The following is a 47694-nucleotide window of genomic DNA, read 5'->3' as shown; positions in this document are numbered from 1 at the left end:
TGATTACATAATACATCACTAATAGTAACTTGTCAAAAAGTTATTATTTTAGGTATCTAACCTAAAATAATAAGGGCTATCCATCTCCCACCTAAGAGGATGGGAGAATTTCGCCCATTCTGTTAAAATAATGCTCGTTTTTTTATAAAAATTCATGTTGTTCCTCCTCTAGGAATTTATTAAAAATATTTAGAACTTGATTTTTATGGTTAAAAAATTCAAGACTGCTAGTATCTCTGTAGTAATCCATATTAACAGGTATTTCTTTTATTATACTTCCCCTATCCATTACAACGATTTTTTGGCCTAGGGATATAGCTTCCTCAATGTCGTGAGTTACAAATAAGATGGTTTTACCAGTTTTTAAAAAAATATTTACTAATTCATTTTGAAGCTTTTTCCTATTAAAGGCATCAAGTGCTCCCAAGGGTTCATCCATAAGTATTATTTGTGGCTCGTAACATAGAGTTCTTCCAAGGGAAGTTCTTTGGGCCATGCCTCCTGAAATTTGTGAGGGATAGGCTTTTCTAAAATTATAAAGACCAAGTAGTTTCAAATAGGTGGATACCTTTTGCGCAACATAGTTTTTATCCTTACAGTTTATAAGAGAAAAGGCCATGTTTTCTTCCACGGTAAGCCAGGGCATAAGCCTAGGTTCTTGGAATACTATAGATACCTTATTGTTATCATTATCATTTGAATGAGTAAACTCAATACTGCCGCAAGTTTTATCTTCGAGACCGCAGAGTAATTTTAATAGTGTTGTCTTTCCACAACCACTTTTTCCAACTATTGTTACAAAGCTTCCATCTGGAATAGTTAAATCAATTTCTTTTAGTGCATGAATTTTTTTGTTTTCGATTTCATATGTTTTGGACAGATTTTTTATTATTAAGCCCGCCATATTAAATTTCCTTTCTGTCTGAACTCATAATATTTTTTGTTATTCTAATAAAAAAGTAATCAATAAAATAACCTAAAATTCCTATTGATAGTATGCCAACAATAACAATATCCGGTCTGGATAACTGCTCCGCATCTATTATCATATAGCCAATGCCTGATGATGCTGCTATAAGCTCAGCCCCCATTAAGGATCTCCAGCTATAGCCAAGGCCAAGTTGTATACCAGTTATTATTGAGGGGATTGCTTGAGGTAATATGATTCTGAAAAATTTATCCCTTTCGCTAAAGTGAAATATTTATCCAACCTCAAGAAGCTTTTTATCATAGTTTGTAATGCCATTTAAGGTATTTGAAAATATAGGGAAAAATGTTGCTAAAAAAATGACAACAAATTTTGAAGATTCACCTATGCCCAGCCATAATATTAATATTGGTATCATGGCAATAGGAGGGATATGCCTCATAAATTCAAGAAAAGGCTCTAAATAAGGCATTACCTTTGGCTTACTCCCTAAAAATATTGCAAGTGGAAAAGCAAAGGCAAAAGTTATTGTAAACCCAACAATAACTCTTGCAAAGCTTACTGCTAAATTTTCAAGCAATTCACCGGATTTAAGCAGTTCATAAGCCGTAGCTAGAACTATTTTGGGTGATGGAATTATATAGCTGTTAAATAAATGTAATTTATCTATGATAATCCATGCTATTATTATGACTAATGGAATAATCAAACCTTTTATTTTTTTCATATATTTCCTTTCTGCAGTGCACTATTATAAAATGCAAATAAAAAAAGCTCTCCAAATGGAAAGCATAATATTACAAAACCTCAGTTAATAAATCTGCGTAGTCTGCATATTTTCTTTCCTTTCAGATTAGAACATGTCTTTTCTGTTAGGGCTATTTTATTATATTCAGATAAAAAAGAATATCTAGAGTTATCTGATTTATATAAGTTGTATTAATTAATATTTTACCATACTTATATTGCTACAGCTAATTAAGTTTAGTTTTTTATTAAAAGGAATCCTATATACAAAACATTCAGATTAATCTGATAATATAGTTGAAATTTGAGTATAATAGTTGTATTGTGTACACATATTAAGATATGTTTATAATAAAACACTCTGGATTTATTAATATAATTAACAAATTGAAGTTGTAAAAAAAATAAGATGGAGGTGCGATATGACAGAATCAAAAAATAAATTAGAAAGTACAGTAGATAAGGTTGTAGGAAAAACTAAGGAGGCAGTTGGAAAAGCCACCGGTAACCAAGAGACAGAACTTAAAGGAAAGCTTCAATATCAAAAGGGAGTCGTAAATGACAAGGTTGATGGCATCAAGGAAAAGGTTGCAGGAAAGATAAATGATGCCCTAGATGAAAATGAAGAGGAAAACGGTAACTAATAGTTTTTCTTTGAGAGAAAGATTTCTATTAGATAAGAATATGTGAAAGAACAACTAAACTAGCTTAAAATAGTTTAGTTGTTCTTTTCTGTTATAAGGAAATACACTAATTTGCATAGCAATTAAAGGTATGGGTTTTATGAAACTTTAGGTGAAATATGCTAGCCTAATTATATCTTTTGGGCGCCTTTGATTCCAAAGCAAATCTAAATTTATTTCTTGGCCCTCCCCATAGGTGGAGACCGATATATAAGGCATATTATTCTTAGAATTCAGTGTTAGTCCAGTGATAGTCATCCAATGCCAAGCATATTCTTTAAATTCTTTTATGCGATGTTTAAGAACTAAGATGGCAACGGGAATTTTTTGAGCTAAAGCCTGCGCAATAAAGTTTATAGCATCTTGAATACTTGAAGTATCAGTAGCTAGAATATGAGAAGATAAAGAGACTCCTCTATCACTAGAAAAAGCTAAAACACTATCTGAAAATTGATCAACAGAGGTAAGGCCAAAGATGCCTGGCTTTACATATTTTCGAATTTCAACCATGTGCAAAATAAAATCCTTCTTATTTACAATACCTTTATAAGGGTAGAGTGTATTATATTTAGCCGGAAAGGTTTGGGATAAATATGCAGTTATATTAGCTGCGGCCACAGGTCCACAACCACTAAGTTTATGAAATTTTTTTGGAAACCATTTTTGACTGCCACCATAATATGAAATTTCTGAGTCGTATATATTAAATTGAATTTCTTCAAGGTTATTATAGTTAGGAATAATGATACTTTTCATGATTATCACCCCTTTGAATGATTTGTAAAAAATTTTGGATGAGACTACAATAACTAATATTCCTTTTGTTATTATCTAATATTCTTTTCTAAAACCTCTCTTATCATACTTTAAAGTTTAACAACATTTTGGAAGCTTCAAGTTAAGTCATATAATCTTTGACTATTAGAATTTTAAAGCCGAAGATTATATATAAAATACCATTAGTTTTAATACTAATTATATTTCACATTATTCACATATATGTTGGTATAATAGGATATGAGTAAAATGTATGATATATTTTATTCATATCGTGTATAATAGTACTAAATAGTGGGCTATTAGCTCGCTATTTTATTATAAAGGAAGGTGTTATCTTGGAGGATTTTAAAATTCTTTTAGTGGAAGATGAAAAGCTAATGTCAATGTTTGTTGAAATGGAATTAAATCATGAAGGATATAAGGTGGATGTTGCTTATGATGGACGTGAAGGTCTAAGCGCCGCTGAGGAAAATCAGTACGATTTAATACTTCTTGATATTATGATACCAGGAATTAATGGAATTGAGGTTTGCAGAAGAGTAAGACAATCATCCATGGTACCTATCATTATGCTTACTGCGAAAAGTGATATATCAGATAAGGTATTAGGACTGGATGTAGGTGCAAATGATTATCTAACAAAACCCTTTGCAATAGAAGAACTATTAGCAAGAATAAGAGTGTATCAAAGAAATAAATCTATAAGCAATAACCGGGATGAAATAAAAGTTAAAGATATTATTTTAGATAATAAGGCTCATAATGTTAAGCGTAGAGGGATGGAAATTGAGCTTACAAAAAAGGAATATGACCTTTTAGAGATGCTTTTAATAAATAAGGATGTTGTACTTACAAGGGCACAACTAATTGAGAAGATATGGGGTTATGATTATATAGGGGATACTAATGTAGTAGATGTGTTTATAAGATATTTGCGTAGTAAAATCGATGACGGATTTGAAGATAAACTTATAACTACTATAAGAGGAGTAGGATATGTTATTAAAGGTGATTGATTATGAATTTTAAAATTATCAAAACTGCAAAGGTTTCTGTAAAATTAACTGTAGTTTATGCTGTAATGTTTTCATTAGTATTGCTCATTTTAAATGCATCAATTTTATATGGAATAAAATATTATCTGTATGGTCAGGCAAATAAACAAATAGAAGATGTTAAAATAATAATGTTAAGTAAGGTGATGTCTAAGAATAAGCAAATAGATTTATCTTCTGGTGAAATGATTTCAGATATCCCATCTAAAGAGAATGTATCAATAAGAATACTTAAGGGAGATGGGAAAGTATTAAACAAATCAGAGGAGTTTAGTTACAATATTAAAACTCAAGAACCCTTTGATAAAATAATAAATTCTAAAGAAAATGATAGACATTTGGTATATAAAAATATAAAAATTGAAACTGAAATATATGGACCTGTGTATATTCAAGTTGTAAAAGACATGGATAATGAATATGATTTTATGAAAATTCTCTTTGCACTTATGGCAATATCTGATTTTATAGGTGTTATTGCATCAATTATCTTAGGATATAGCATAAGCAAAAAAATGCTAGAACCTATTGATTACATAACTAAAGCTGCAGACAATATTAGTATTAATAATTTAAAAGAAAGAATAGAGGTTATTGGTCCTGATGATGAGCTTAAAAGGCTAGGTAACACCTTTAACAAAATGATTGATAGACTTCAGGGAGCTTTTGATAGGCAAACTCAGTTTGTATCTGATGCCTCACATGAACTTAGAACTCCTATTGCAGTTATTCAAGGGTACGCAAACCTATTGGATAGATGGGGAAAAGATGATAGGCAGGCCTTAGAAAAGTCTATTCATGCTATAAAGCTTGAAACTAGTAATATGGAAAATTTAGTTGAAAAGCTATTATTTCTTGCCAAAGGTGATAGTGGAAATCAAAAAATAGAGAAAAGTACATTTTGGCTAAATGAGCTTATTTTAGATGTGGTAAGTGAAAGTAAACTTATAGACCCTAGCCACATAATATCAAGTGATAAAAATGATATTGTAAATATATTTGCAGATTATAAAATGATAAAGCAGATGCTTCGGATATTCATTGAAAATAGCATTAAATTCACACCAGCAAAAGGGAAAATTGATATAAGCTCAGAAATCGTGAATAAAACTGTGAAAATTACTATTAGTGATAGTGGCTCAGGAATACCAAAAGGCGAAATTCAAAATATATTTGAGAGATTTTATATTGTAGATAAATCTAGATCTAAAGAAAAAGGTGGAACAGGACTTGGACTATCTATTGCTAAATGGATTGTAGAGGTTCATAAGGGAGCTATAAATGTAGTAAGTGAAGAAGGTAATGGAACAGAAATCACTATAATATTAAACATCTAGATTTTGAATTTATATCTTATCTAGATGCTTTTATTCTATTTTGAATAGAAAAGTATGTAGTTGTATTATTTAAAAACAGGGTATAATATAATTATATTTACATATTTTAATAGAGTGAAAAAATGATGATTTAGGGATTAATAAAAAGGATGGGAAATATGAGTAAACTAAAAAAGAGTGGGGAAATTAAAAAAAACAGGAGAAGCAAAAAAAGTATAAGCACACTCGTTTTATTATTTATATTATTTGAAATTGCTTTCACAGCCATTACAGGTCCATTTCTCCTCTATTATGGTCCGTTTAAGAGGGCAAAGACTACAGTAGTAGGTGCGGCCATGACTACACTTACACTACAATGGTTAGCAACATCATTTATATCTGATGCTAAAATAAAACAAATTATGAGTGAACAAAAGGTAGATGATATAGTTCAAGATAATTTAAATCCTGATATAAAGGTAAAAAACAAGAATGATAGAAGTATTGAAAGATACGATATAAAGGGGAGAAAATTTAAAGGGTATCTATTAATAATCAATGATCCAACTAGGATTAAAGTAGGATATAGTAGTAAACTTGGAAAAGAAGGGGAGCTTACTAGTGATATTGCAAAAGCTAATAATGCAATTGCGGCTATTAACGGTGGTGGGTTTACAGATAAAACTGCTGAAGCACTTTGGACAGGGACTGGAGCAAATCCAGCGGGAATTATAATATCTAGTGGGAAAATTGTTTATGATGGTATAAAGAATGAAGATCTAAAGAGACAATCTGTAGCATTAACTAAATCAGGAAAGTTGCTAGTTGGGCCTTATACTATTAAAGAAATGAAAATTCTTGGAGTAACTGAAGCAGTATCATTTGGACCAGCTATGATAGTTAATGGGAAAAAAGCTATAAATACAGGTGATGGTGGCTGGGGCATAGCACCGAGAACATGCATTGCACAAAGAAAAGATGGAGCAATAATATTATTAGTTATTGACGGTAGGCAGTTAAGCAGTATAGGGGCTACGTTAAGAGAGGCACAAGATGTATTGTATGACTACGGTGCTTATAATGCTGCTAATTTAGATGGCGGTTCTTCTTCTACCTTGTTTTATGATGATGAAGTTCTAAATAATCCTTGTGATAATTTGGGAGAGAGATCTGTGGCTTCAATTGTATATGTAGAGAGAAGGTAACAAAAGAGCTAAAACCTTAGGTTTTAGCTCTTTTGTTATAATTTTATCTTTCTTTGCAAAAGAAGACTCCGTTCTCTATAGACGGAGACCAATTCTTCTACGAGAATATATAAAGATAAGCTTAATGATAAATGCCTTAATAATCTATTAAACATACTATATATTGGAAATGAAGCTAAAATTAAGGCTTATGCTATTCTTGCTTATAAGAAAGGGGATGACCTTACTCAAAGTGTTCATATGACCATAAAAGATATGTTTAACCTTAATACTTACTATGCCAACTACGCTGTTAGCGAAGCAAAGTGGAATAAGTCATCAAATACTGAACTCAGTAAAATGTATATTGATGATTTGAAACAAAATATTAATCATCGTGAGAAATCGGTTAAAGATTTGATTAGTAAAATTAAGTTTTGAAATAAAATTCATGGACATATTATCGATATTTCCAAAGCTATTAAACATGGTAAAAGCTTACCGAAACTTAAATATTATAGACCTTATTATTTTTATATGGAAAATGATAAGGTTTTTATTGAGGCTAATTATAAAAATAAATCTATTATATATAATATGTATGATTTTGAGCATGCCCTTGTAACTAAGAAAATTAATAGGCTTACCAATAAGCTGAATATGATTAAACGTGGCATAGGTTATCAAAAACAAAAACTTGAAAAGCTTAAGGTTAACACGGTTAAGTCATGTTTTGGAACTAAGAAACTTTTTAAGGCTCAATATATCTTATATAACGAGCATTCTGCGTGGAAAGAGGCTTTCTATAAAGCTAGACATAGAAATATAGAACTTCAAGGTTTGAATACCGTAACACAAGGAAATGCTTGTATTAAATACGATTATGAAATGAATTCATTAAGTATTCAACTTCCTTACAAAAACATTGCAAATGGGAAGGTTAATCATAAAGCAGAGTGGTTAAGAATAGATAATGTTGATTTTCCTTACCATAAACAAGATTTAATAGAGGCTTTAAATGCTGAAAATTCTCCCGTTTCATGGAGAATTGAAGACAAAGGTGATTATTTTCTATTTAAACCGTCTTATAAATTATTTGAAGATGAGTCTCAAATTAATTATTCTAAAGAAGATGGAGTTATAGGATACGATATAAACTATGACCATATTGCTTGGAGTGAAATTGATGACATCGGAAATCTAATAAATTTTGGAACGATAAAGTTTGATATAGATGGTAAAACTACTGGTCAAATAGCTAAAATTTTAGAAAAGGGTGCTATAGAGCTTGTTAATATAGCTAAAATTAAACAAAAACCACTTACTGGTGAGGATATTAAGAATATTAATAAAAATATATTAACTTACGGCAATACCAAAAGAAATTTGAAGATAAGTATGTTTGCACATAAGAAAATCATTGAAGCCATCAGTTCAAGAGCTTTTAAAGAAAAATTAGAAGTATTTTATGTAAATCCAGCTTACACTAGTCAAATGGGTAAAATTAAATATATGAAAGCTAAAGGTATATCAATTCATACTTAGGCTGCCTATTGTATAGCTCGTAGAGAACTCGGATATAAAGAGAAAATCCCACTATTATATAGGGGATTTGCGAATAGTTGGAAGGTTTTATCTAAAGAATTAAAAGCAGTAAAAACACATTGTTTATATAAAGTTTCAAGTACATTTGGATATGTAGATTTAAAAACATTTGTTAAAGATATTCAAGTAAATAATTATGTTAATATTGAAAAACCAATAATAAACTTCAGTTTTAAATAAAAAACAATACCATAACTTATAATTACCCTAAAGTCTAAAGTTATTACACAGCGAAGGTATTTACGTGATAGGAGTGCATTGGTTATAGGTTACCTGAGGGAATAGTTATACTTGTAGCTTATCGAAAGATTAGCTTGTTTAGATTACTAAACAAGCTCTATGTTATAAAGGTATTATGACCTACAGTTCTTAGTTCAATGAGAACTGGACAACGTTAGCGGGTTACAATCGCCCACTTCTATAAGTGGTGCGTATGTTGAATGTAATAACAATTGATTTTTAATGCAACTTTTAAAAAAATTAAAAGAATTTTAAAAATTATAGAGATGAGGACAAAAGTGTAGTATACTTAACTCAGAAATAATACCACAAATTACAATCATATTTAAAATTATACAATCAATATTATAATTAGTTAAATATGAAAACTATGGGGTCTAGGAGGGCTATATGAAAAATATCTTTAAAGTATTTATAATTATGATTTTATCTTTGGCATTGTGTATACCTATGCAAATAATAGTTAAGGCTGCTACGTATACAGATATGGGGGCTAAAGAAAATGTGGTAGTAAGTAAACCTTGGACAGTGAGTTTTAATAAATCACTAAGTTCTGCTACTGTTAATACCACAAACATTAAGGTAATTGGCGGGGATAATAAAAATATCGACATTAATGTTAAGTTAGCTAATAATAATAAGAATGTAATAGTAAGTCCCGCAAAAGATTATGATGATGATACATCATATACTTTGATAGTAACAAATGCAGTTAAGTCTGAAGATGGTAAGCCTCTTCCTAAAGAAGTTAGGATGAATTTTAATACTGAAAGTGCAGTTACAAAGCCAAGTGATTTCACTGTATGTATTGACCCAGCTCAGTACTATACAGAAAATACTGGTAAAAATGGTGCAAAGGCTAAGGATATAAATTTAAGCGTAGCATTAAAACTAGGCAATATACTAAAGACAAGAGGAATCAACGTAGTATATACTAGAGATAGCGATGCAGTATCTTGGGACAAGCTTAATGAAGATGATGCAAAAGCTACAATAGCTAAAAATGCAAAGGCAGATGTATTTTTAAGCATAAATACTAATTCCTATTCTTCAGATACTGCAAATGGTATTGAAACATATTACCTATCTGATGCAAGCAATAATAATAAGGTATTAGCAGGACTAATGCAAAGTGAATTAATAAAAGCAACAGAAGCTGCCGATAGGGGAATAAAAGTAGCGAGTAATGAAGAAAATTTGGAAATATTAAAAAAGACAAGTTGCGATGGGGTAGTTTTGGAGTTGGGATTTTTAAGTAATCCACAAGAAGAGATATTATTAACTAGTGAAAAGTATCAAAATAATGCTGCAAAGGCAATAGCTAATGGGTTAATGAGCTATGCTGGATTTTCAAACACAGATACTAATTACGATCCGATTTTTGAAATATCATCAGTGGCGGATATAATAGTTAATTTAGAGGTAGGCAATAAATACACCTTCCCTAAAACAGTCCAGGCTACTATGAGTAATAACTTGAAAAAAGCGGTTGATGTAGAATGGCTTCAAGATTCAGTTTCTTTAACAAAGGCAGGTACATATACCTATGAAGGAATTATAAAAAATTATGATAAGAAAATTAATGTTACGATTAATGTAAAAGTACCAATTATAAAGAAGTATAAAATAGTTTTAGATGCAGGTCACGGAGGAAAAGATTCAGGTGCAGTAGGACCAAGTGGTACTCAAGAAAAGGCTATAGTATTAGAAATTACGTTAAAAGTAGGAAATATGTTAGCTAAAAATGGTGTTGATGTGGTATACACAAGAACAATTGATAAAACCCAAAGTCTTCAACAAAAATGTGATGTTTCAAATAATGCAAAACCAAATTATTTTGTAAGTATTCATGCAAATAGCTTTACACCTACAGTTAGTGGCATTGAGACTTTTTATAGCAGTGGTAATGCAGCTGGAAAAAAGTTGGCGCAGGCTGTTCAAACTGAATTAATTAAGGCAACTGGAAGAGTAGATAGGAAGATTAAAACTGCAGGGTTTTATGTATTAAATAATACAAATGCTAATGCTATATTAGTAGAAACATCCTTCATTTCTAATCCCACAGAAGAAAAGCTATTAAGTACACAGGCTTATCAAATAACAGTGGCTAAAGCAATTTCGACTGGGATTCTTAAGACCTTAGGAATAACTAAAATTGTATTTTAATGCTATTTAGCATTTTAACAGCAAAGGGAAGAGCAGAATATAGAAATATATTTTGCTCTTCCTTTTGATGGTACTTATGAGTCTAACTTGCTCATTTGCCAACATAGTGTTATTATTTTAACTTAGTTAACTTTTTTTGATGTGACATCTATATTAAAACCGTAACAATATATAGTGGTAGTATTTGTAATTTGAGAAGCCCTATGATGTAGTTTAGGGGATTGAAAAATTAATTAAAGAAAACGGGTTAGATAATAATAGTAGATGAAATTGATCTGCATCGAGGTAAAGATTTCATGACTAAATAATATAAGACAATAAATAATATAAGACAATAAATAATATAAGACAATAAATAATAATGGATATTCCATTAAGAGTGAATTTCATACCATATTGAGGGGTGGGTTTGATCTTTTTTCTTTGCTAATATACATATTTGCATTATAATTATATTGATATTATTTTTAAATAGGGGGGTACAATGAAAAAATCAATATTGTGTTTAGTAAGATTATTTATAGGCCTTTTCTTATATGCAGTCGGTATTGTTTTTACTATTAATGCAAACCTAGGATTATCTCCTTGGGATGTGTTTCACCAAGGAGTATCAAAGCTTACAGGTATTACAATGGGGCAGGCAAGCATTATGGCAGGACTAGTGATTGTAATACTGGACTGGGTACTTGGGGAAAAGGTTGGACTAGGTACTATATTCAATATGTTGTTTATAGGTATATTTATGGATTTATTGATGATTAATCATCTAGTGCCTGTTTTTAATAATATAATAGCGAGAGTAATAATGATGTTTGTTGGAATGTTTGTTATAGGGATTGCTAGTTATTTTTATATTAGTGCAGGACTGGGGTCTGGTCCAAGAGATGGCTTAATGGTATCACTAACAAAATATACTGGGAAATCTGTTAGATTAGTTAGAAATTGCATTGAGTTTACGGTACTAGTTGTTGGATATTTTTTAGGTGGTACAGTAGGCTTTGGAACACTGATTATGGTAATTGGTGGAGGCTATTTTGTTCAGTTTGCTTTTAAAATATTTAAATTTGATGTTAGAAAAGTTCAGCATGAATTTATTGATGATTATGTAAAACTTATTAAGGAAAGGGTATCACAGAAAAAAAAAGGCTCAAGTGTTGATTGATGTAGCTTGCATTAATTAACCTGCTATAAATTTATAAAGGGTAGGACTTTGAATGAAAAGATAGAGTTATCTTTCAAATGGAGATAGTAAGGCTTATGTTAAGATTCTAGTTAAAAGTAGTGGGAAGTAATTTAAAGTAGATATACAATAAATATTAGCTGATTAATTGAGATAAAGTAGAAAATAAAAATAAAGATAAGGCTGTGTCAAAATAGGTATATTTTCTATTTCGGCACAGTCATTTTAGTTTTTATCATTATCAACACAATAAATTAAAGAATAAATATAGCCACTAAAGTTGTAACTGCAAGCCCTATGGCTACAGGCTTAATATTTTTTTTAGCTAGTTCAAAGGCATCTACACCACAAATGGCAGCCACTGGTATTACTGCCCAAGGAACTATTGTTCCACCACCTACCCATATTCCAGCTATTTGACCTAGTGCTGTAAGTGTTGCGACACCTCCACCTAAAGCAGCTGAAAAGATCTTAGAGATTGAACCAACTAAGGATATACCAGAGAAACCTGAGCCGTCTAGTCCAGTAATTGCACCTACTACAGTAACTGTGCTGGCTGCAACGGATGAGTTCATAGGAACTAAGCTTGAAAGCGCAACACCTAAGTCGTTGACAATCCCATTGGAGTTTTGGGGAAGTATTTTTCCAAAGATATCATTGATAGCTGAGTCACCTAAATAGAAGAAGGCAGCTATAGGAATAACAATACCAAATATTTTAAATCCAAATTGGAGGCCTTTAACAAGATTATCTGTGATTTTATCTAAGGATTGCCATTTATAGGTTAATATTGAAACTAAACTTAATATGAATATCGCTGTACCTCCAATAAGGGCTGTAGCATCTCCGCCTTGAAGTTTTGCAGTGTACATTATATAAATATCTAGTGTGAAAAGAACTAGTATTAATAATGCTAAAATTCTTCGAAGTTTTTTTGAACTAATAAGCATGGTATCGGTTGAATCGTTATTTGTTTCTTCAATTTTAGAATTGCTTAATAGCAATCCTAATTTAAGATCTTTCCTAAGAAGATAAAATGCTGCAGTGGTTGTAACTATTCCCATTGTTATTACTAGTGGAATGCTTGCAGATATAACACTAGCAATCGGAATTCCAGCTCCACCTGCAGTAAGTTTAGGAGCAGCTTGAATTATATAATCACTTGATAGAGCTATGCCGTGCCCGAATAAGTTCATTGAAATAGCCACACCCATTGCTGGTAATCCGGCTTTTATAGCAATAGGTAAAAATAATGCTCCAACAAGAGCTACGGCTGGTGATGGCCAGAAAAACCAAGATAAAACCATCATAACGAGTCCGATAACCCAATAAGCAACCCAATAATTCTTAATGACACCTTTAAAGGGAGAGACTATTTCATCATTTATGCCAGAAGCTATAAGGGTTTTGCTCATAGCAGTTATGATAGATATTATGAAGATAGTAGGCATTAGTTCTTTCGTTGCGTAAACAAAGCTATTAAACACTCCCATGGTAGATTTAGAAATTGAACCTGTACCTGCAAGGCCTAGGATAAAGATTCCCAATATACATATAAGTGTTATATCCTTCTTCTTGGCCATAGCAATTATTATGATAATAATAAAGGCAAGGTATATATAGTGTATAGGTGTTAGTATTAAACTAATCATGTTTTCCTCCGATTAGAATTATTATAATATTAGGTTATGGGGGGAATACATACTTGGTTACTTTATATTAGTTAAGTAAATAGTGCATAAGTTGCATGCTCAAAAAAACTGGTAATTATAAGCTAATCACCAGTTTTTTTTAAAATCATTTAATATCTACAATTGTACTCCTATCTACAATGTTCCACCAAGTCTTACCAGGGTTTAAGGGTAAAGCATTACCTTTCTCATCAGTTAGAAGTGTTTGTGAGGTTGGATTTTTCTTTGACCAGTGCATTTTAACAAACTTACCATTGCTAATAACATAACCGGCACCAGTGCCAATAAGAGCAATGTCTAAATGAATTCCATCCTTTTGTGTTTTCATGGAAGTAATCTGAATTACTATATTTTTGAAGGCTAGGGGAAGTTTATCTTCGTTATTTGTGGAAGATTTCCCATCCATACTTTTAAGATAAAGCCCATCTTTATAGCTGTAATTAGTATTGTAATACTTGTTTATTTTTAAAAGGACAGTAGAGGCTTTGGTCAGCTTATCATTATCCCAATAGCTTTTATCAAATTTAAGTTTTACAGTAGGCGCTTTTATAAAACCTTTTGTTTTTATAAGTTCTCTTAATTTATCAGTAGAAGTATAAAGGTTATGAGGGGCTTTTCGAATTGGATCTCTCCAATAAGTAGAAGAATAGGTCATTTCATTCATACTCATCAGATTTTTATTTTTTATTTCATCGAGTGCTTCTTGGCTACCCCCGCAATGAGCAAAGGGAAGGTTATATTCTTTAGAAATGTCTAAGAAATAAGACCTTGCGCTTCTAATTGGGCCAACCTTTTCACTAGCACCACTTTGAAATAATGCAATGAATCTAGGAATGCCTCCCTCAGCCATGGTTTCATAAACTATATCAGCAGAATTCAAACCGGATTGAGGTCTAGCAGTTTCAGAGTTTTCTACTATGGCAAGTACAGCAATATCATCTAATTTTTCTTTTTTTACTTCCTCACCGGTATAGGGAGAAAAGTATTTTTGCTGGGTTTTTATAGGGGTTTCTGTTTTTGCAGGATTTGATGGGCTAGGGGTAGCAATAGGTTCAGCTTTTTTTGTACAGCCCATTGAAATAAAGCAGGTTGAAATAATTATAAATAATAGTAGTTTAGATTTATTTTTCAAATTAAACATCTCCTTTTAAAACTCAAAAATATCCTAACATTCTTTACTCTATTTTAATCTATTCCTATTAGGGTGTATATAGTATTTTATTGTGATTAAAAATACATAAAAGAACAACGATTAATCTGCTTTTTGTGTTAGGCTAAGTGATGAGGTAATGATATAATAGATAAAGTAACAAGTAAATGATGTCTATTTACAAATTATGAGTTTATGGTTTTAATTTTGCAAACTTAATCTAGAACGATAAGTTATGTTAATTACTCTAAATATGGGTTGGTAGTAAGCTAGCTTGGGAGGTATGCCAAAATGAGAATAGATAAAAAACTATTAAAATACTGTTTATATGCTACGGGTACCGTGCTTGTAATTTATATGGGTATAATAATTTTAAATAATATAGGGGGTATATTTTCTTTATTGTCGCGTATATTAGGGAATATTATTGGACTTGTGAAACCACTCCTTATGGCATTAGTAATTGTATATTTATTAAAGCCAGGTGTGCAAAGTATTGCAAATTTCTTAGAGAGGAAAAAAGTATTTAAAAAAGCATCTAACAGAAGAGTAGTTGGAATTCTAGGAGTGTATATTCTTGTAATTGCTATTTTTATAGCTATTATTAGTGGAATATATATTATGGTTGGGGGAAAACTTTCTAATAATATAACTATAACTAATATGACAGAATATCTAACTAATTATTTAAAAAATTCAACATTGTCAGCTAGCGCTATTAGCGAAAAACTGCAAAGTTTAAATATATTAGGAGGCAATTTAAATGAAAAAATTGCTCAAATTGTAAGCTATGTGCAGACATATTTTTCTGCAAGCATTGGTGCAATGACAAATTCAATTGTATCTATAGGGGGCAATATAGCTTCATTTTTAATAGCTATAGTATTAAGCATTTATTTAATGCAGGATTCTGAGTATTTTATAGATTTATGGAATAAAATTTTTAATCTTATATTTGGGAAAAGCAAAACAGGAAGTAAGTTAAAAGAATTATTATGTGTTATAGATGAAACGTTTTATAAATTTATAAGAGGTCAATTACTAGAAGCTTTCTTTGTAGGAGTTTTATCAGCCACTGTACTGTATTTTATTGGAATAGATTATGCTGTAATAATAGGAATTATTGCAGGTATCTGTAATATGATACCCTATATTGGGCCTATTGTTGGGACTATCCTTGCAGTAATTATGGCACTATTAAGTGGACAACCAATTACAGCAGTGTGGGCAACTATTGGAATGGTTGTAGTTCAACAAGTTGATAATAATTTGTTAGCACCTAAAATTGTTGGGGACAGTGTGGGATTACATCCAGTATTTACTATGCTTGCTATTATTATGGGCGGAAGTTTAGGTGGGCTTATAGGGATGCTTGTAGCGGTTCCTGTTGCTGCGTCTATGAAGATATTACTAAGTAAGTGGTATTATGCTCACAATGAACAATCAACTACCTAAAAAAACAATAATAAATGATAATAGCCATATGAAATAAAAGGGCATCCGCACATTTAAATATGCGGATGCCCTTTTATTTTTTCTTAACCACAAGGCCTTTCTATTATATTAACCTTCTTGCTGTATTATAATTTGGCATATATTTTAGTTCTAGAATTTTAACAGAGGATCCTGGTTTAGGAGAATGTATAAATTTACCATCGCCGATATACATGCCAACATGGCTTATTGCGGCTCCAAAGAACACTAAATCTCCTACCTTTAAGTTTGCTTTATTAACAACGATACCTTCTGTTGTTTGATCTTTAGCGGTGCGTGGCAGTTTTATGCTAAAGTGATTATAAATATGCATAGTAAAACCAGAGCAATCAAACCCAGATGTGGTAGTTCCACCACGTTTGTAGGGTGTGCCAATGAATGTTTTTGCATAGGCTACAACACTATCACCCGTAAGTTTGGTTGTTTTTGATGCTAATTCAACACTGCTTGTACCAAATATAGTTTCCTTAGCTTGCACATTTGTAGTTCTAATACTGATTGAACCTGCGACCAATAAAGCAAGTGCAAATGATGTAAAACTGTCAAATTTTTTCATCCGTGTCCCCCTTATTAACGACTTGTATACGTTTCCGATTGTTTCCCAATTATACTATTCTACATAAATATGGAATTTCCTCCTATAAAATTCATTAATTATAGAAAAAGTTAAAATATTGTGAGATTAATTTACATATTTATAGCAATGGACTTTGAAAACAACAATTTATATAATATCAGTGCTATAATAAGGAAATACGACTCCAAAATATTTCCTTAAGTATTTTAAATGAGAAGTTAAATAGCATTAAAAATAAAAAAAAGGGGGGGGAACACATACACCCTATTATCTTAGAAATTATAGCATAGTATTACATTATTACATGAAGGGCAGATAGAAATATTGAAATTAAATTCCGAGTAGTATTAAAAGTAAAATAGATGTTTAAAAAAATATTGGGGGTAAACAAATGAAAAAAAGAATAGCTTTTATAGTAATGCTATTAAGTATAGCAAGTTCGCAAATTGCATCTGCGGATAGCGGAGTGGTTAGTGCATCTTCATTAAATATTAGGCAAAAACCATCACTTTCATCTTCCATTATGGGTAGTCTATCTAAAAATACAATGATAGATACACTTGGAAAAGAAGGAGATTTTTATAAAATAAGTTATAAGGGAAAAACTGGATACATATGTAAGACATATATAAAAATAGTGAAAAGTACATCTGCTTCTAAAAATGTGCCAAGTGTAAAATCTACTTATATAGAAAAATATGGACAAATAACAGCAACGGATTTAAACGTAAGGTCAGGAAGCGGGATAACTTATCCAGTGACTGGAAGCATTAAGTTTGGAAGTAAAGTTACAATGTATGAAAATTCAAATGGTTTTTATAAAATAATATATGGTGGCAAGACGGGTTATATAAGTTCCTTATACGTAAAAGTTATAGGTCAAAAAACTATAAACTCTAGTAGTACAAGCCTTGTTACTACACCTGTTACTATACCTGTTATTACACCTACTATTACACCTGAATTAAAATCTACAGGAGTGGGAACTATTACGGCTTCAGATTTTTTGAGTGTAAGAAAAACAGCTTCATTGGGTAATGATTCTTTTGCTATTGGTAGAATATATCCAAATCAAAAGGTAGAGCTTTATGGAGAACAAGATGGATTCTATAGAATTAAGTTTTCGGGGCAATTGGGATATATATATAAATCATATGTAAGTGTAGATAAAACTTCATTAACCGAAGCTGAATATGTTGCAGATGGACAGCAATATGATACAGGAACAACTGGAGCTGAGTTAGTGACATATGCAAATACATTTTTGGGTACACCATACGTATGGGGTGGAGCAATGCCAGCAAAATTTAATGCTTGTGGTGAATATATAAGTGGCGGATTTGATTGTTCTGGGTTTGTGCAGTATATTTATAAAAACTTTGGTGTAAATTTGCCTAGAATAACAACGGACCAGGTAGATAAAGGTATATCTGTTGATATAAACAGTCTTCAAAAGGGTGATTTAGTATTTTTCATGACAAATACAGCCGCTCCTACTGAAGTGTCTCATGTGGGAATATATATTGGTAATAATAAATTTACGCACTGTCCTAAACCCGGTGATGTTGTAAAAATATCCGAATTAGCTGGATATTACAAAGAAAATTTTGTAATTGGTAAAAGGATAATAAAATAAACTAATCTAATATGTAGAGTAAAGTAAGGACAAGTCCCTTGAATGAGGGCTTGCCCTTCTCTGAGTATATGTTAAATAAGAGTAGAATAAAATATATGATTGTGGATAATTTTGCTTATGAGTGAGAATATTATATAAAGAAACTAAAATTAGAGGAGTACAACAAAGCTGGATTTCTATTATATAAATAGAGGAATTTAGCATATTTAATAGAATATTATATAATAATGTTGAAATTTAGGAGTGAAATTATGAATAACACAAAAAAACTTGGTTTATGGACTTTAGTAATGCTAATATTTGTTCCCACCTTTGGATTTGGGAATATTGCTTCAAATGCAGTGACACTTGGGCCTGCCGCTATTCCGTCATGGCTAATAGTTGCCTTATTATTCTTTTTACCGTTATCAATAATGATAGCAGAGCTGGCGTCTGCTAATAAAGACAAAGAAGGAGGCCTATATAATTGGATAGAATGCTCAATTGGTCCAAAATGGGCATTTATAGGTACTTGGTCCTACTTTGTTGCAAATTTATTCTATTTGCAAATGGTTTTCTCAAGAATACCAGTTATGGTATCTTGGACACTTTTTGGTGAAAATAGATTTAATGATTCCAATGCACGGTTACTTATTTGGCTAGGACTAGGACTTGCAATAGCTTTAACCTATATAGCTACAACTGGAGTTAAAAGATTTTCTAAAATCAGTGATTTAGGAGGAAAATTAACTTTAGGTGTTACAGTTTTATTTATATTATTTGCAGTTGTTGGAGTATTAGTTGGCAAACAACCATCAGCTACAACGTTTACAATGGCAACGGTTATTCCAAAATTTGATTCTGGTTATTTTTCAACGTTCTCTTGGCTTATTCTAGCTGTTGCAGGAGCCGAGGTGGCAGGAACTTATATTAAGGATGTTGAAAATCCTAAAAAAGTTTTTCCAAAGGCTGTACTCATAGCGACTGCGTTTATAGCTGGAGCATATGTACTAGGATCACTTGCCATATGCTTAGTTGCATCACCTGAATTAATAACTAAAGCTGGAGTTAAGGATGCAGGTTATGTTGTTTATAAGATATTAGCAGAAACTTGGGGTTTAAATGGTAAAATATTTGTTCAAATATATGCGCTTATTTTAACTATATCATCTGTAGCTGCATTTGTAGTTTGGTTAGAATCTCCAATTAGGGCTATGTTTTCAGAGGTTCCTGATGGTACTTTTCCTAAATTTTTAACTAAGAAACGTGAGGATGGTACACTAATTAATGCACTTTGGGTTCAATGTGGTGTGCTTTTAGTATTAATAATAGTACCAATAGCAGGACTTAACTCAATAGATGATTTCTTTAATCTATTAACTACATTATCAGCACTATCTCTTGCAATACCGTATATTGTTCTTGCAGCAGCATATTTAACATATAGACTTAAAGGGAATATACCTCCATTTGTAATGTTGAAATCAAAGGCAGCTGTAGTAATATCTTCAATTGTTGTTTTTGTATTAGGTATATTAGCATTCTTTGGAGCTGGATGGGAAAATATTGCAGGAGCTAAAAGTTTTTCAGAAGCGATAGGTCCTATATTACAGAATTATGGTGGACCTGTAGGATTTATAATCTTTGGATTTTTCATATCATATATTACAAAAATGTTCAATAAAAGTGATATTAAAGATAAGTAAGAAATGTTATTATAAACCTGAAAACATAATAAAACTCCCACTGCTAAGCAGTGGGAGTTTTTAATAAAAAAATGGCCATTAAAAACATATTAGAGGCTGAAACATTTAATTTTCTTCTTTTCATTGTAGAGTTGTTTGTCTGCATCTTTAATTAATTGATCAAAGCTAAGTTTCACATCTGGTGAATAAACTGAAAAACCTAAACTAAGACTTAATTTATAGGGCTTATTGGAAAGAAAATTATATTTGTTGAAATTGGAATTAATGCGTTCACGAGTCAAAATGATTTCATTTTCACTAGATTTATTTGCTGCAATTATGATAAACTCATCTCCACCAATACGTGCGACTATATCATCTACTCCAAAGGATTCTCTAATCAAGAGTGCAGTTGTTAAAATTGCTTCATCACCTTCTTGGTGGCCATAAGTATCATTAATTTTCTTTAGACCATCAACATCTCCAAAGCACATAATTGCTTTACCACCAGTCATAGCAGCTGCCTTATAGAGGCTGCCTCCGTGCATATAAAATCCTCTTCTATTGAAGATGCCTGTTAGTTCATCAATAACATAACTGTTTTTTAATTCTCCATTACGTTTTTCAAGCTCAATAACTGCTAAATTAAGTTGCTCTTCTGCTTTTATGCGTTCGTCAAATAACATCTGAATTTTCAAGGTGTTACTAATCTGTTCTCTAAAGGTTTCATAAACGAATTCATCCACTGCATTCATATCAAAGGCGATATATCCAAAATAGTCTTCTCCTGTAACTAGGGGAAAGAAAATAAGGGCATTCCTTTTTTCCTTACAGATAAACTCCGCGGGCAATATCTCTTGTGTATCAAAATACTGTGTTTCAGCTATTTTGCCTTCACTATATCCTAAAATCAATTTAGCTTTAGAAGGTAGCTTGATTTTAGCTCCATACAAACTAGTAACAGGAGTATCATAAATGCATAAATAACATTGTTTAATTTCATACCAGGACATTGCAGTTATAATAACCTTAGTTAATTCTTCAAGGTTTGGTATAGTATTAAATTCTCTCAATATATCTCTTGTACCTATATACATTCTTTTAAAGTTGAATTGTTGTATGGATTCTCTTTTATTGAATATATTACCTATTAAAATACTACAAAGATAAGATATTTCATCTACTATCCTTAAAAGTTCATAATTGTCTATAGCAGAAAGTACGAGATTCCTAGTAACATAAAGTGTTTCATTCCAAGAATAATCAAGTTTCTTTACAAAAATTGAACTAAATAAAAGTTTTTTGAATTGTGCTATAAAATCCCCTTCTATTTTCCTTAATTTTATATCTATTACAAATTTATTTAATAGATCAATAATGAGGGGCTTACATTCCAATATATTGACTTTTGGTATCACAAGTTCTGTTATTATTAAATCAACTATATGAAACTTGGGATTAGTTAAATATTTCTCAAGGTTTTCACATTCTTGATAATATAATGTATCTTCACTTAAACTGGTTTTTAATGATAAGGGTGTTTTATTTTTTAAAATATCGAAACAACCACAAGACTCTCGTATTATTAATTTTCCCTTTAAATAAGTACATTGTGGTACAGTTTGTCCATCTGTAATTTCATCTATAAATTTAGCAGCTAATGAAGCCATTTCAAAAATAGGTTGTTCAATAGTGGTAAAAGCAGGGGAGAAAGATCTTGCTTCTTCCACGTTATCAAAACCGGTTAAGGCTATATCCACACCTACTTTAATTCCCATATGTTCTAAATTATAAAATACTTCAATTGCCATTTCATCGTTAGAGACCACAATAACTTGAGGTTTCATCTTTCTATGTACAATAAGATCATCTACAGCCTTCGCTGCTGTTAGCCTATGAAAATCACCTTCAGCAATTAATTCTTCATCAAAAGGTATGTTATGTTCCTTTAATGAATCTTTGTATCCTTCAAACCTCATAACGGATTCGGCATTTAGTGAAGTTCCTGTTATAAAAGCTATTTTAGAATAATTGTGATGTTCTATTAAGTGATTAACCATTAAATGCATACATTCTCTGTTATCGAAAATAATACTTGGAATGTCTTTAATATCTATTCCAATACTAACCATGGGTATATCTTTATAAGGTTCTAAAAATTCAATAAACTTATCTATACCAATATAATTAAGTAATAATCCTGTACATATAATTAATCCATCCAGCTTATCGGTATTAACCAAATCGTAAATAACATTTTGCTTTGCCTCATCCTGGAGAGGGGAATTAATAACCCCACCGGCAAAGAAAAGTACATCAAAATTTCTTTCTTTAGCAACATGTTTTATTCCTTTACAAACGGGTGTTTGATAGAAGCCGTCAAAAGAGTTAATTAAAACACCTATAGTTTTCCTTTTATTTTTAAGTGATTTATTCATTGCTAAAAAGCCTCCATTTCATTGCAAATAAATTGAAAATTTTATTAATTTACCCAACATAATTTTATCACTAATTATTAGTATATAGCAAGGATATTTAGTAATAAAAGTCCTTTATACATAAGTTATAAAATTAGCTAATAAACATAAAATTCTCGATAAAAAATGTTTGTTAGCATTATTTTTGAAAACATCTATTATATTATAAAAGTATATATTATAATAGATATTAACAAAGATTAATTATTAAAGTTTGAAAATAATAATATGTTAGGGGGTTCATATTTATGTATGATGTAATTATTATAGGTGCGGGTGTAGTGGGAGCAGCTGTAGCAAGAAAACTTTCCAGATATAATTTGAAAATAGGTATTTTAGAAAAAGAGGATGATGTGGCTACTGGAGCATCAAAAGCAAACAGTGGTATAGTCCATGGAGGATATGCCGCTAAGTATGGCACATTAAAAGGAAAACTATGTGGAAAAGGAAACCAAATGTATGAAAAACTTCAAGAAGAATTAAATTTTGGATACAGGCGACCGGGAGCTTTGGTCATTGGTTTTAATAAAGATGACGAGAAGAAGATTACAGAGCTTTATGAGAATGGTCTTAAAATGGGTAGCGATGATTTAGAGATAATAAGGGGAGAAAGACTAAAAGAGATTGAGCCACATTTAAATAGTGAAGTAAATGTAGCACTATATGCTAAAAATGTAGGGGTTGCCTCACCTTATGAATTTACTATTGCATTAGTAGAGAATGCTATTACTAATGGAGTAGAGCTTAAGCTTGAAAGTGAAGTAATATCTATAGATAAATTACCGGGGAAATTTATTGTACATACAAATAAAGAGGATATTGAAACAAAATATATTATAAATGCTGCTGGGCTTTATAGTGATAAAATAGCTAATATGGTTGGAACTTACGACTTCAAAATAATACCTAAAAGAGGTCAATATCTTCTAATGGGAAAAGAACAGGGTCACCTTGTTAATACTGTTATTTTTCAAGTGCCTACAGATAAAGGCAAAGGTATATTAGTAACTACTACCTATCATGGTAATTTTATGATAGGTCCTAATGCAGAAGAAGTAGGCGATAAAGATGATGTAGCAACTACCACCGAGACTTTAAAGTATGTAATAGACACTGCCAGAATGTCCATACCTGATTTTGATGTAAGAAAGACGTTGACTACTTTTTCAGGTATAAGAGCTACTAGTAGTACTGGAGATTTTATTATTGAGGAAAGCCCAGTTAAAAAATTCATAAATGTGGCTGGTATAGATTCCCCAGGGCTTACATCATCGCCTGCAATTGCCGAAATGGTGGCAGATATACTTAAAGAGTCAGGGCTTAGTCTCATGGAGAAAAACGATTTCAATCCATATAGAAAAGGAATAGTAATAAAGAAAGATAATAATTTCCATGGAAAAGTGGATGATACAGATAAAGCGAAGAATATAATATGTAGATGTGAGCAAGTTACAGAGGCAGAGATTATTGATGCTATTCATAGAAATATACCAATTAATTCTACAGATGCTATTAAAAGGCGTACAAGAGCTGGAATGGGAACTTGCCAAGGAAATTTTTGTAAAAAAAGAGTTGTGGCTATAATAGCAAGAGAATTGAATATTGATGAAGATAAAGTAACAGAAAGAGGGAATAGCAACTCCAAACCCCTTGTTAGAGCGGAAATAAATTTAATTAGAAAAATGAAATAAAAAACAGCCTCTGCTAAGCAGGGGTCTTTTTACTGTGTAGTTTTCACAATGAGCATATATGCTTAATTCCATAATGTATACGTTTAATTAAATATATAATACTACTTAAATTATATGTGAAATTGCAAATTAAAAAGAAATATATGTAACTTATTTTAAGCATAACCATAGGTATTTGTTGAATTATAAGATAAAACAGAATAAATTGTCATTGCGTTATTAAAAAATATATGATACTATGTAAACGTTAAAGAAAAGGTTTTCTATTTATTATATAATGAAATTTATTGAATTATTTTTAGTTAAAGCGGCGTACTTTTAAAAGTACGTATTATATTTACAACGATAGAAAAGGTTTTCTATTAAAAAATAATAACTTGGAGATGTGTTATGCAGAATTTAACTATTGTTTCATTTATATTTTTCACAGGTTTAGTTGGTCTTATTACTTACTTAAAGCTAAAAGGTAATAATAAAAGAAATCAATCAAAGGATGCTTATTTCTTAGGTGGACGTAGCTTAACAGGTGGAGTTATTGGTGCCTCACTTTTACTAACAAATCTAAGTGCAGCAAATTTTGTTGGTATGAGCGGACAATCTTATAGTGGTAATATGAGTAACATGGCATATGAAGTTACCTCTGGACTTGTACTTGTTGTTGTAGCCATGTATTTAGTACCAAGGTATTTAAAACAAGGAATAACAACTGTACCAGATTTTCTTGAGGATAGATATGATTCAGGTGTTAAGAAAAGCATTTCAATATTGTTTTTACTTTGTTATGTATTAAATTTACTTCCAACTACACTTTATTCTGGCGCTATTGCACTTAGTCAGATATTTAATTTGGAAAGTACTTTTGGAATAAGTTATCAGATGAGTATATGGATTACAGTATGGTCGATAGGTATAATTGGTTATGTCTATGCAGTAATAGGTGGACTCAAAGCAATTGCAGTATCCGATTTATACAACGGAATTGGACTTGCCGTTAGTGGACTCTTGGTGCCTTTCTTTGGACTGTTATATCTGGGTAAAGGAAGCTTTTCCCAGGGGTTATCATATATGGTTTCCACTGCACCAGAAAAGTTAAATGCAGTAGGTGGAGCAAATGATCCTGTTCCTTTTGGTGCGGCAATGACAGGTTTATTATTAGTTAATCTTTATTATTGGGGTACTGATCAATCTATAATACAGAGAGCTCTCGCAGCTAAAAATCTTAAAGAAGGTCAAAAGGGAGTAATACTTGCAGGCCTTTTAAAAGTAATGACACCACTAATTGTAATTATACCAGGAATTATAGCTTTTCAAATATTTGGAGGAGGAGCAGTAAATCCAGATCTTATGTATTCAAAACTAGTTAATGCTGTAATGCCTAAGTACTTAACGGGATTTTTTGCAGCAGCAATGTTTGGTGCTGTCTTAAGTACATTTACTGGAGTTTTGAACAGCGCTTCAACACTATTTGCACTAAATGTATATGGACCTATTTTTGGGAAAGGTAAAAGCGATAAAGAACTTGTTTCTAAAGCTAAATCCTTTGGACTGATAATAGCAGGGGTCTCAATGATTATAGCTCCATTTATAATGTATGCACCACAAGGATTATTTCAATATTTACAAATAGTAAATGGATTTTTCAATGTCCCTATATTTACTATAGTATTTATTGGATATGTTACAAAACGAGTTCCTGCAATTGCAGCAAAGGTATCATTAGTATTTTTCGTAGGAACTTATGCAATACTACAGTTAGTAATTAAGCCGGACTTGAACTTCCTTTATCAACTTGCAATATTATTTGTACTAAGTAGTGCACTTATGTTAATAATAGGCAAAATTAAGCCTAGAGAAACGGATTACGTAATGGAAATAAGAAATGTAGTTGATATAGAGCCTTGGGAGCATCGTCACGTAGCAGGCGGAGTAGTTGTATTTCTTATGATATCAATGTATATATTATTTTCAAAACTTGGTGTAGCTTCAGTTAACGGAATTACAATTTATACTTTTGGATATATGTTAATTGTAGCTATTATAATAACACTTGCAGTAATATTTATAAAAAGAAAAGATTCAGAGAAGATTAAAAAAAATGAAGCTAAGGCTGCCTAAATTAGTAATTAATGTGCAATAATATAAGGAGTTGTCTCAAAATAAATTATTATGAGACAGCTCCTTATTAGTTATAAATACTTTAAAAGATTTAACTTTTTAGTAATATTTACACGTAAGAAAGATAAATATTTTTATAGGAGGCTAAAATGAAAGCTAATATAAGGGATGTTGCGAGAGAAGCAAATGTTTCTATGAGTACTGTATCAAGAGTTATAAATAGCAATTATCCTGTTAAGCAAGAGACCAGAATTAGGGTTGAGGAAGCAGTAAAAAAATTAAATTTTAGTCCTAATGTTTTGGCAAGGTCACTAGTTAGTCAGAATACAAAAACAATAGGTATTTTAGTTCCAAGCATAAGTAATATGTTTTTTCCAACTGTAATTAAGGCTATTGAATATGAACTTAGAATAAAGGGTTATTCAATTTATCTGTGCGATACAGATGATAAGGCGCAGGAAGAAATAAAATATATAAGATCACTTATGGGCAGACAGGTAGATGGGATCATAGTTATAGATCCCAAAACTGAAAATATGAAAAATGGGTTTTATGAAACAGCGAGTAGCGATATTCCTCTTGTATCAATTAATGGATATAATAATAACATTAATTGTAATTTTGTGCTTAATGATGAAGCAAGTGGCGTAAGACAAGCCATGCAGTATCTTTTAAAACTAGGACACAAAAATATAATTTTTGTAAGAGGTAAAGAAAGTTATTCCTATGATATAAAAGAGGATGTATACAATAAATTCATGGAAGAAAATAAATTGGGTCATAAAAAAAGAATTATAGATATAGGGGAAGGAAATAGTAATAAAACCGTGGACGGGGCAATCCAGATAATGAAGTCAGAACTTAAAAAATTAAAAGCATTAAAAGAACCTATAGCTGTATTTGCTTGTAATGATTTAATGGCTGTGGGAGTTATGAATGCTTGTAGAATAATGAAATTTGATGTGCCGGGAGACGTTTCAATAATTGGATTTGATAATAGTTATATTTCAACTATAGTTGAACCAAAACTTACTACTGTAGATCAAAATATGTATTTGCTTGGAGAAAATGCTTCAAGAATGCTTTTAGACTTAATTGAAAATAAAAATGTTACGACTAGTAGCATTAAATTAAAAACGCAACTTATTATAAGAAATAGTTGTAGTAATATTTAAATTTAAAGAAGTGGATAAATATCCACTTCTTTAAATTTAATTATTCTTAAATATCTAGGTCTGGAGTATTTTCTAAGGTAATAAATTCTGATACTTTTCCTTCAGTTTCAAAAATTACAATTTCATTTTTACCAATTTTTAGGCAAGGACCTGGAATATAAAGTGATTTTTGTGGTCCAAGTTCCCAAAATCGTCCTATATTAAAACCATTTACAAATATACATCCTTTTCCCCAGCCGTCAAATCTTAGGAAAGTATCACCTATTGTTTGAACTTGCAGTTCAAATTTATAAAATCCAGGGGTACCTTGTTCATAACCACCTTTATAATTTACATCTTCTATATTATCTAATGGAAGGGTATAGTGATTCCAACCAGAATGAGCATGTGTATCTATTATAACTCCATCTACAATTCCTTTATGCTGATAGTTTAGTTTTTCTCCAAAGTTGACTCTTCCCATATTTTCAACTAATATATCCAGGGAATTATCTTCTTTCTTATCAAAAACAAGTTTAGCAGGAGATCCTAGTTCTCTATCATATTGAGTTAGGACATTTTTGCCATTTACATACACTTTAGCTCTATCATGTGCACCAAGTAGTCTAAAGCTATCTATATTTCTGCCGACTCCTACATTGGAGCGATAAAGAATATAGCCATAACTTTGACCTAATTTTTCCATTGGAAGTATGTCCTCTCTGTATTCAGGGGTGGATATGTTATCTAGTGTGTTAAATAAAGATACTTTTTTCACAACGTATAGTTTTCCATAAGAAATTTTTTTAATGTTTGTTGAAAAAATAACCTTAGGTATTTCAACGTATTTAGATATAACTTTTTTAAAGGCTTCATACTTAGGAGTTATGTCTCCCCATTCGGTAAGTACTGCATCATAATCATAAGAAGTTACATCTGGTGTAAGTTTTTCATAATTATTCGATCCATTCATAAAGCCGAAATTTGTTCCTCCATGAAACATATAAATATTTACATGACCTTCACTGAGGATTCCATCTAAATCTTTTGCAGTATCTGATGCAGATCTTACATGATGTTTTTTATCGCCCCAGGCATCAAACCAACCAATCCAAAACTCCATGCACATGAGGGGTCGATTTCCAATAATACTTTTCAGTTTTGGAAGTGCATCCTCCGGTTTTGAACCAAAATTGGCAGTTGCAAGGACGTTAGTGTCTAGTTTTCCAGATTCTAAAGCTTCGCCCCATGGTCCATCTGATGTAACAAAAGGGACTACTGCTCCAAATTTTCTCATCATATCATTTATGACTTGCAAATATTTTTTATTGTTTCCGTAATAACCATATTCATTCTCGATTTGCATCATAATAATGGGTCCACCATAATTTATCTGAAGTGGACTTATTATCTTAAACAATTCACTATAATAATCATTTAAATACTTTAAGAAGGGTTTGTAAGATGACCTAACTTTCATTCCATCCTCAGCTAGTAAAAAAGCTGGTAAGCCTCCAAACTCCCATTCAGCGCAAATATAAGGCGATGGTCTTAATATTACCCAAAGTTTAAGGTCTTGTGCTATTTTAATAAATTTTTCTATATCTAGGTTTTTATCAAAATTAAAGCATCCCATACTAGGTTCATGCATATTCCAAGGCACGTAGGTCTCTACTGTATTACAGCCCATGGCTTTTAACTTTTCTAAACGATCTCTCCAATACTCTGGAACCACTCTAAAATAGTGGATTGCTCCTGATATAATCTTAATCTTTTTACCGTCCAAGTAAAAATCTTCTTTTATTTCAAAAGTGTTGTTTAGTGTGTTCATATTTTCACCTACCTAATTCTATATTTTTTCAATATTATTTTGCAGACCCAACCATTCCTTCAACAAAATGTTTTTGCATTGTCATGAATAATAGAACCATTGGTAATGTAGCAATTACAATTGCTAGCATAAGAATACCGTAATCAACGAAATAAGCTGAAGATAAGGAAGAAACTACTAAGGTCAAAGTCTTCATTTTATCTGTTTGTAATACAATTAATGGCCACATGAAATTATTCCATTGCAAGGTAAATGCAAAAATCGAGGCAGAGGCAAAGGTGGATTTCATAGAAGGCACAACGATTCTTAAAAAGATTGATATTTCTCCTGCTCCATCAATCCTGGCCGCTTCAATAATTTCATTTGGAAAAGATTTAAAGCTTTGTCTGAAGTAAAATATTAAAAACACTTGACCAATGTAAGGCAAAATAATAGCCCAATGATTATTTACCATATTAAAAGCAACTACTAACTTAAATAGTGGAATCATTATTGCTCCAAAAGGAATCATCATAGAAAATAGAAATATAGCATATATTTTTTCTTTTCCAGGAGACTTAAACTTTTCAAAACCATAAGCAGCTATTGAACATATTGATAAGGCTAAAACTGTATATATAAGTGTTACCTTAACAGTGTTCATAAAGGGTGTGCCTATATCACTAATTTTAATCAATCTATTATAGTTGTTTAGAAGTTCTGAGCCAAAAGTCATTTTTCCGTTTGTTATATCTACTGTCTTGTTTGTAGCTGAGATGAACATCCAATAAAATGGGAAAAGAGATAAAAATGACACTATTGAAAGAAATCCATATTTAATTATGTTTTTTAAAGATTTTTTTAACTTATTTATCATTTATCTTCACCTGCCATTTTAATTTGAATAATTGCTAGTATTGCTACTATGAGAACAACAACATAAGATAGTGTTGCAGCATAACCAAAATTTGGAGCATACACAAAAGATTGGTTATAAATATATTGAGAAATACTAAGTGTTGCATTTCCTGGGCCACCTCTAGTTAAATTCATAGGTTCATCAAATATTTGAAGAGTGCCTATTGTAGACATTATAGTTGTAAATAGAATGATGGGTTTTAACTGCGGTACTGTAACATAAAAAAACTGTTGAATTGAATTTGCACCATCAAGTTCAGCGGCTTCATAAGTTTCAGTTGGTACATTTTGTAATGCAGCTAAATAGAAAATCATATTATAGCCTGTCCAACGCCATAACAAAGCAATTATAATAACCACTTTCGCCAAGGTTGGGTCGCTTAACCACTCTATTGGAACACTAATTATTTTAAGTGCTGTAAGTGAATAGTTGATGATACCATTTGGTGCAAATAGCATTTTAAATAATACAGAATATGCAACCAAAGAGGTAACGCAAGGTAAAAAGATTGCAGTTCTAAAAAAAGTTTTAAACCTTAGTTTTTTAGAATTAAGTAAGGTAGCTAGAAACATAGCCATGGTAAGCATTATAGGAACTTGCACAATTAAATAAATAAAAGTATTTAATAATGCTTTTTTAAACAACTGATCATTAAACATTCGTTTGTAATTATCAAGTCCATTAAATTTTTGAACTATTCCTTTAACAGAGTGAAAAGAAAGATAAAAAGAGTTGAGAACAGGGTATAAAATAAAAATTAAAAATGTAACTACAGTTATTGAAATAAATAACCAACCAATTATATTAATTCTGCGTTGACCTTTACTCCTGGGCTTTTTAGTTTTCATGGAATAACCTCCTACTTTACAATAAAGGAATGGTTATAATACCATTCCTTTATCCTACTTTCTAATAATATTATTGAATTTGACTACTAAGTTGATCTTCAGCATTTTTAAGTCCAGCTTTAACGGTGATTTTTCCACTTAGAATATCTTTCATTTGGGCCATTATAGCTTGGTCTCCTTCTGCTGCATAGGAACCATATGAAACTCCAGGAATTTTCTTCATCCAACCAGAGAAGTCTTGAAATACCTTTTGATCTCCAAAGAATTTATCTCCTGCAGAGTATGCGGTGCCGGTTTGTGAAGGTAAGTAAGTTCCAACGGCCCCTCTCTCTACAAGAATTTTTTGAAAGAAATCGTTATTTCCAGCATACACTGTTTTTAGGAAATCAATAGCAACATCTTTATTTTTTGAATCATTTAAAACATACCAACTAGAACCACCAAGATTAGTTGCATTTACTGAACCTGATGTTGCAAGTCTTGGAAATGCTGCTATTGCCCATTTACCTGATTGATCTGTTGCAGCTTTTATTGAACCCATGATCCAAACACCAGTGTTAACTGTTGCTACATCACCTTTGTTCATTGAAGCAACCCAATCTCCCCAACCAACTGTATTTTTTACTATACCTGCATCTTGAATTTCTTTATATTTAGTTACAGCATCTATAAGTGCTTGATTATCTGCCATAGTAACTTTGCCATCTTTATCAAAATACCATTTGCCGCAAGATTGTATCATTTCTCTTAATATTGCTGCATCGTTATATACATCCATGCTTATCATAGCTTTTCCAGTCTTAGTTTTAACATCTTTTCCGATTTTTATAAATTGATCCCAAGTAATATCTTTCATATCTGCTGGTTTGTATCCAGCTTTTGTAAGTATATCTGTTCTATAGAACATTCCTGATACACCTGAATCAAAAGGAAGTCCATATGTTTTTCCGTCAAGAGACACGGCATCAACTTTATATTTTGCAAAATCACTACTTTTAACAGTCGCAGTTAAATCCGCAAATTTGCCAGGATAAGAAGTTAAATACTTCTGTGCATTATAATCTTCAACTAAAGTTATATCTGGTAGACTGTCTGCTGCTCCTGCAACTAGACCTGTCTGAAGTTTTGTTTCTACATCTGCCTTTGCATAATCTACAACCTTAATTGTTACATTTGGGTGGTCGGCTGAATAGATTTTTGCAGCATCTTGCATTATAGGAATGTTAAAATTCTTATCCCAAGCCCATACTGTTACTGTTTGTGCTACATCTGTTTTTGGTGCTTCTGTAGGTTTTGATACCTCAGATGTGGTAGCTTTTCCACATCCACCTAATACTAAAACGGATGTTAACATTATTGATAAAATTTTCTTTTTCATAAAATCCCCTCCTAATATGATGGTTAATAATAAAAACGGTTACATGAGTACATTGTAAATTGTTTTTAGTAAAAAAGCAATGGTTTTAAACAAGTTTTACTAAAATTTATTTTTTTGGTACAAAGCTTATACTTAAAGTGCTAAGTCTTATATATTAACCTATTGACATATTTGCTTTTACAGTACATTTATTAAATAAATATACTGCTTTTATGTATAAAAATAAATTAGTTTAGTAAAACAATTGAAATTTTACTGAATAAATGATAGTATTTATATATAAAGGTTTACAGGGACGAATCTACTATTAAAAGGAGACTAAAATATGATTAATAAATTAAAAAATTTGTTTAAAAAAGTGTATGCAGCCGAGGTAGAAAAAGTCTTTTTTGCTCCAGGGAGAGTAAATTTGATAGGCGAGCATACAGATTATAATGGTGGAAATGTTTTTCCATGTGCAATAACATTTGGTACCTATGCATTAATTAGAAAGAGAAACGATAATAAGTTAAGATTTTATTCGGAGAATTTTAAAGAACTAGGAATAATTGACGTGAATATAGATGATATAGAATATAACAGTGAACATGATTGGGCAAATTATCCTAAGGGAGTAATTTGGGCTTTTGGCACGAAAGGTATGAAAATAGATAGTGGATTTGATATATTATATTATGGTAATATTCCAAATGGTGCAGGGTTATCTTCTTCAGCATCTATTGAAGTAGTTACAGGGGTTGTTTTAAAGGATTTATATGATTTTAATATTGATATGATAAGCATTGTTAAGTGTAGCCAACAAGCTGAAAATCAATTTGTAGGTGTGAATTGTGGTATTATGGATCAATTTGCCATAGGCATGGGTAAAAAAGATTGTGCAATACTTTTAGATACAAACACATTAAAATATGAATATGCAAATATCAAGTTAGATGGAGCATCTATAGTAATTTCAAATACTAATAAAAGAAGAGGTCTTGCGGATTCTAAATATAATGAGCGAAGAGCGGAATGTGAAACTGCACTTAAAGATTTACAAACTGCGCTTCATATAAATGCTCTTTGTGAACTAAACGAAGAAGAATTTGAAAAAAACAGGCATCTTATAAAAAATGAAATTTGTGCAAAAAGAGCAAAGCATGCTATTTATGAGAATCAAAGAACTATAGAGGCTGTTAAAGCTCTTGAAAATAAAGATATAGATTTATTTGGAAAGTTAATGAATAAGTCACATGTATCACTAAGAGATGATTATGAAGTTACTGGTATAGAACTTGACATCTTAGTTGAAATATCCTGGAAAATGCCAGGAGTTATAGGGTCTAGAATGACTGGTGCAGGCTTTGGTGGATGTACAGTAAGTATAGTTAAAGATGAATTTGTGGATGATTTTATTAAAAACGTTGGAGCGGAATATAAAAACAAGATAGGATACGCAGCAGAGTTTTACGTAGCTCAAATAGGTGATGGCGCAAGGAAGCTTTAAGGAGGAGTTTGTATGTATTTAGGAGTAGATTATTACCCAGAGCATTGGGATATTGATATGATGGATTCCGATTTGACAAGAATGGTGGAAATGGGTGTTAACACTATAAGGATTGGAGAATTTGCTTGGCACATGATGGAGTGCACCGATGGTAAATATGATTTCGAATTTTTTGATAATGTAATTGTAAAAGCAAAAGAATATCACCTTAAAGTTATTTTTGGGACTCCTACAGCTACATTTCCAGCATGGCTTTCAAAGGATCATCCATCAATTTTATCAGAGGATATTCATGGACATAAAAGAGTGTTTGGGGGAAGAAGACAATACTGTTTTAACTCTAATATATACAGGGAATACACTAGAAAAATTGTTGAAAAATTAGTATATCATTATAGAGATGAACAGGCTATAATAGCTTGGCAAATAGATAACGAACTTGGTCATGAGGGTAGTGATTTTTGCTACTGTCATCAGTGCCATGGAGCATTTCAAGAATTTTTACAGGATAAATACAAAACTATTGAAAATTTAAATGACACCTATGGGACAATATTTTGGGGTCAAACATATAACAATTTTGATGAAATTCCTATTCCTAAAAAAACCATAACCTCTCACAATCCTAGTTTACAACTAGATTTTGCAAGATTTAGAGATTATTCAATTAATAGTTATGCCAAAATGCAAATCGATATTGTGAGAAAGCTAAAGGGAAAACATCAAGGAGTTACTCATAATTTCTATGGAGGATTTTTTGATAAATGTTATAATCAAAACACAATGGCTAAGGGACTAGATTTTGTGTCCTATGATAATTATCCAGTGTGGGGAGGTCTTAAAGAGCCACTGTCCCCAGCGAATATTGCTATGACTCATGATTATGCAAGAGGACTTAAAAATAAGAATTATTGGATTGTAGAACAATTAATGGGTGCTCAAGGACATACCGTAATAGGGTATTTACCAAGGCCAAATCAAGCTAAAATGTGGAGTTATCAAGCTATGGCTCATGGATGTTCAAATATGCTGTTCTTTAGATGGAGAGGTATGAACAAAGGAGCGGAACAATATTGTTTAGGTATAATAGATCAAAACAATAGAACTTCAAGAAAATATTATGAAGCTGAGGAATTCTTTAAAGATATAAGTAAATATGAAGAGTTAGTTAATTCAGAAATTAAATCAGAGGTGGCAGTACTATACTGCTTTGATAATATCTGGTCATGGAAAGCGCAACCTCAAAGCTCAGAATTTGATTTTACCAATGAATTTGTACGATTATATACCCCTTTTTACAACTTGAATGTAAATATGGATGTACAATCAGTAGATATTGATTTTAGTAAATATAAAGTATTGATTTTACCGGTAATGAACATAATAGAGCAATCACTAGCAGAAAGGTTAGAGAAATTCACTGAAAATGGCGGTATTGTGATATTCTCTTTTCGAACGGGTATAAAAGATGAAAATAACAACCTTTATTTAGGCAGTGTATTTCCTGGATATGTTCAAAAGTTATGTGGTATAGAAATAGAAGAAAGTGAATCACTTCAAGCCAGTCAAGAAGTTGAAATATTAGGACAGGGCACTTTTGAAAATATAATAGGTAGTGGTAAGGTTTGGAGAGATATGATAACTACTACTACGGCTAAGGTTTTATTTAGGTATACAGATAAATTTTATAGTGAAAAGGCAGCTGTAACTTGCAATAATTATGGTGCAGGTATTGTTTATTATGTGGGATCTGGAGTAGATGAAGATACACTAAATATAATTGTAGAAAGTATTATTAAACAAGCAGATATGAAATTCGAAAAAACTCAAAGTGCAGTGGAAGTTGTATTTAGAGAGGTCAATGATATTCAGCATAAGTTTGTAATAAATCATAATGACTACGAAGTCATTTATGAGGGTTGTACCCTTAAGGCTTATGAAGTAAAAATTATATAAATAGTTTTAATGACATAAAAGGGGTGTTAACATGGCAGTAAATATTTCTATAGAGGTTCAAAAGCTACTTTATTATGGAGAGCAAAAGAAATTAATAGAACGCGCGGATATAATATATACAAAAAATAGGATTCTGGAAGCACTATCACTAGATGAAATTGAAGATCTACAAATTGAAAATGAAAATTATAGACTCCAAGGAAATTTAGATAATATAATCCAGTGGGCTTATGATAATGGAAGAATAGAGGACAATGGGATAGTTAGTAGAGATTTATTTGACACAAAAATAATGGCTTGTTTAATAGGAAGACCATCTGAAATAATAAGAGAATTTAGAAGGCTTTATAATGAAAGTCCAATTAGTGCGACAAATTATTTTTATGGATTGTCAATTAACTCTAATTATATAAGATGGGAAAGAGTACAAAAGGATTTAAAATGGAAGTGTGCAACAAGCTATGGAGACATTGATATTACTATTAATTTATCTAAACCTGAGAAAGACCCGAAAGCCATTGCTAGGGCTAGAAATTTAAAGACAAGTGGGTATCCAATTTGTTTACTTTGTAAAGAAAATGAGGGTTATGCAGGTAGGATAAACCATCCAGCCAGAGGTAATCACAGGCTTATTCCAGTTGAATTAGATAGCGAAAAATGGTTTTTACAATATTCTCCTTACGTTTACTACAATGAGCATTGTATAGTGCTTAAAGGCGAACATGTGCCAATGAAAATATGTAAACAAACTTTTAAGAGACTTTTAGATTTTGTTAAGCAATATCCACATTATATTATAGGCTCGAATGCTGACCTTCCTATAGTTGGAGGATCAATATTGAGCCATGATCATTTCCAAGGTGGGAACTATGAATTTGCTATGGCAAAGGCACCTATAGAGGAAGAATTTGAGCTGGAAGGTTTTAAGGGAGTAAAAGTTGGTAGAGTTAAGTGGCCCATGAGTGTTGTTAGAATAGCGGGAACTGATAGTGAAACCTTAGTTAATTTAGCTTATCATATTTTAAATAGTTGGAAGAAGTATTCTGATGAAAGTGTTGATATAAGTGCATTTACTGAGGAGATACCACATAATACAATAACACCTATAGCTAGAAGGCGAGGTAATGACTATGAGATAGATTTAGTTTTAAGAAATAATAGAACATCCAAGCAGCATCCAGATGGAATTTTTCATCCCCATAGTGAATTACATCATATAAAGAAAGAAAATATTGGACTTATTGAGGTTATGGGTCTTGCTGTGTTACCTGCAAGACTAAAAACAGAGATAAAACAGTTAAGCTATTATTTAGTAAATAAAGATAAAATTGCAGATTTGGATAATTGTGAGGAGCTTATAAAGCATAAAGAATGGGCATTGCAATTAATTCAAAAATATTCAGAAATAAATGAAAAAAATGTAGATGAAATATTGAAAAAAGAAATAGGAATGGTATTTTCAGAGGTTCTCGAACATTCAGGGGTATTCAAAAGGGATGAAAGAGGAATACAAGCTTTTAATAAATTTATAAATAAGTTATAGAAAAAATATTTTAAGGGCGGATTAAAACATAATCCACTCTTAAAATAAAACCTTTTTAATAAGTTAATACAGTATAATTAAGATAAATAAAAAAAGTGAGTGTGAGAATTATGACCACAATAAAAGATATTGCAACCAAAGCTGGAGTATCAATTGCCACTGTATCTAGGGTATTAAACTTTGATGATACATTAAATGTAACAGATGTTACAAAACAACGAATATTTGAAGCGGCTGAGGAATTAAATTATATAAAAAAGAAAGAAAAAAATACAAAGAAAAGTAAATATAAAATAGCTATAGCAAATTGGTACACTGAAAAAGAAGAAGTATTAGATCCGTATTATTTATCTATAAGAATGGCTATAGAGAATAAATGCGCTAGTGAAAATATTGAAGTAGTAAAATTATCACCATTTTTTACTACATATGCAAAAGATATAGATGGAATTATCGCAATTGGAAAATTTGGTCATAAGGAACTGGAAAAGATTAGACTAGTGTCGGATAACATAGTGTTTGTAGACTCATCTCCGGAAAGTGAAGTTTATGATTCTGTGGTATGCGATTTTAAATATGCAACTATAAATGCATTAAATTATTTAGAGGGACTAGGGCATAAAAATATTGGATTTATAAGTGGTGTGGAACATATAAATGAGGGTAAAGATATTTTTGTTGATAGACGGGAAAGAACTTATAAGGAAGAAATGTGTGCTAGGGGAATAGACTGCAAGTCTATTTTGTATTTAGGTCAATTTACACCGCAAAGTGGCTATGAGCTTATGAAAAAGGCATTAAGTGATCAAAATAATTTAACCGCATATATTTTAGCTAATGATTCTATGGCAATAGGTGCCTACAAAGCTATAAGTGAAGCTGGACTTGCAATACCCGAAGATATAAGTATTGTATCATATAATGATAATATAAATGCACAGTTTATAGTGCCCGCATTAACTACAGTTAGAATCTACATGGAATTTATGGGTGAAACTGCTGTGGATTTAATGATTGAAAAGTTAAAATCAGAAAGAGAAATAGCAAAAAAAGTTGTTATACCAACAACACTTATAAAAAGAAATAGTTGTTGCAAGGTTCGTGGGTAACTCACTTATAAAATAAGGGTAAATATTACTATATGCTTTGACAAACCCATATGAAAAACCTATAATTAATTTATAATGAATGGTGAATAATAAGTTGAGACTTCTTATAATAAATATATTAATTGAAGGAAGTTAGGTGGAATTTATGGATTACAATGTAGAAGAATTAAAAAACACATGCGTAAAGCATGGAATTAATATGGTTTTATTATATGGATCTGAGGCATCTGGAAATAGTAATGCTCAAAGTGATATAGACTTAGGATTACTCTTAAAAGATGATGCTTATAATTTTGAAGAGATAATAAAAGATTTTATGCGGATTTTTAAAGATAACACTATAGATGTTTCAATTTTAAATCATGGTGACCCTGTTTTTAAATTTGAGATAATATCCAACTACAAAATATTATTTTGTAAGGAGGATGAGATTTTTCTTGATTTTTATACTAATACTGTAAAACAATACAATGATACTAAGAAATTTAGAATATTAGAAGAGACATATTTAGAAAATTTTATAAGAGGTGAAAGAAATGGTATATACAAATGTAATCCGCCGAAAGTTAATAAACCTTTCTGAATATATTGAGGAATTAGAGCCATTTATGGAGTATAGCTATGAGCAATATATTTCAAATTACTTTATAAAAAGAACCGGTGAAAGATTAATACAACTGATTGTTGAAAATATGGTGGATATAAATTCTATTATAATTAGTGAAATGAATCATGCTCCATCAAAAGACTATTATTCTTCATTTGAAATTATTGGTGAATTAAATGTTATTCCAATAAACTTTGCAATAGAGTTAGCACCATGTACTGGTATGCGAAATAGATTGGTTCACGAGTACGATAAAATACAAGACAAAATTGTTTTTGATAGTATAAAAAAAGTGATAGAAATGGTGAATAAATATATTGAGTATATCAATAAACGTTAGTAAACGGGGACTGCTGAAATATATTTTAGCAGTTTTTTAATTGTTGAAAAATAATCTATAATAATGGAGCTAAAAATAATGATTTTACAAGAGAGAATTAAAGTTTTAAATAATAAAAAAATGATTGATAATCCTTACGTGGTTTACTGGATGCAATGTTCTCAAAGAACTGAATATAATCATGCCCTAGAGTATGCCATAATGCAGGCAAATGAACTTAAAAAGCCATTAGTTGTATATTTTGGCTTAACTGATAATTATCCAGAAGCTAATGAAAGACACTATTATTTTATGCTAGAGGGATTAAAAGAAGTAAAAATAGAATTAGCTAGAAGAAATATTAAAATGATTATTAGAAAAATATCTCCTGAGAGTGGAGCCTTAGAAATATCATCTTTTGCAGCATTAATGGTGGTAGATAGGGGATATTTAAGGATAGAAAGAAAGTGGAGAACGCTTTTAGCTCAAAATGCGAAATGCTGTGTGGTGCAGGTAGAAACTAATGTTATTGTACCTATAGAAATGGCTTCTATAAAAGAAGAATATTCCGCATATACCCTTAGAAATAAGATAAACAAGAGATTAGAGGAGTTTGCATTACCACTTAACGAGAGAGAATGTGATAAACATTCTACTGATTTAGAGCTTCCACTTTATGAATATGATATAGAAGATATGGATAAGGTTATTTCAGAACTTAAAATAGATAAAACCGTGAAGAGAGTTCTATATTATAAGGGTGGTACTAGAAACGCCAAGCTATTATTAGAAGATTTTATTTCTAATAAATTAGCCCATTATACTGAACTTAAAAATGAACCTTCAGAAGTATATTCTTCTAATTTGAGTCCATATCTGCATTTTGGTCAGATTTCTCCTTTGTACATATATATTAAATTAATGGATGTATATATAGAAGATAAAAAAGCTTTTTTAGAAGAACTAATAATTAGAAGAGAATTAAGTATGAATTTTGTTTTTTATAATGATAAATATGATAGTTATGCATGCCTTCCATCTTGGGCATTAAATACACTTGAAAAGCATTTGGTAGACTCACGGGAGTTTGTTTATTCCGTGCAAGAACTGGAAGCAGCCAAAACCCATGATGCTTATTGGAATGCTGCGCAAAAGGAAATGCTCATTACGGGTAAGATGCATGGCTATATGAGGATGTATTGGGGAAAGAAAATATTAGAATGGAATAAAAATCCAGAAGAGGCTTACAATACAGCTATTTATTTAAATAATAAGTATCTTTTAGATGGTAGGGACGCAAATGGATTTGCTGGGATAGCTTGGTGCTTTGGAAAGCATGATAGACCTTGGGGCGAGAGAGCTATTTTTGGATTAGTTAGATTTATGAACGATAAAGGTTTAAAAAGAAAGTTTAATATGGAAAGATATTTGCAAAAGATTGAAGCTATGGTTTATAATTATGTGATTACCAATGATAATGAGAAAACTGAACAAATATCCTTATTTTAAATATATTTTATGCTCTCACGAACGTATTAGTTTGTGGGAACTTTTTTATATAGAATAATCAAATAATTACAGTATCATATTCTATGTACTAATAGTCTATAAAAGCTTAGAATAATATTATTAAAGGAAGGTGATGATAGTATGGTAGGTAATGAAATATTTATGAGTACGGTTTTTGTAGCAGGAATATTTTCTTTTTTTTCACCCTGCCTTGTGCCATTGCTTCCAGTTTATATTTCGATTTTTGCAGGGAATCAAGACAATGAAAACCATGAAAAATATATGAAAAAATTAGGCGTTTTAAATATAAATCTTTTAGTTATAGCAAAAACCTTAGTATTCGTTGCAGGAATATCTACAAGCTTTATCATATTAGGGTTTGGGGCAGGTTCTCTTGGGACTTTAATTAATAGCAGTGTATTTATAACACTTTGTGGAGTAGTAGTTATTGTTTTAGGTATTCATCAAACTGGATTAATACATTTTAAGTTGTTAGATAGAGAAAAAAGAGTAGTTATAAAGAGTAATAATGGGATATTTGGAATATTTCTTTTGGGGTTTTCATTTAGCTTCGGATGGACACCTTGCATTGGACCTATACTTGCGGCAGTACTTGGTATTTCTGCATCAGGTGGTCAGGCGTTATATGGAGTATGGTTAATGATTATTTACTCACTAGGCTTAATGATTCCATTTTTAATAATTGCAATTTTCTCAGATGGATTATTAAGACATGTTAAAAAGCTAAATAAGCATTTAGGAAAAATAAAGGTTGCAGGTGGGATAATTATAATTTTAATGGGTATCCTGCTTATGAACAATAGTTTAAATGTACTTACAAGATTTTTCAAGTAATAATAGGAGGACAAAACAATGAAACATATAAAAATTATAGGAGTATTACTTATAGCTGTTTTGATAGGCTCAACTTTAACGGGATGCTTAAGAAGTAACAAAACTAAAATAAGTAATGTGGATGATAAAATAAAATCTGTGGAGGCAAAAACAATGAATGAAGGAACAAAAGCTACTGATTTTGAATTAAAGGATCTTCAAGGGAAAAATCATAAATTATCTGATTATGTAGGTAAAAAAGTGTATATAAAATATTGGGCATCTTGGTGTTCTATATGCCTAGTAGGACTTGAGGAGGCTAATACTTTAGCTTCCCAGAACAAAGACTTTGAGGTAATAACTATAGTATCACCAAGTTTTAGAGGAGAAATGGATTCACAAGAGTTTAAAAAGTGGTTTAGTGGACTAGAATATAAGAATTTAACAGTACTACTAGATGAAAAAGGTATAGTAGCGAGCACGTACGGAGTTCGAGGATATCCCACTTCAGTATTTATAGGAAGTGACGGGATTCTAGTTAAAACACTACTGGGTCATAATAGTAATGAGGTTATTGTGGATGAATTTAAGAATATAAAGTAATAAAAATAATGGGTATATTTTAGGCTAGACAGATATGGTAGAAAGGTGGTAATAGTATGAAATTTAAATATTTAGGAGTATTTGCTCTAATATTTGCTATATTAGCAGTTGTGATATTAATACCAGCATTATCCAAAGTAATATCTAAAAAGAATAATGTTACAGCGGCGGTGCCTATTAAAACATCTAAATTTCCTGATAATCCTAATGCTAGTATAAATTTTGATAAATCAAAATTAAGTGAAATTTGGCTTGCAGGTGGATGCTTTTGGGGAATTGAAGCTTATATGTCTAGAATATATGGCGTATCTGATGTGACTTCTGGCTATGCTAATGGTAATGTGGATAACCCAACTTATGAACAGGTTTGCACCGGAAAAACTAATTTTGCTGAAACAGTGCATGTGTTATATGATCCTGAAAGGGTTAGTTTAGAAACCCTGTTAACTTCTTATTTTAAAGTGGTAGATCCAACTTCTAAAAACAGACAAGGAAATGATGTTGGAAGTCAATATAGATCAGGTATATATTATAGTGGTGAAATGGATAAGATAGTAATTGATAATGTAATTAATAGTCAGCAAAAGAAATATACATCAAAGATCTATACTGAAGTTATGCCATTAAAGAATTTCTTTTTAGCTGAAGAGTATCATCAAGATTATTTAGAGAAAAACCCTAATGGGTATTGTCATATAGATTTTTCAAATCTTAGCGAAGAGGTGGTTAATATAGATATTAAAAAATATCCTAGACCTAGTAATGAAGAGCTAAAAGCAAAACTAACAGACATTCAATATAAAGTAGCTGTAGAGAATAATACGGAAAGTGCCTTCTCCAATGAGTATTTTGATAACCATGAGGCAGGTTTATATGTAGATGTAGTAACAGGTGAACCGCTATTTTCTTCTACAGATAAATACGATTCAGGCTGCGGATGGCCAAGTTTTACAAAGCCTGTTGAACCTCAAGTAATTACATTAAAAGTGGATAAGAAATTCAACATGATTCGAACAGAGGTTAGAAGCAGAAGTGGAGATATACATTTAGGTCATGTTTTTGATGATGGCCCTAGTGACAAGGGTGGAAAGAGATATTGTATTAATAGTGCCTCCATAAAGTTTATACCTGTGAATAAAATGGAAGTTGCAGGCTATGGATATATAATGAATTTAATTAAATAATAAGTATTTTGAAGAAAAGGTTGATTTAGGTCAACCTTTTGTTTAAAGTTAAAGATAATGTGAATGTCAAATAGTAGGAAGTGAAATATGTATAAGTTATTAATAGTAGATGATGAATACATTATTAGAAAAGGAATTATATCTTTTGTTAATTTTAGTGAACTTAATATATATAAAGTTTTGGAAGCTAGTGATGGCAAGGTCGCATTAGAAATTTTTAAGGAAGAACTACCAGATTTAGTTCTTGCCGATATAAATATGCCAAAAATAAATGGTTTAGAATTTACTGCAGCATGTAAAGCCATAAAACCTGAGGTGAAAATATGCATAGTTACTGGTTATGATTATTTTGATTATGCTGTAACTGCATTAAAGCTAGGGGTAGATGATTATATGCTAAAGCCTGTCTCTAAAAAAGATGTGAGTGAAGCCCTAGGGAAATTAATAAATAAGATTAGTGCTGAAAATTATAAAGAGGAGGTAAAATCTATTGTTAATGGACTTAAAAATAAGCCTATCTCCGATGATGATAATGGGTACAAGACAAAAATACAAAAGGAGATTGAAGACAATATTGGTAATCCTCAGCTATCATTAACACTATTATCGGATAAAATGGGTCTTAGTTTGGGATATTTAAGCAATCTTTTTAAAAAACTAATTGGAGTTACTTTTCAAGAATATGTATTTAATGAAAGAATGGAAAGGGCAAAAATAATATTACTTAGTACAGATATGAAAAATTATGAAATAGCAGAAGCCCTGGGATTTGAAGATCCTAACTATTTTAGTACTGTGTTTAAAAAGAAATATGGCATGTCTCCAAATCAATATAAAGAGAAAGTAAGGGGCTAAGTTTATGATTAAACCTAAAGCTTTTAATAAAATAAAGTTTCAAATCACAAGTTTTTATTTTATATCAAGTTTAATTGCTATTTTTCTCATGGCACTTATTTTATATAATAGTTTTTTTAATATAGAACTCCATCAAGATTTAAATGCCACTAAGATGGCTGTAGAAAAAAGTGGGAATTATGTGGAGCTTTATGTGGATAAGTTAAAGGTAATATCTAATATTTTGGTTAATAATAATGAAACTATAGATTATTTAAGCGAAAGTAAAAATAATGAGGCAGAGAAAAACCTGAGTGGACTATTAAATCATACAATAGAAAGTGATCCTTCTATAAAATCTATTATTATTGTTAGTAAAGATGGAAGGCTTATATCTAATGAAAAAGAGTTAAACATGTCTATGTCAAGTGATATGATGAAAGAACAGTGGTATGTTGATGCTATACGTAGTAGTATGCCAATACTTACTAAGGCCAGGATGCAAAATTTTTCAATGGATAAAGACAATTGGGTTATCTCCATTAGCCAAGAAATAAGAGACCAAAAGGGAAACAATTTAGGGGTACTCTTAATAGATGTTAAGTATAAAATTATTGATAACTTTTTAAATGATTTGAATGTTGGAGCTAAAGATTATGTTTTTATACTAAACAATAAAAATGAAGTAGTTTATCATAAAGATACAAATTATTTTATAAGTCCCCAGCTTCAAAACAATCTAATTGCTGAGAGTAAAATGCCTGAAGGATACGATGCAAAAATTAAATCGTTAATTCAGAGCTACAAGATTAAGAACACTGATTGGACACTATTTGGAATCTCAAGCTTACATGAATTGGGAGTAATAAAAAGAAATCTTATAGAAACTATTGTCCTTATTAGTGTAGTATTTTTACTTATAATAGCTTATAGTGGAAGCTATTTTGCGGGAAGAATAACTCGGCCTATAGCAAAATTAGAACAGGCTATGAGAAATATTGAAGAGAATTTTACTACGGTTGAATTAAGCGAAAATGGTTGCTATGAGGCTCAAAGCTTAGCTGTGCACTTTAATAATATGATACAAAAAATAAAGAAACTATTAGACGAAATATCACAAAAGGAAAAGTACTTAAGAACTTCTGAACTAAATGCTTTGCATAGCCAGATAAATCCTCATTTTTTGTATAATACCTTAGATACTATTGCTTGGATGGCAGAATTCAAGGATACTGAAAAAGTAGTATCTCCTACAAAAGCTCTAGCTCAATTTTTTAGACTGTCATTAAATGGAGGGAATGAGATAACTACAATATACAATGAATTTGAACATATAAAGCAATATTTATATATTCAAAAGCAAAGATATGGAGATAAGTTAAGCTGTGATTTTTATTATGATGAAAACATAAAAGACGTTAAAATATTAAAAATAATTCTTCAACCCATTGTGGAAAATGCAATTTACCATGGGATTAGAGAGGTAGATAGAAATGGATTTATAAATATAACTGCAAAAAAACAAGGTAAAAATATTATATTCACAATAAGGGATAATGGTGATGGTTTCGATTTAAGTTTATTACAAAAAGAAAAATCCACCAAAGATGTTAGGCTTGGTGGAGTAGGTATAAAAAATGTGGATAAACGTATAAAACTGTATTATGGTGAAGAATATGGTGTGAATATAGAATCCATTATAGGTAAGGGAACTACAGTTTATATAATTGTTGGTGAAATACTGGATTAATCCTTTAAAACTATTTTTGATAATCGTTTTAAAGGTAAAATCGCAATAATTACACAGGTAATAATGGTTTCTATACCCATGTACGAACCATTATATAAAAAGGAATATAAATAAACAGAGGTTCCTTTTGGAGCATAACTTCCGAAAAATACTACACCGGATATAAAATGGCATGAAAATCTTGCTAGCATAGCAAGGAGCACTCCCATAAGTTTCCCTTTAATATCATAAGCTCTAAAGTAACCAACTATTCCAATAGCCATAAATGGAAGGGGATAATCAAATAGGACTTGCACCGGATGGACAGCAAATGGGGTCATTATAAAATTAATAATTCCAAATAAAAACCCTGTTAAAAATCCAACTTCGGGGCCATAAAAAAGAGCAATTAGTATTATGGGAACCATACTTCCAGCAGTGACACTACCACCTTGGGGCAATTTTAATATTGTGATAAGTTGTAATACAGTAGCTAATGCAATAGATAAACCAACTAGGGTTATCATATGGGTAGTAAATTTAATCTTTCTGATTTTTAAAACCGCATAGATTAATAAAAACAGGCCTAATAGCGCAAAAATAGCAATAGGACTTTTTGTAAGTTCAGTAATTCTTTCAGCAAAATTCATTTTAATAGCCTCCACATATTGTGCTATAGGAGTATTACGGTAAAAACAAAAAAACTATATTCTCAAAGGAATACAGTTAATGCATTTATACATCATGACCGCTTCCCTACGCTGGTACTATCCAGATCAGGTATAAAGGGTTAATGAATTAAATATTCATATCTCAGCCATAAGGCACCCCTAGCACATATATTATTATTTGTTTTAATTATACAATAATATTCTGTGTTTTACAACGGTTTTATAACGGTTTTTAGTAATGAGGAAATAAATTCGACTTTTGCGGTAAAATGTGATAGAATAGTCTTTGCAAGTAAGCCAGACAATCGCTGCTGTAGAAATACAGGAGAGGAACGTCCGAGCTCCATAGGGCAAGGGTGCTGGCTAATTACCAGTGGAGGCGACTCTAAGGAAAGTGCAACAGAGATATACCGCTAAAGGTATTTCAAAGCTCAGTTTTCTGAAGCGCTGAAATATACTAGTAAGGGTGGAAAGGCGAGGTAAGAGCTCACCAGCGCAATGGCGACTTTGCGGCTATGTAAACCCCATCTGGAGCAAGATCGAATAGGAAAGCATTTTGGGACTGCCCGTCCCGCTTTCGGGTGTATCGCTTGAGCCTATTGGTAACAATAGGCCTAGATAGATGATTGTCTAATACAGAACTCGGCTTATAGACTTACTCGCACCATTGAAAACACTATGTTTAATGCATAGTGTTTTTTATTGTGCGCCCGGCATGGGCGCAATCTAATGGGTGAAAGTCCCTAGCACGGGTTAATAGTGCCAAGTGCATAGCTTAAGACAAGGGTGTCCATCGCGAGACGGAATCTGAAGGAAGTCGGC

The 47694-nt window shown here is 31.2% G+C and carries 36 protein-coding genes, 1 other RNA gene, 1 pseudogene and 1 riboswitch; of the genes and pseudogenes, 26 read left to right on the top strand and 12 right to left on the bottom strand.

The genetic code is table 11. The features are described 5' to 3' along the window. Positions 1-142: 142 nt before the first annotated feature. Together ACREVU_RS01755 and ACREVU_RS01750 are read right to left on the bottom strand one after the other, a co-directional pair. Positions 143-904, bottom strand: coding sequence for an ABC transporter ATP-binding protein (locus ACREVU_RS01755; RefSeq protein WP_431549917.1), 762 nt, complete (start codon positions 902-904; stop codon positions 143-145). 1 nt (position 905) lies between these two features. Continuing rightward, a pseudogene (locus tag ACREVU_RS01750) lies at positions 906-1655 on the bottom strand (ABC transporter permease). A 442-nt stretch (positions 1656-2097) separates the two neighbouring features. On the opposite strand from ACREVU_RS01750, the gene ACREVU_RS01745 reads away from it, so the two are divergent. Then, on the top strand, positions 2098-2319 hold the full coding sequence (locus tag ACREVU_RS01745; protein ID WP_431549916.1) for a CsbD family protein: 222 nt from the start codon (positions 2098-2100) through the stop codon (positions 2317-2319). 147 nt (positions 2320-2466) lie between these two features. Here ACREVU_RS01745 and ACREVU_RS01740 read toward each other — a convergent pair whose 3' ends face one another. Next, entirely contained in the window at positions 2467-3114 is a 648-nt protein-coding gene (locus tag ACREVU_RS01740; RefSeq protein ID WP_431549915.1) for a hypothetical protein, read from the bottom strand. A 359-nt stretch (positions 3115-3473) separates the two neighbouring features. Here ACREVU_RS01740 and ACREVU_RS01735 point away from each other — a divergent pair, with 359 nt between their 5' ends. The 6 genes from ACREVU_RS01735 (at position 3474) to ACREVU_RS01710 (ending at position 11866) form a co-directional block, all read left to right on the top strand. Beyond that, complete coding sequence (locus ACREVU_RS01735; RefSeq protein WP_431549914.1) at positions 3474-4154, top strand: response regulator transcription factor; 681 nt, start codon at positions 3474-3476, stop codon at positions 4152-4154. Positions 4155-4156: 2 nt separating this feature from the next. Further along, a complete protein-coding gene (locus ACREVU_RS01730) occupies positions 4157-5530 on the top strand; it encodes a sensor histidine kinase (protein WP_431549913.1) in 1374 nt (457 codons plus the stop codon). 158 nt (positions 5531-5688) lie between these two features. Next, the gene (locus tag ACREVU_RS01725) at positions 5689-6714 is read left to right on the top strand and encodes a phosphodiester glycosidase family protein (protein WP_431549912.1); all 1026 of its coding nucleotides are present in this window, start codon (positions 5689-5691) and stop codon (positions 6712-6714) included. Positions 6715-7230: 516 nt separating this feature from the next. Beyond that, positions 7231-8238: a hypothetical protein gene (locus ACREVU_RS01720; RefSeq protein WP_431549911.1), complete on the top strand. Its 1008-nt coding sequence runs from the start codon at positions 7231-7233 to the stop codon at positions 8236-8238. 690 nt (positions 8239-8928) lie between these two features. Beyond that, positions 8929-10704: an N-acetylmuramoyl-L-alanine amidase gene (locus ACREVU_RS01715; RefSeq protein WP_431549910.1), complete on the top strand. Its 1776-nt coding sequence runs from the start codon at positions 8929-8931 to the stop codon at positions 10702-10704. A gap of 484 nt (positions 10705-11188) precedes the next feature. Continuing rightward, complete coding sequence (locus ACREVU_RS01710; protein WP_431549909.1) at positions 11189-11866, top strand: YczE/YyaS/YitT family protein; 678 nt, start codon at positions 11189-11191, stop codon at positions 11864-11866. Positions 11867-12138: 272 nt separating this feature from the next. Here ACREVU_RS01710 and ACREVU_RS01705 read toward each other — a convergent pair whose 3' ends face one another. Together ACREVU_RS01705 and ACREVU_RS01700 are read right to left on the bottom strand one after the other, a co-directional pair. Further along, positions 12139-13536: a hypothetical protein gene (locus ACREVU_RS01705; RefSeq protein WP_431549908.1), complete on the bottom strand. Its 1398-nt coding sequence runs from the start codon at positions 13534-13536 to the stop codon at positions 12139-12141. 145 nt (positions 13537-13681) lie between these two features. Next, positions 13682-14707, bottom strand: a complete 1026-nt coding sequence (locus ACREVU_RS01700; protein WP_431549907.1) for a DUF3048 domain-containing protein — start codon at positions 14705-14707, stop codon at positions 13682-13684. A 309-nt stretch (positions 14708-15016) separates the two neighbouring features. Here ACREVU_RS01700 and ACREVU_RS01695 point away from each other — a divergent pair, with 309 nt between their 5' ends. Next, positions 15017-16180, top strand: coding sequence for an AI-2E family transporter (locus tag ACREVU_RS01695; protein WP_431549906.1), 1164 nt, complete (start codon positions 15017-15019; stop codon positions 16178-16180). 103 nt (positions 16181-16283) lie between these two features. Here ACREVU_RS01695 and ACREVU_RS01690 read toward each other — a convergent pair whose 3' ends face one another. Beyond that, positions 16284-16775 (bottom strand): C40 family peptidase, encoded by a 492-nt coding sequence (locus tag ACREVU_RS01690; protein WP_431549905.1) that lies wholly within the window; start codon positions 16773-16775, stop codon positions 16284-16286. A gap of 412 nt (positions 16776-17187) precedes the next feature. On the opposite strand from ACREVU_RS01690, the gene ACREVU_RS01685 reads away from it, so the two are divergent. Both ACREVU_RS01685 and ACREVU_RS01680 read left to right on the top strand, forming a co-directional pair. Next, positions 17188-18432 (top strand): C40 family peptidase, encoded by a 1245-nt coding sequence (locus ACREVU_RS01685; protein WP_431549904.1) that lies wholly within the window; start codon positions 17188-17190, stop codon positions 18430-18432. Between the two features lie 251 nt (positions 18433-18683). Continuing rightward, on the top strand, positions 18684-20117 hold the full coding sequence (locus ACREVU_RS01680; protein ID WP_431549903.1) for an amino acid permease: 1434 nt from the start codon (positions 18684-18686) through the stop codon (positions 20115-20117). 89 nt (positions 20118-20206) lie between these two features. On the opposite strand, the gene ACREVU_RS01675 is transcribed toward ACREVU_RS01680, so the two are convergent. Further along, a complete protein-coding gene (locus ACREVU_RS01675) occupies positions 20207-22534 on the bottom strand; it encodes a GGDEF domain-containing protein (protein WP_431549902.1) in 2328 nt (775 codons plus the stop codon). A gap of 287 nt (positions 22535-22821) precedes the next feature. On the opposite strand from ACREVU_RS01675, the gene ACREVU_RS01670 reads away from it, so the two are divergent. From ACREVU_RS01670 to ACREVU_RS01660, 3 genes are all read left to right on the top strand, one after another. Then, complete coding sequence (locus ACREVU_RS01670) at positions 22822-24264, top strand: NAD(P)/FAD-dependent oxidoreductase (protein ID WP_431549901.1); 1443 nt, start codon at positions 22822-22824, stop codon at positions 24262-24264. A 390-nt stretch (positions 24265-24654) separates the two neighbouring features. Further along, positions 24655-26379, top strand: coding sequence for a solute:sodium symporter family transporter (locus tag ACREVU_RS01665; RefSeq protein WP_431549900.1), 1725 nt, complete (start codon positions 24655-24657; stop codon positions 26377-26379). A gap of 149 nt (positions 26380-26528) precedes the next feature. Beyond that, positions 26529-27554, top strand: coding sequence for a LacI family DNA-binding transcriptional regulator (locus ACREVU_RS01660; protein ID WP_431549899.1), 1026 nt, complete (start codon positions 26529-26531; stop codon positions 27552-27554). 46 nt (positions 27555-27600) lie between these two features. Here the strand turns inward: ACREVU_RS01660 and ACREVU_RS01655 are convergent, their stop codons facing one another. From ACREVU_RS01655 to ACREVU_RS01640, 4 genes are all read right to left on the bottom strand, one after another. Beyond that, positions 27601-29364: a glycoside hydrolase family 35 protein gene (locus ACREVU_RS01655; protein ID WP_431549898.1), complete on the bottom strand. Its 1764-nt coding sequence runs from the start codon at positions 29362-29364 to the stop codon at positions 27601-27603. A gap of 34 nt (positions 29365-29398) precedes the next feature. Further along, complete coding sequence (locus ACREVU_RS01650) at positions 29399-30220, bottom strand: carbohydrate ABC transporter permease (RefSeq protein ID WP_431549897.1); 822 nt, start codon at positions 30218-30220, stop codon at positions 29399-29401. Next, positions 30217-31110: a carbohydrate ABC transporter permease gene (locus ACREVU_RS01645; RefSeq protein WP_431549896.1), complete on the bottom strand. Its 894-nt coding sequence runs from the start codon at positions 31108-31110 to the stop codon at positions 30217-30219. Before ACREVU_RS01645 ends, ACREVU_RS01650 begins: the two co-directional genes overlap by 4 nt. Before the next feature lie 70 nt (positions 31111-31180). Continuing rightward, the gene (locus ACREVU_RS01640) at positions 31181-32488 is read right to left on the bottom strand and encodes an ABC transporter substrate-binding protein (RefSeq protein ID WP_431549895.1); all 1308 of its coding nucleotides are present in this window, start codon (positions 32486-32488) and stop codon (positions 31181-31183) included. A gap of 325 nt (positions 32489-32813) precedes the next feature. Here ACREVU_RS01640 and ACREVU_RS01635 point away from each other — a divergent pair, with 325 nt between their 5' ends. From ACREVU_RS01635 to ACREVU_RS01580, 12 genes are all read left to right on the top strand, one after another. After that, positions 32814-33974, top strand: a complete 1161-nt coding sequence (locus tag ACREVU_RS01635) for a galactokinase (RefSeq protein WP_431549894.1) — start codon at positions 32814-32816, stop codon at positions 33972-33974. A gap of 12 nt (positions 33975-33986) precedes the next feature. After that, a complete protein-coding gene (locus ACREVU_RS01630) occupies positions 33987-35930 on the top strand; it encodes a beta-galactosidase (RefSeq protein WP_431549893.1) in 1944 nt (647 codons plus the stop codon). A 31-nt stretch (positions 35931-35961) separates the two neighbouring features. Beyond that, positions 35962-37473 carry a UDP-glucose--hexose-1-phosphate uridylyltransferase gene (galT, locus tag ACREVU_RS01625; protein ID WP_431549892.1) on the top strand — a complete coding sequence of 504 codons (1512 nt, stop codon included), beginning with the start codon at positions 35962-35964 and terminating at the stop codon, positions 37471-37473. Positions 37474-37583: 110 nt separating this feature from the next. After that, on the top strand, positions 37584-38582 hold the full coding sequence (locus ACREVU_RS01620; protein ID WP_431549891.1) for a LacI family DNA-binding transcriptional regulator: 999 nt from the start codon (positions 37584-37586) through the stop codon (positions 38580-38582). Positions 38583-38727: 145 nt separating this feature from the next. Next, entirely contained in the window at positions 38728-39165 is a 438-nt protein-coding gene (gene mntA, locus ACREVU_RS01615; protein ID WP_431549890.1) for a type VII toxin-antitoxin system MntA family adenylyltransferase antitoxin, read from the top strand. Next, positions 39119-39529 (top strand): type VII toxin-antitoxin system HepT family RNase toxin, encoded by a 411-nt coding sequence (gene hepT / locus ACREVU_RS01610; RefSeq protein ID WP_431549889.1) that lies wholly within the window; start codon positions 39119-39121, stop codon positions 39527-39529. Before mntA ends, hepT begins: the two co-directional genes overlap by 47 nt. Positions 39530-39592: 63 nt before the next feature. Next, on the top strand, positions 39593-41017 hold the full coding sequence (locus ACREVU_RS01605; protein ID WP_431549888.1) for a deoxyribodipyrimidine photo-lyase: 1425 nt from the start codon (positions 39593-39595) through the stop codon (positions 41015-41017). A gap of 141 nt (positions 41018-41158) precedes the next feature. Further along, the gene (locus ACREVU_RS01600; protein WP_431549887.1) at positions 41159-41872 is read left to right on the top strand and encodes a cytochrome c biogenesis CcdA family protein; all 714 of its coding nucleotides are present in this window, start codon (positions 41159-41161) and stop codon (positions 41870-41872) included. Positions 41873-41890: 18 nt separating this feature from the next. Next, positions 41891-42454, top strand: coding sequence for a redoxin domain-containing protein (locus tag ACREVU_RS01595; RefSeq protein ID WP_431549886.1), 564 nt, complete (start codon positions 41891-41893; stop codon positions 42452-42454). Between the two features lie 56 nt (positions 42455-42510). Next, a complete protein-coding gene (msrB, locus tag ACREVU_RS01590; RefSeq protein ID WP_431549885.1) occupies positions 42511-43638 on the top strand; it encodes a peptide-methionine (R)-S-oxide reductase MsrB in 1128 nt (375 codons plus the stop codon). Positions 43639-43725: 87 nt separating this feature from the next. Next, complete coding sequence (locus tag ACREVU_RS01585) at positions 43726-44493, top strand: response regulator transcription factor (RefSeq protein ID WP_431549884.1); 768 nt, start codon at positions 43726-43728, stop codon at positions 44491-44493. 4 nt (positions 44494-44497) lie between these two features. Continuing rightward, positions 44498-46222, top strand: coding sequence for a sensor histidine kinase (locus tag ACREVU_RS01580; RefSeq protein WP_431549883.1), 1725 nt, complete (start codon positions 44498-44500; stop codon positions 46220-46222). Here ACREVU_RS01580 and thiT read toward each other — a convergent pair. After that, complete coding sequence (gene thiT / locus ACREVU_RS01575; RefSeq protein WP_431549882.1) at positions 46219-46851, bottom strand: energy-coupled thiamine transporter ThiT; 633 nt, start codon at positions 46849-46851, stop codon at positions 46219-46221. The two genes, ACREVU_RS01580 and thiT, sit on opposite strands and share 4 nt — an antisense overlap. An 86-nt stretch (positions 46852-46937) precedes the next feature. Next, positions 46938-47043, bottom strand: a riboswitch (TPP riboswitch). Between the two features lie 118 nt (positions 47044-47161). On the opposite strand from thiT, the gene rnpB reads away from it, so the two are divergent. Continuing rightward, positions 47162-47538: RNase P RNA component class A (gene rnpB, locus ACREVU_RS01570), an RNA gene on the top strand. The last annotated feature ends 156 nt before the right edge of the window (positions 47539-47694 follow it).

This window comes from Clostridium sp., from assembly GCF_050717535.1.
Lineage (GTDB): Bacteria > Bacillota > Clostridia > Clostridiales > Clostridiaceae > Clostridium_AD.
Note: the sequence above shows the minus strand (reverse complement) of the source record. Positions and strands in the feature narration are given on the sequence as shown.

Bases quoted from the DNA above. Each gene is read 5' to 3' on its own strand.
- ACREVU_RS01755 (WP_431549917.1), bottom strand. From the start codon at position 904: ATGGCGGGCTTAATAATAAAAAATCTGTCCAAAACATATGAAATCGAA.
- ACREVU_RS01745 (WP_431549916.1), top strand. From the start codon at position 2,098: ATGACAGAATCAAAAAATAAATTAGAAAGTACAGTAGATAAGGTTGTA.
- ACREVU_RS01740 (WP_431549915.1), bottom strand. From the start codon at position 3,114: ATGAAAAGTATCATTATTCCTAACTATAATAACCTTGAAGAAATTCAA.
- ACREVU_RS01730 (WP_431549913.1), top strand. From the start codon at position 4,157: ATGAATTTTAAAATTATCAAAACTGCAAAGGTTTCTGTAAAATTAACT.
- ACREVU_RS01725 (WP_431549912.1), top strand. From the start codon at position 5,689: ATGAGTAAACTAAAAAAGAGTGGGGAAATTAAAAAAAACAGGAGAAGC.
- ACREVU_RS01720 (WP_431549911.1), top strand. From the start codon at position 7,231: ATGGAAAATGATAAGGTTTTTATTGAGGCTAATTATAAAAATAAATCT.
- ACREVU_RS01715 (WP_431549910.1), top strand. From the start codon at position 8,929: ATGAAAAATATCTTTAAAGTATTTATAATTATGATTTTATCTTTGGCA.
- ACREVU_RS01710 (WP_431549909.1), top strand. From the start codon at position 11,189: ATGAAAAAATCAATATTGTGTTTAGTAAGATTATTTATAGGCCTTTTC.
- ACREVU_RS01705 (WP_431549908.1), bottom strand. From the start codon at position 13,536: ATGATTAGTTTAATACTAACACCTATACACTATATATACCTTGCCTTT.
- ACREVU_RS01695 (WP_431549906.1), top strand. From the start codon at position 15,017: ATGAGAATAGATAAAAAACTATTAAAATACTGTTTATATGCTACGGGT.
- ACREVU_RS01690 (WP_431549905.1), bottom strand. From the start codon at position 16,775: ATGAAAAAATTTGACAGTTTTACATCATTTGCACTTGCTTTATTGGTC.
- ACREVU_RS01685 (WP_431549904.1), top strand. From the start codon at position 17,188: ATGAAAAAAAGAATAGCTTTTATAGTAATGCTATTAAGTATAGCAAGT.
- ACREVU_RS01680 (WP_431549903.1), top strand. From the start codon at position 18,684: ATGAATAACACAAAAAAACTTGGTTTATGGACTTTAGTAATGCTAATA.
- ACREVU_RS01675 (WP_431549902.1), bottom strand. From the start codon at position 22,534: ATGAATAAATCACTTAAAAATAAAAGGAAAACTATAGGTGTTTTAATT.
- ACREVU_RS01670 (WP_431549901.1), top strand. From the start codon at position 22,822: ATGTATGATGTAATTATTATAGGTGCGGGTGTAGTGGGAGCAGCTGTA.
- ACREVU_RS01665 (WP_431549900.1), top strand. From the start codon at position 24,655: ATGCAGAATTTAACTATTGTTTCATTTATATTTTTCACAGGTTTAGTT.
- ACREVU_RS01660 (WP_431549899.1), top strand. From the start codon at position 26,529: ATGAAAGCTAATATAAGGGATGTTGCGAGAGAAGCAAATGTTTCTATG.
- ACREVU_RS01655 (WP_431549898.1), bottom strand. From the start codon at position 29,364: ATGAACACACTAAACAACACTTTTGAAATAAAAGAAGATTTTTACTTG.
- ACREVU_RS01650 (WP_431549897.1), bottom strand. From the start codon at position 30,220: ATGATAAATAAGTTAAAAAAATCTTTAAAAAACATAATTAAATATGGA.
- ACREVU_RS01645 (WP_431549896.1), bottom strand. From the start codon at position 31,110: ATGAAAACTAAAAAGCCCAGGAGTAAAGGTCAACGCAGAATTAATATA.
- ACREVU_RS01640 (WP_431549895.1), bottom strand. From the start codon at position 32,488: ATGAAAAAGAAAATTTTATCAATAATGTTAACATCCGTTTTAGTATTA.
- ACREVU_RS01635 (WP_431549894.1), top strand. From the start codon at position 32,814: ATGATTAATAAATTAAAAAATTTGTTTAAAAAAGTGTATGCAGCCGAG.
- ACREVU_RS01630 (WP_431549893.1), top strand. From the start codon at position 33,987: ATGTATTTAGGAGTAGATTATTACCCAGAGCATTGGGATATTGATATG.
- galT (WP_431549892.1), top strand. From the start codon at position 35,962: ATGGCAGTAAATATTTCTATAGAGGTTCAAAAGCTACTTTATTATGGA.
- ACREVU_RS01620 (WP_431549891.1), top strand. From the start codon at position 37,584: ATGACCACAATAAAAGATATTGCAACCAAAGCTGGAGTATCAATTGCC.
- mntA (WP_431549890.1), top strand. From the start codon at position 38,728: ATGGATTACAATGTAGAAGAATTAAAAAACACATGCGTAAAGCATGGA.
- hepT (WP_431549889.1), top strand. From the start codon at position 39,119: ATGGTATATACAAATGTAATCCGCCGAAAGTTAATAAACCTTTCTGAA.
- ACREVU_RS01605 (WP_431549888.1), top strand. From the start codon at position 39,593: ATGGAGCTAAAAATAATGATTTTACAAGAGAGAATTAAAGTTTTAAAT.
- ACREVU_RS01600 (WP_431549887.1), top strand. From the start codon at position 41,159: ATGGTAGGTAATGAAATATTTATGAGTACGGTTTTTGTAGCAGGAATA.
- ACREVU_RS01595 (WP_431549886.1), top strand. From the start codon at position 41,891: ATGAAACATATAAAAATTATAGGAGTATTACTTATAGCTGTTTTGATA.
- msrB (WP_431549885.1), top strand. From the start codon at position 42,511: ATGAAATTTAAATATTTAGGAGTATTTGCTCTAATATTTGCTATATTA.
- ACREVU_RS01585 (WP_431549884.1), top strand. From the start codon at position 43,726: ATGTATAAGTTATTAATAGTAGATGATGAATACATTATTAGAAAAGGA.
- ACREVU_RS01580 (WP_431549883.1), top strand. From the start codon at position 44,498: ATGATTAAACCTAAAGCTTTTAATAAAATAAAGTTTCAAATCACAAGT.
- thiT (WP_431549882.1), bottom strand. From the start codon at position 46,851: ATGAATTTTGCTGAAAGAATTACTGAACTTACAAAAAGTCCTATTGCT.